The following is a 57,671-nucleotide window of genomic DNA, read 5'->3' as shown; positions in this document are numbered from 1 at the left end:
ACGGTCTCGGCCACCATGGACAGGAAGGCGATGACGTCGTGCTGGACCTCCGCCTCGATCCGGTTCATGCGTGCCTGGTCGAGCCTCGCCTTCGCGCGCACGCGCGACGCCACGCCGGCCGGCACCGCGCCGGCGGCTTCGCGAGCCTCGGTCGCGGCCAGCTCGACCCGCAGCCAGAGGTCCAGCCGGTGCGCGTCGCTCCAGACCGCGGCCATCTCGGGCAGCGAATAGCGTTCGATCATCTCAGCGCGGGGCCTCCTCGAGCGGCACGCGCAGGGTCATCGGCCGGCCGTCCCGCTCGATCTCGAGCACCAGGTCGTCGCCCACCCGCGCGCCGTAGATGCTGGCCTGCACGTCGTCCACCGTGTTCGTGATCCGCCCGTTGACGCGCCGGATGCGGTCCCCGGGCCGCACGCCCGTGCGCGCCGCGGGTCCCGCCGGGTCCACGCGCGTCACCACCAGGCCGGCCACGTCGCTCCAGCCGAGCCGGCGGGCGAGCAACTCGGTGACCGGCTGGACCTGCATGCCGGGCCACGCCTGTCGCACGCGCCCGTAGCGGCGAATTTCCGCGAGCAGCGACTTCGCCATGTTGATCGGGATCGCGAACCCGAGTCCGATCGAACCGCCTCCCGAGGTGAAGATGAAGGTGTTGATGCCGATCACCTCGCCGTCGCCGTTGACCAGCGCACCGCCGCTGTTGCCGGGATTGATGGCGGCGTCGGTCTGGATCATGTTCTTGTAGATGCCGGTCCCGCCCCCGCTCGCGTCGGTCGCCTCGCTCTTGATGTCGCGACGGGTGGCGCTGATGACGCCGGCGGTGACCGTCGGTTGCGTGTCTTCGAGCAGCATCCCGAACGGGTTCCCGATGGCGATCGCCCACTCGCCCACCACCAGCGAGTCGCTGTTCCCGAGCACCGCGCTCGGCAACTTCGTCCCGTCGATCTTGAGCACGGCGAGGTCGTAGACGGGCGAATCGCCGAGCACCTTCGCGCCGAAGCTCCGGCCGTCGGGCAGGGTGACCTTGATCTCGTCGGCCTGGCGGATGACGTGCGAGTTCGTCAGCACGATCCCCGACGGATCCACGATCACGCCCGAGCCCATGCTCGGCACCTTCTGGCGGTATTCGCTGCGCGGGAAGAAGCGGTCGAAGAACTCGTCGTGCATCATGCCGCCGAACGGATCGGTGCGCACCACGCGCGTCTGCACGACGCCGACCGTGACCACCGCCGGGCTGACGCGCTGCGCGGCGACGACGATCGCCGAGCGGCGCGAATCCCCGGGATCGCCCGGCTTCGCCCCCGCGAGCGCCGCGGCGAACAGGATCGCGGCCGCGATCGGCAGCGCCGCGAGCCGGCCCGGAACGCGCGGAGTGCGCGGCGGCGGGGTCATGCCGCGAGCCCTCCCTCGTTCCCGTACTCCACCTCCTCGAGGCACAGGCCGCGCGCGGGCGCGGTGCCCGCGCCGCGCGCACGGTCGTGCGAGGCGAGCACCTCGGCCATGTGCGCGGCCGGGTCCGCGAGCGAGGCGGCGCGCAGCGCGGTCGCCACGACGTTGCGGACCATGTGGTACAGGAAGTGGTCGGCCTTCACCTCGAAACGCCAGCCGCCCTCGCAACGCTCCCAGCGCGCGAGCCGGACGTCGCACTCCGGGCGGACCGGGGAACTTCCGGCCGCCTCGAAGGCCCGGCAGTCGTGCCGACCGATCAGCGGCGCGACCGCGCGGTTCAGCGCCTCGCCGTCGAGCGGCTTCATCGGCCACCAGGCGAAGCGCCCGAGCAGCAGGTCGTCGGACTCCAGCAGGCGGTACGCGTAGCGGCGCGCTCGCGCGGAGTGGCGGGCATGAAAGGTCTCGTCCGCCTCGCGCGCCTCGACGAGTCGCACGTCGCCGGGCAGCTCGCGGCCCGCGAGCGCCGCCACCGCCCGCGCCGGGAGGTTCGTCCCGGCGCGGAACGAGGCCACCTGCCCGCGCGCGTGCACGCCCGCATCGGTGCGGCCCGCGCCGTTCACGGTCACCGGTTCGCCCCCGAGAACCTTCGTCAGCGCCTGCTCGAGTTCGCCCTGGACGGTGCGCAATCCGACCTGGCGCTGCCAGCCGTGGAAATCCGTTCCGTCGTACGCCACCGTCATGCGGAACGTCCGCGTCCCGATCACCGCGCGACCGCCGAAAGGCCCAGCCAGCGCTCGGCGATCTGCACCGCGTTGAGCGCCGCTCCCTTGCGCAGGTTGTCCGAGACGACGAAGAAGGCGAGCGTGTTCGGCTCCGCGAGATCGGTGCGCGCGCGCCCCACCACCACCGGGTCGCGTCCCGCAACGTCGATCGGCATCGGGTAGCGCGCGGCGGCCGGATCGTCGGCGACCTCGATTCCGGGAAAGGCCTTCCACGCCGCGCGCGCCGCGACCGGATCCACCGGCCGGTCGAACGTCGCGTGCACCGCCGCGCTGTGCCCGATCCGCACCGGCACGCGCACCGCCGTGACGCTGACCGGCAGGTCGCGATGCGCGAGAATCTTGCGCGTCTCCCAGACGACTTTCATCTCCTCGCGCGTGTAGCCGTTGTCCTCGAACGCATCGATGTGCGGAACACAGTTGAGCGCGAAGGGCGGACGCCCGTCGGCAAGGCGCGGCGGCGCGCCTCCGCCCGCGGCCGCGCGCATGCCCGCCTCGAGATCCTCGAGCGCGGCGCTGCCGGCCCCGGACACCGACTGGTAGGTCGCGACCACCAGCCGGCGCAGTTCCCCGAGCGCTTCGAGCGGCTTGAGGGCGACGACGATCGGCGCCGCCGAACAGTTCGGGTTCGCGACCAGCGTCGGCCGCGAATCGAGCAGCGAGCCGTTCACCTCGGGCACGACCAGCGGGACCGCGTCGTCGTAACGGTACGCGCTGCTGTTGTCGATGACGCACGCTCCCGCGGCGCGCGCGATCGGCGCCCACTGCCGGGCGATCGCGTTCTTGACCGCGAACAGCGCGATCTCGACGCGAACGAACGCCGACTCGGACACGGGTTCGACGGGCACGGGCCGGCCGCGGAATTCCACCGTGCGTCCGGCGTGGCGGGGGCTCGCGAGCAATCGCACGCGCTCGAGCGGAAAGTTCCGCTCCTCGAGGACGGCGAGCATGGTCCGGCCGACGAGGCCGGAGGCGCCGAGAATGGCGACGGTGCGACTCAAGCGTTCCTCCGGGTGCTCCGCGTCTCTGCGCGGACGGGTCCAGGAGCCTTCACGGAACCTGCGGCGGGACCGGACCGGTTCGCGTCAGGCCCCGGCGGGTGAAAGTCGATGGCGGCAATCTAGAGGCCGCCTTTCGGGGTGTCAACGCCCGGCGCCGGCGCCGGCCGCGCGCCGGCGGCGAACGAACACGAGCAGCAGCGTCGCGAGCAGCGCGAGCGCTCCCGGCCAGTCCCCGAAGCGCGTCCACGGCGTCCGGCCGGCCCGCGCCCCGGGAACGGAGGCGCGCAGCACGCCCGGCTCGAACACCGGCAGTCGCGCGCGCACGCGACCGTCGGGACCGATCACCTCGGTGAGTCCGGTGTTCGCGCAGCGCAGCAGCGGCACGCCGTTCTCGACCGCGCGGAACGGCGCCATCGCCGCATGCTGGTAGAGCGCGGCGCTGTTGCCGAACCATTCGTCGTTGGTGATGTTGACGAGCATGCGCGAGCCGGCACGGACGTCCTCGCGCGCGAGGTCCGGAAAGATGGACTCGAAGCAGATCAGGCACGAGAACTTCCCGCCCGGACCCTCGAACAGCACCGTGCCGCGCCCGGGCTCCCATTCGGCCTGCCCGAGGTCGAGCTTTCCGAGCGCGGGCACCAGCCACTGGAAGGGCATGCGTTCGCCGAACGGCACGAGGTGCCGTTTCGCGTAGCGCGCCGAGAGCGAGCCGTCGGGCCGCCACAGGCCCGCGGCGTTCCACGCCAGCGTCCGCCCGTCCGGACCGCGGCTCGCGTCCGCGAAACCCGTGAACACCGGCACCCCGCGGCTCGACGCCCAGTCCGCCACCTCGAGGGATTGGTCCACCTGCAGCCGCAGGTAACTGCCGGTCGCCGTCTCCGGCCAGACGACGAGCTGCGGAGCTTCGCTGCCTGGAGGCGCGAACGCCGAATCGGACAGCGCCAGGAAGGTTCTCAGGATCTGCTCCTGGTGGGTGCCCGCCCACTTGATCGCCCCCGGGATGTTTCCCTGCACGAGCGCGACCCTCGGCGAGCCCGGGCCCGTGCGGGGCGACGCTCCCTGCAGCGCGCCTCCGGCGAGCAGCCCGCCCGCGAGCAGCGCCACGAACGCCAGCAGAGCCCGCCGGCTCCGGCGCGCCCGGGCTTCGGCGGCGACGGCGTTGAGCGCCAGAACCCAGAGCGTGACGAGCGTCACGCTCCCCGCCGCGGCGAGCCCCAGCGACGGCAGCGCGTGCTGCGTGTAGCCGGGCTGGAACCAGGGAAAGCCGAGTTCGCCCGAGCCGCGAAGTTCCTCGACGAGCAGCATCACCGGCACGAACGTCCAGCGCGCCGCGACACCGGAGCGCCGCGCGAGCACGCCCGCCAGCAGGATCGCCAGCGCCCAGAAGTTCGCGAGGTAGGCGCCGGCCAGCAGCCAGCCGAGGTACTTGAGCCACGGCACCGTCAGCGCGACGTCGGCGAGCAGCGCGATCCAGTGCGTTCCGGTCAGGAAGAAGGCGAACCCGCCGAGCCAGCCGAGCGCGTAGAGCGAGCGCGGCGAGGCGCCCGCGGCGACGCGCCTCTCGAGGGCCGCGATCAGCGGCACGAACGCCACCCAGGCCAGTCCGCCGAGCGGCAGGGGCAGGAACGCCGCGCCGAGCACGAGGCCCGACGCGGCGGCGAGCGCGAGGTCGGTGCGCGCCGGGGTCACCCGCCGCCGACCTTCACTTCCCTGCCGAGCTCGGCGCTGCGATAGACCGCGTCCATCAGCTCCATCACGGTGAGGATCTCTTCCGCCCCACCCATCACCCGGCTCGAGCCGCGCAGCGCTTCGGCGAAGTGCGCGACCTGCGCCTCCATGGACTGCCGATACTGGTTCCTCGAGGTCTCGAGCTCCGGCGTGACGTTGACGAGCGAGCCGTGCATGCCCTTGTGCACGCGGAACGGGTTGAGCAGCGCCGCGCCGCCCGCCCCGAACAGGTTGAGGTAGGCGAAGTCCTTCTCCATGAGCAGGCCCCACGTCAGCTCGAGCGTCAGGGTCGCGCCGTTCGAGAGACGGAAGAACGCGGTCGCGCTGTCCTCGACCTCGTCCTTGCGGCTGCGGTGCACGCTGGCGGTGACCGACTCCACCTCCGGCTGGCCCAGAACCCAGAGCGCGAGATCGAGCATGTGGAAGCCCAGGTCGAGCACCACGCCGCCTCCCGACTCGCGCTTCGTGCTGCGCCACTCGTCCGAGTCCCACTCCGTCTTCTGCCGCAGCCAGCCCGCCTTGGCGAGGAACACCCTGCCGAGATCGCCCTTGTCCACGAACCGGCGCAGCAACTGGGCGTCCGGCCGGAAGCGGTGCTGCACGGCGCACATCAGGAGCCGGTCGGCCTTCTTCGCCGCCTTCACCATGCTCGCGGCTTCGGAGCCGTTGCGAGCCAGCGGTCGCTCGCACAGGACATGCTTTCCCGCCTCGAGCGCGGCGATCGCCATCGGCGCGTGCAGGTAGTTCGGCGTGCAGACGTCCACCGCGTCGAGGTCGTCGCGATCGAGCAGGAGCTCGATGCGGTCGCCGCTCACCGGGATGCCGAACTTCTGCGCGACCCGGTGGGCCTTTTCGGCGTCGCGATCCACGAGCCCGACCAGTTCGAGGCCCCCGACCTTCATGAGGGCCGGGATGTGGTTGACCTGCGCGGTTCCGCCGACGCCCACCAGCCCGATCTTCAGGTTCTTCCTGGCCACGCGACCTCCCGATTCCGTGGGCGAGGGTGCCTGCCGCGGCTCGCGCGGGCCCGCGCAGGACCGGCGCGGAACCTAGTCAGCACCCGTGCCAGCGTCAAGCACCGCGACCGACAGGCCGAAGCGTCGCAGCTTCTTGAGCAGGCCCTGGCGCGAAAGCCCGAGCGCGCGAGCGGCCTGCGTCTTGTTGCCGTGCGTGCGACGGAGCATCTCGCGCAGTCGGCGCTCCTCGAGTGCACGGGTCTCGGCGTGCAGCCCGGCGCCCTCGGCGACGGCGTCGGCGAGCGTCAGCTCGGGCCAGTGCGCGGAGGTCACCATCCCGCGCGCGCCGGCGACACGCACCGCGAACTGGCAGGCGTTGGCCAGCTCGCGCACGTTGCCGGGCCACGCGTAACGCTGCATCCATTCGGCCAGCGCCGGGTCCATGGCCGGGGCCTCGCGCCCCTCGAGCGCGGCCGCGGCGTGCAGGAAATGCCGCGCGAGCAGCAGCACGTCGCGGCCGCGCTCGCGAAGCGGCGGCAGCCGCAGCCGCACGGCGTTGAGGCGAAAGAGCAGGTCGGCCCGGAACGTGCCTGTGCGCACGCAGGTCTCCAGCGAGCGGTGCGTCGCCGAGACCACGCGCACGTCCACGCGTCTCAGGCGCGTGTCGCCGACGCGCCGTGCCTCTCCTTCCTGCAGCACCCGCAACAGCTTCGTCTGCAGCAACGGGCTCGCGTCCCCGATCTCGTCGAGAAACAGCGTGCCGCGCTCGGCCGCGTCGAACAGTCCCTCGCGGTCGGCCACCGCGCCGGTGAACGCCCCGCGCGCGTGCCCGAAGAGCTCGCTCTCGATCAGGCTGTCGGGCGTCGCCCCGCAGTTGTGAGCGACGAACCCGTGCCCGGCACGCGGGCTGAACGCGTGCAGCGCGCGCGCGACCAGTTCCTTGCCCGATCCCGTTTCGCCGATCAGCAGCACCGGCAGTCCGCTGCCCGCCACCGCCGGCAGGCGCCCGACCAGCTCGCGCCAGGCCGGCGAATCGCCGATCAGCTCGGGGGCCGCCGCCTCGCGTCCCGACGCCACCCGCTCCCGTCCCCTCTCCATCCGCCACCTCCTCCTCACCACGTCCCGCGGGGGCGATGCGATCGATCAGGGGGCCTGCCACTCCACGCCGCGCGGGCCGGCCTCGATCCGGCCGATCTCCCACGCGGATTCGCCGGCGGCGCCCAGCGCCGCTCCCAGCGCGTCGGCATCGCCCGGCGCCGACACGGCGAGCATGCCGATGCCGAGGTTGAGCGACGCGCGCGCGTCGTCCTCGGGCACGCCGCCGGTGCGCACCAGCCACTCGAACAGCGCCGGCCGCGGCCACGCGCCCGCGCGCACGACCGCACGGCAACCCTCCGGAAGCACGCGGACGAGGTTGCCCGAGATACCGCCGCCGGTCACGTGCGCCAGCGCGCGCACGCGGCTCTCCGCCAGCAACGGCGACAGCGCGCGTCCATACCAGCGATGCGGCGCGAGCAGCGCGTCGCCGACGCTCTCGCCCGCGCCCCCGGGCAGGCGCGAGTCCAGCCCCAGCCCCGAGCCGGCGAGCACCCGGCGGGCGAGCGAATAACCGTTGGTGTGCAGCCCGTTGCCGGCGATGCCGAACAGCCGGTCGCCGGGGCGCACGCGCGAGCCGTCGAGCAGCGCACCCGGCGCGACCGCGCCGATCATGCAGCCGGCGACGTCCACGACGCCCGGCAGGTACGTGTCGGGCATCTCGGCCGTCTCTCCGCCCAGCAGCACCGCGCCGACTTCGCGGCACGCGCGCGCGAGGCCGCGCACCGCCGCCAGGACGACGGCGGGGTCGAGACGCGCCTGCGCGATGTAGTCGAGAAACGCGACCGGCCTCGCGCCGTGCACCAGCAGGTCGTTGGCGCCGTGGAAAACGAGGTCGGCGGCCGCGTCCTCCACGCGCCCGGCCGCGAGCGCGAGGTGCAGCTTGGTGCCGACCCCGTCCATGGTCGCGGCGACCAGCGGCGCTCCGCTCTCCCACGCCATCACGCCGGCGAAGCCGCCGACCAGCGGCGCGACGCCCGGGTGCCAGGTCGAGCGGATCTCGCGGACCACCTCGTCCTTGATCGCGTCCGAGCGCGACAGGTCCACGCCCGCGTCGCGGTAGCGCATCAGCCCCCCGCCCGGGTCCTGAGCCGCAACAGCTGCAGGTCCTCGCTGCTCGGGCTGGGCACGAGCGGGAACTGTCCCGCGCGGTGCAGGCGAAGCAGGCAGCCGACGACCTCGGCGTCGAACTGCGTGCCCGCCCCGCGCTCGAGCTCGCCCAGGGCCGCCTCCAGCGGCAGCGCCCGCCGGTAGGGCCGGTCGGAAGTCATCGCGTCGAACGCGTCGGCCACGTTCAGGATGCGCGCTCCGACGGGCACGTCCTGCGAACGCAGGCCGAACGGATAGCCCTGGCCATCCGGCCGCTCGTGGTGCGAGCGAACGATTTCGGAGGCGCGCTTCAACGCGCGCACCTTGGCGACGATCTCGGCGCCCGCGGCGGGATGCGCGCGCAGCGTGCGCTGTTCCTCGTGCGAGAGCGAGCCCGGCTTCTGCAGGATGTGCTGGTGCTGCGGACCGATCTTGCCCAGGTCGTGAACCAGCGCCGCGTACTCGATCTCGTCCACCTCGCGTTCGGCGCGGCCCAGGCCGCGCGACAGCCTCACCGCGTACTCGGAGACGCGGACGCTGTGATGCCGCGTGTAGGGATCCACCTCCTCGAGCACCTCGGTCAGCGCCCGCACGAAATCCTTGAGGTCGCTGCGCAGCTCGAGGTGCGCCTGGAACGAATAGCGCGCGACCAGGAACGGCAGGGCGAAGAGGACGATTCCCCATGGGCCCGCGGTCTTCCAGGCCACCAGCACGAGCGCGCCCAGGGCGAGGAACGACAGATGGTGGAGCAGTCCCTGCTGGAAGTTCCGCTGCCAGATGCGCCACGGGCTCGGCCCGGTGGTCAGCCCCAGCACGAGCGAGACGCAGCCCGAGTTGACCAGGAAGTAGACGCTCCCGGCGGCGAGCAGCGCGAGGCCGTCTCCGGGGATTCGCAACTCGCCCAGCCGCCCGCCGAGCGAGATGAAGGTCCAGGCGGTCGCCCAGTAGCCGAGCGTGAAGATCGCGATGTTGTGCGCGATCCGCACCGGCGACTTCCGGTGCACGATCCCGTGCGAGACCACGGTGGCCGCCGCGTCCAGCAGCGACGTCCAGAACGGGCCCGCGATCAGCAGCAGCGGCAGGCTGAAGACGGTGCTGGCGGTGACGTAGCCGCCTCCCGGCATCGGCACCGGCGCCAGTTCGCTCAGGAGCAGGAGCGCGAAACCGCCGGCCAGGAGGTAGGGCGAGGGCGCCAGCGCGCCGCGCGGCGCGAATGTGAACAGCGCCACCGCGCCCGCGAGGACGGCTGCGTAGTAGAAGCGGAAGAGAACCGGATGCCGGTGGATCGGCGTTTCGCTCACTTTGGAATCAATCGCCGGAGGCTCCGGGGACGCCTGCTCGCAAGGTGGAAGAGACCGACACTCGTCACGAAGGGAGACTTCCGGTGTTCACGTCAGGCGTTTACCAGCCCGCCTTTCCGAACAGCTCGACGATCTCGATGAGCAGATCCATTCAGACCCACCTCCTCTTCAGGGGATTCCGTGAGGGTGATGCGCACGGATCGGGTCCGCTTCGCTCGGATGCTGCTCCGCTTCGCTGGGTCCTCCGCTGGGACTGCCGGTCTCCGCCGAATCGCCGCCGGGGCGGCGCCCCGGCGTTCACGTCTGCTCCCGTCCTGCCCGGCCGGGCCGTCAGCCCGTCGTCGGCCGCAGAACGTACTCGGTTGGCTCCTTCACCCGCAGTCCGCCGACGATGCGGTTGAGCGCATCGAGCGCCGCGAGCGCGACAGCCTGCGGCGTATCCTGCTCTATCCGGCAGCTGCCCGTCAGCAACTTTCCCTGCCGGTGGGCCACCAGCGAGAGCGCGACCACCACCACCCGATGGCGGCCAAACGCCTCGAACTCCACGCCTTGCACGTCGAGCGCGATCGGCTCGGCGAGGAACTCCTGGACCGCCGCCGCGGTCGCCCGGGCGACCAGGTGATGGGCCTCGTCGCGCGCGCTCCAGCCGGCGGCGCTGCCGATGCGCGGCAGGCCCCGCCAGCGAAGTTCCACCTGCGCCTGCGTGCGCGGACCGGAGACGAACAGGTTGACGCCCTCGAAGCGGATGCGCTCGTCGGTGCGCGGCAGCTCCGGTTCCGGCTCGCCCTCCAGTCGCGCCTCGGCGGGCGCGACCGCGCTTTCGGTCGGCCGCGCGTCCGCCGGCTGCGTGTGCGCGATGGAAACGACGCGGTGGTCAATGCGGACGTCGAGCCGCGTGCGCAGCACCGTCTGCACATCCCGCACGATCTGCTTCAGGGGCCGTTGAGTGCCCGTCAGGACATGGATCTCGAGGATGTCCTCGCCCTCGGCGCGGACGCTCACGCCTTCGATGTCGCGTAGCTCGCGGATCGCGGCCTCGGCGCGGGCGGCGAGCGTGCGGTTGGAGCCTGTCATAAGGCGACTCCGGTCCCCCGGGTGGATCTGCATGCGGAGGACATTAGCATGCGCGGACGAACCGCGGGCAAGCAAGATCGAAGGATGTGATTTCGGCGGCGGTCAGCGCAGCGGGAACAGGTCGTAATGGACCATGTCGTGCAGCGCGCGCACCCGCGACTCGATCTCGTCCAGGTCGGTCTCGATCAGCCGCGAGGGACTGAACGATTCGATCGCCAGCGAGGCCATGGCCGTGCCGCAGGCCATGGCCTGGCGCAGCGCCTCGCCGTCCAGCCGGCCGCAGCGCGCCAGCATGCCCAGGAACCCGCCCGCGAACGAATCGCCGGCGCCGGTCGGATCGGTCAGGGCCAGCACGGGAAACGCCGGGGTGATGAAGCGCTCCTCGCGCGAGTGGTAGAGGGCCCCGTGCTCGCCCTTCTTGATGATCACCGCGTTCGCACCCTGCTCGAGCAGCCGGTCGGCCGCCTTCGCGAGGTGGGTCTCACCGGCGAGCGCACGGGCCTCCTCCTCGTTCAGCAGCGCGACGTCCACGCGGCGCAGCACCTCGAAGACGCGGTCGGGCTTGCGGGCGATCCAGTAGTTCATCGTGTCGGACAGGGTCAGCAGCGGGCGCTTCACCTGCGAGAGCACCTCGAGCTGGAGCTCGGGGTCGATGTTCGCGAGGAACACGTACGGCGCGCGACGCTGTGCCTCGTCGAGCTTCGGGTGGAAGTCGGCGAAGACGTTGAGCTGGGTCTCGAGCGTGTGCGCGTGACCCAGTTCCGCCATGTACTCGCCGCGCCAGCGGAAGGTGCGGCCCGCGGCCGTTTGCAGGCCCGTCAGGTCCACTCCGCGCCGCTCGAGTTCCGTCCGGTGCGGCGCGGGGAAGTCCTCGCCGACGACGGCGCACACGGCGACCGGCGCGAAATGGCTCGCCGAGAAGGAGAAGTACGACGCCGAGCCGCCGAGCGCCTCGACCGCTTCGCCATAGGGCGTGCGGATGCTGTCGAGCGCCACCGAGCCGACGACCAGGATGCGGTTGGCCGCGGTCACGACGCGGCCCCGGCCGCGTGCTCCAGCCGCTCGGGCGCGGAAACGCCCATCAGCGCCAGGCCGTTGCGCAGCACCTGCCGGGCCGCGGCGCAGACGCGCAGCCGATGGCGCGCGAGGGCCGCGTCCTCGCCGACCACCCGGCAGGCGTGATAGTAGCGATGGAACTCGGCCGCGGTTTCGACCAGGAAGGTCGGGATCCGGTGCGGCTCGAGCGCCACGGCGGCGCCGCGCACGATCTCGGGAAACGTCGCGAGCTTGCGCACCAGCGCCACCTCCTCGGGAGCCGTGAGCGGCGTCGCCGGCCCCTCGGACGGCGCGAGCCCGCGCTCGGCCGCGACCCGCAGCACCGAAGCGATGCGCGCGTGCGCGTACTGCACGTAGAACGCCGGGTTCTCGTCGTTGCGCTTCGCCGCGAGGTCGAGGTCGAAATCGAGGTGGGCGCTCGTCGAACGCATGAGGAAGAAGAAGCGCGCGCAATCCGCTCCGACCTCGTCCATCAGGTCCCGCAGCGTCACGAACTCGCCACGGCGCTTGCTCATCTTCACTTCCTGTCCGTCGCGCAGCAGGTTCACCTGCTGGACGATCAACACGCGCAGGAAATCGTCCTCGAGCCCGGCCGCCTTGAGCGCCGCCGAGAGCGTGGCGACGTACGCGTGGTGGTCGGGGCCCCACAGGTTGATCGCGCGGCGGAAGCCGCGCGCGCGCTTGTCGAGGTGATAGGCGATGTCCGGCAGCAGGTAGGTCGGCCGGCCGTCCGCGCGCACCACCACCCGGTCCATGTCGTCGCCGTGCGGGTGCGTGCGCAGCCAGGTCGCCTCCGCCGCGCCGGCGGACGCGCCGGCCTCGCCCTCCACCCGCGCGCGCGCCGCCTCGCTGACGCCCTCGGGCTTGACGGCGCGATAGGTCACGCCGCGCGCCGTCAGCTTCCGCAGCGCGCCCTCCACCTCGCCCGAGTCGTGCAGCTCGCTCTCGCGAAACCAGCGGTCGAACGTCACGCCGTAGTCGGCGAGGTCGCGCTGCTGCCAGGCGAGCATGCGCGCGAGCGCCTGATCGCGAAACCAGCGCGCGCCCCCCGGCGCCGCGAGCTGCGCGCGCGCCTCCGACTCGGGCAGCGTTGCCGCCAGGTCGCGAAGGTAGGAACCCTGGTAACCCTCGGCGGGCAGCTCGCGGCTCACTCCGATCCGCTCGGCGAACCGGGCCGCGACCGACTCGCCGAGCAGGTCCACCTGGTTGCCCGCGTCGTTGACGTAGAACTCGCCGGCCGGGTCCCAGCCGGCGGCGCGCAGCAACTCGACCAGCGTCGCTCCGACCGCGGCGGCGCGGGCGCTCACGACGTTCATCGGTCCGGTCGGATTGGCGCTCACGTATTCGACCAGCACGCGCTCGCCCGCTCCGGCGGCCGAGCGGCCGAAGCTCCCGCCTTCTCCGAGAATGCGTGCGGGCAGCGAGGCGAGAAACGAGTCGGAGTAGCGAAAGTTGAGAAAGCCCGGACCGGCGACCTCGGCGGCGGCGAACATCCCGTCGCCGTGCTGCATGTGCGCGACGAGAGTCTCGGCCAGCGCGCGCGGAGGCCGCCCGGCCTCCTTCGCGATCAGCAGGCAGAGATTGGTCGTCCAATCTCCGTGCGCCGGATCGCGCGGAACCGCCAGCTCGATCCGCGCGATGCGTTCCGGCGTCGCGAGGCCGGCGGACGCGAGGGCACGGGCCAGCGCTTCCTTCAGTTCAGTCCACACCAAGGTCCACGCTCCGGGCGTCGCCCCACAATCGCTCCAGAAGGTAGTACTCGCGCGTGCGCTCGTGGAAGACGTGCACCACGAGATCCACGTAGTCGAGCAGCACCCAGCGCCGGCCCTCCCGGCCCTCGACGTGCCACGGCCGCGCGCCGATCGCCCGCAGGCGCTCCTCGACCGCCTCGGCGACCGCCCGGACCTGCGGCTCGCTCGCGGCCGAGCAGATCAGGAAGTAGTCCGCGACGCCGTCCAGCCCCGAGAGGTCGAGCCCGACCAGGTCGCTGGCCTTCTTGGAGACGGCCGCTCCGGCGGCCGCGCGCAGCAGCTGCACGCCGGAAACCGAATGCGAGGTTTGTGGACGCGGGGTCATGGGCGGGGATCCGTTCTCCGAGCTCGCGGCGGCGCTCAGTGGACGCGCTTCACGGCGTAGTCGATCGCGACGTCGAGCGCGCGACTCGCCGCCGAACGAGGTTCCGGCGCGAGCAGCCCGCGCGCCTCGTTCGCCAGCGCCGCCGCGCGGGCACGCGAGTAGGCGAATCCGCCGGCGCGTTCGATGAGCGCGCAAAGCTCGGCCCATTGTCCCGGCGTCCAGCGCTTGCGCGCCGCCAGCGTCCGCAGCTTGCGCCGGTCCGCCGGCGTGGCCTGCCGCAGCGCGGCGATGAGCGGCAGGGTGACCTTGCCCTCGGCGAGGTCGTAGCCGACCGGCTTGCCGGTGACCTCGGAATCGCTCAGGTAGTCGAAGAGGTCGTCCACGATCTGGAAGGCCACACCGACCGCCTCGCCGAAGCGCTTCAGCCGCCCGCGGCGCTTCGCGTTCCGGCTGCCGCCGTTCAGCGCCGCGCCCAGCTCGGTGGCCGCGCCGATGAGCGAACCGGTCTTGGCGCGGATCAGCTCCTCGTAGTCCGCCTCGGAAACGTCGAGATCGAAGGCGTGCTGGAACTCGAGCGCCTCGCCGCAGGACATCTCGGTGACCACGCCCGCGAGAACGCCCATCGCGTCGTTCAGCCGGTGTTCGACCAGCAACGACATGGACTGGGCGTACAGGTAGTCCCCCATGATGATCGCCATCTCATCGGTCCAAAGCCCGTTGACCGTCGGCATGCCGCGCCGAAGGTGGCTGCGGTCCACCGAGTCGTCGTGGATCAGCGCCGCGGCGTGCACCAGCTCGACCACGGTCGCGCAGACGATCGCGTCGGGCCCCAGCGGACCGCGCAGGCGCGCCGTCAGGAGCAGCAGCGTCGGCCGGAACTTCTTGCCGCGCGTCGCCAGAACGTGGCCCCCGACCTCGTTGAGGATCGGAATCGGCGTGCGAAAAAGCCCCCGGAGGCGCCGTTGGACGGCCTCCAGCTGGCGCCGGACGGGCCGCTGCACCTCGAGAATCTGGGCGTCTACGGTCATGGGAGAGCGCGGGCCTGAAGGGTGTGGGGTAGGGAAAAAAATGCGCCGCAGGATAGGGGCCGCTTCGAACGAGTGTCAAGCACTCGGGGCTTCGCGCGGCGCGCTCGCGCGACGTTGCGCGAGGCGTGCGAGCAGGCGTTCCCGCGTGTTGCCCGCCGCGTCGTCGGTCACTTCCTCGAGCAGCGCCGCGAGCGTCCTTCCGACCTCCGGTCCCGGGCCGATTCCCAGCGCGCGCATGACGTCGTCTCCATCCACCGTCAGGTCGGCCACGGTGAGCGCAGCGCCCGCGGCGAGCAGCCGGTCCACGCGCGCGGACATCTCCGGCAGGTACGCCGGGTTCCCCGACTTGAGTCCGTTGCCGAGGTGATCCGCGATCCGCAGGTCGAACAGCTCGGCGACGAACTCCGGCCCGACGCGCCGCAGCCAGCGCCGCAGCGCCGCATCGCTCCAGTCGCTGCGATAGTCGAACATGTGCTCACGCACCAGGTGCACGACACGCCCGGTGAACCGCGTCGAAAAGCGAAGCCGCTCGAGCAGGGTGCGCGCCAATTCGGCACCGACCGCCTCGTGGTGGTAGAAAGTGCCCTCCCCGCGGCGTTCGACGCGCGTCGCGGGCTTGCCGATGTCGTGCAGCAGCGCCGCCCAGCGAACGACCGGGCGCACCACCGGCGCCGCGTCGCAGGAGTAGATCGAGTGAAAGTAGACGTCGTAGGCGTGGAAGCGGTTCTGCGGCACGCCGCGGCACGCCTGCAACTCGGGCAGCCAGAGCGAGAGCAGGTCCGCTTCGCGGAGGATCTCGAGCCCCACGGACGGCTTCGGCGCCAGCACCAGCTTCTCGAGTTCGGCGCGCACGCGTTCCGCCGCCAGCGTGCCGGCGCGCTCGCGCACGGCGCCCAGCGCGGCGCGCGTCCGCGCTTCGATCTCCATGCCGAGCACCGCCGCGAGCCGGGCGACGCGCAGCGGGCGCAGCGCGTCCTCGCGGAAGCGCGTGAGCGGATCGCCGACGGCGCGCAGGATCCTCCGCTCGAGATCGCGGGCGCCGTCGTGCGGATCGAGCAGCCGGCCCTCGAGCGGATCGAACGCGAGGGCGTTCACCGTCAGGTCACGACGATCGAGGTCCTCGAGCGGGTCGCGCGTGAACCAGACCTGGTCCGGGTGCCGGGCGTCCGCGTACTCGCCTTCGCGCCGCAGCGTCGTGCACTCGATGCGCGCCCCTTCGTGCAGGATCAGGACCGTGCCGTGGCGCTCGCCGATCGGTTCGGTGCGCGGAAACAGCGCCCGCACCCGCTCGGGGAGCAGGTCGGTCGCGAGATCGGTCTCGCCGCCCCCGGTTCGCCCGAGCAGGACGTCGCGAACGCTTCCGCCGACCAGCCAGGCGCGGCCGCCGGCCTCGCGAAATCGCGCGAGCGCCGAGGCGACCGCGGGCGGCCACGCCTGCGCGCGAAGCACGGCCTCGGCGCGCAGGCGCGCCTTTTCGGCGGGGCTGTCGTGCCACGCGTTCACCGCGGCGCGCTCCTCTCGTTCACGTTCTCGCTCGTCGCTTCGCTCGGGCTGCCCGCCGTCGCGCATGCGGACCCGGCCGCCGGCGATTCACTCGCCGCCTACCCTCCGCCGCGCGTGCGTGCGTGGCAAGTCGGGCTGGTCCGACCCGATCGCCTGCAGCACGCCTCGCTCTCGTTCGTGCTCGCGGCCGGCGCCACCCTCGCGACCCGGCGCCCGGCCGCGTCGTTCGCCGGCGTGCTCGCGCTCGGGCTCGCGAAGGAGGCCTGGGATTCCCGCGCGGAGGGATTCGACGCCGTCGACCTCGCCGCCGACGCCGCGGGAGCGACGCTGGGCGTCGTGGCCGCGCGGGACCGCTAGGGCGCGCGGGCGGCGCACGGGCCCGGCGGACACCCGCGGGCGGCGCGGCATCCGGCTTTCAGTCGGGACAGCGAGGGCAGCCGCCGGAGCCGGACGAGCCGCCGTTGCTCGCGGCCTTCGCGAGGCCGACCGCGAGAACGCCCGCGAGCACGCCCCCGCCGACGAGGCCGGTGCGGTACCAGTCCACGCGGCGCGTGCGCATGCGGGTCACGTCGTCGAGCGCGATCCGCACGACCGCGAGCTCGTCCACCGGACCTTCGAGTTCCGATCGCAGCCGGTAGCCCGTCAGCGAATCGGCGTCGTAGGTCGCGCGATCGAACTCGTAGACGAGTCCGTCGCGCGTCTCGATCCGCACGCCCTTGCGTTCGGGGCTCGCTCCGTAATCGGCGCGCGGCAGCTCGCGAAGGGTCGTGCACCCGGCGGACAGGGTCCAGAAGGTGAGCACGGCGGCGCGAATCCACCTCGAGGTCGTCATTCCGGCTCTCCGAACGAAGGCGGCCCCGATCCGAACACGGCGGCGCGCGTCGCGATCACGCTAGCACGCGAACTCCCGCGCGGGCGAGGCGTCAGCTCCAGTAGAGCAGCCGGCCGCAGTTCTCGCACAGGTGCAGGTGGCCTTCTCCCGGTGGCGGCGCCGCCGACGTCGGCAGCGTCACGAAGCAGCCCTGGCAGACGCGCTCGCGCACCAGCGTCAGTCCGCGGCCGTAGCGGCCGAGCGAACGCTCGTACCACCCCAGCCAGCGGCGATCGATGCCGGCGGCGAGCTGCTCGCGTTCGCCCGCGAGCGTGCCGACGCCGGCCGTGGAGTAGCCGATTCGGCGCAGGGCCCCGGCGCTGCCGTCGGCGCCGACCAGCAGCAGCAGCTGGTCGAGGTCGTTCAGCTCCAGCATCGCCCGCACGTCGTTCATGACACCGGGCCCGCCTGCAGCAGCGTGAGCGCGCCATCGGCATCGGCCGTCGCCAGCCGGACCCGCGTGCGCTGCTGCCGCAACGACTGCGCGGCGGCGACGAGCCGGGCCAGGTGCGCGGTCGCGCTCTGCTCCAGACCCTCGAGCCGGAGCACGACGAGTTTCACGGCCTCGCCATCGGCGGCGCCCCAGTCCACACCCCGGGGCGCGCGACCGACGATCCACAGCGACCGGCTGACGAGAATGGAGCGCGCGTGCGTGAGCGCGACTCCCTTCCCGAGTGCGGTCGTCCCCAGCCGCTCGCGGCGGGCGAGCAGCGCGGCAAGCGCTTCGACGTCCCGAATGACGCCGTGCCGGTGCGCTGCGAAGGCGAGTTGTGTGAGCACGGAATCGCGGCGGCGGTGCCGCAGTTCGAGCAGGTCGAGCGGGTTGCCGGAGACCAGGGGCATTTCTGCGATCGCCAAGGGTTCCTCCCGCGACGGAAGTCAGGCTAGCACCGTTCGCGGCCGCCCGGCGCAGGAAACTCCCCTGAGCGGCGGGCCGGAGCAGAAATTGATGACTCCTGAAAACCCCGGCGGCAGGTTGATGCGGTCCCTTTGCCCTCGACCTCAAAGCTATGCGGTTTCGGCCGTTCGCGGACGGCCCGTGCTCCCGCGTTGCCACAAGGCGAGGACCAGCATCGCGAGCCCGACACCCAGCGCTGCCCCGACCGCGACGTCGCTCAGCCAGTGACGGTTGAGGTATAGACGGGACCAGCCGACCAGCGAGGCCAGCGCGAACGCGGGCAGAGTCGCCCGCTTCCAGCGACGAGCCAGCACGGTCGCCACCGCGAACGCGTTCGCCGCGTGACTCGAGGGAAAGGCGGCGTTGCTGCGCCGGTGCTCGCCGTCCGGCCGGGCCCTGAACGTGGCCCGCTTGAGCCCTTCGACCGCGAGATTGACCGGCAGGAGCACGACGAGCCCTTCGACCGTCGCCACCCGTGCCGCTCCGCCGACCAGCAGACCCGTGACCGCGGCGAGCGCGAGAGCAGGACGGCTGCGATCGGAGATCGCCCTCGCGACCGGCTCGAGGGCGGGCGCGCGCGAGCCTTGCACCGTCCGCGCGACCGCGTCGTCGAGCGACTGCAGCGGCCAGGTCACGAGCAGCAACGCCGCCAGCAGCCGAGCGATCACGGCGCGCTTCCCCAGACCGCGTGGATCGCGCCGGCCGGGAGGGTGCCCTCGACGCCGCGACCGGCGCGCACACGCACGTTCGTTCCCTCCCGCCGCACGATCCGCACGACCTGGCCGGGATCGAGATCCATGCCGGCGCCGGACAGCGGCGTTTGCGACTCGACCACCGCCAGCGGAGTCCGCCGAAGCGCGGCCGACTGAAGCACCGGGGCGAAGGCGGCGGCCAGCGCGAGCGCCAGCAGGGCCGCGGCGGACCAGCGACGCGGCCAGAGCAGCGTGGCGGCGAGCGCCAGCGCCAGGGCGAGGGCGCCCCACTCGAGCGGGCGAACCGGCCACGACCCCGCGTCGGCGCCCACCAGACCGCCCGCTTCCCGGACACGCTCGGTCGCCCATGCGAGAGCGCCGCTGCGCGCCCCGGCGGCGCGTCCCCGCAGCACCCAGGCGGCCGCCTCGCCGGTGCTCTGCCGCGACAGGGCCGCCCAGGCGAGACGTGCGGCCAGCGGCGCGCTCGGGCCGCCCTCCTCCCACAGCCTGCGCCACTCCGCCGCCGCGGTGCCGAGCTGGTGCTCGCGCGCCTGCGCGTCGGCGACTCGCGCGCGGGCGGCGAGCGGACCCGAACCCGGGCGCGGCGCGCCGTAGCCGGCGAGCGCCAGCGCGACGGTCGCCAGCGACAGAGCCAGCAGGACGCGCGGCGTGCGCTGGGGCTCGGGCGGAACGCAGACCGAGACCCGCTCGACCAGCCGCCGGCGCACGTCATCCTCGCCGGCGCCGGTGCCGCCGTAGCGGGCGACGGAAATGTCGTGGCGCAGCACGGCGACGCGCTCCCCCCGCGACTCGGCCCACGCGGCGGCCTCGTCCGCGGCTCGCCAGAAATCCGGTCCGTGCGCGAGCCCCACCGCGCGCAGGAACTCGCGCTGTCGCGCGCGCTCACCGGAAAGCCGGTCGGCGCCGCCCGCCGCGCGCGCGAACCCGATCGCGACGCCGAGCAGCGCCCCGGCGAGCGCGAACGCCCACGGCAGCGCGGCGCGAGAGCCGGGCGAGGCGGGCTCGCGCGCGAACTCGCGCGGGAAGTCGTCGTCCGCCGACGTGGCAGCGCCGGGAGCGGCCGAGAGCACCTCGAGCAGGATCGGCCGCAGGCTCGCCTGGCGGTACGTGGCCGGACCGGGGTCGAACCACGCGAAGGCGGGAGGCTCGAGTTCGAGCGTGCCGCTTCGCCGGGGCAGCAGCGTCCACTGGAAGCGCCGCCGCCCGGGCTCGATCTCGCCCGAAGGCGCGAAGCTGTCGTCCACGGTGCTCGCGAACACCTCGAAGTCCGGCAGCGAGAGCTCCGGCGTGTGGAGCAGCGGCAGGTTGCCGGTGCCGCGCACGTCGAGCCGAAGCGTCACCGCCTGATCCTGGGCCGTGTGTCCGCGGTCGAGGCCCCAGCTCACCTCGAAATCGCCGACGGCGTTCTCGAAGCCGGCCGGGGATCCCGCCGGCAACGGCCGCACCGCCACGCGCAGCGACTCGCTGCGAATTTCGACCGGACGGCCCACCGGCACGGTGCCGCCGAAGATCGGATCCACGGCCACCGAGGAGGCGACGACGATCAGCGCCGCCGGGCCGATGGTGGCGGTTCCGGGCGCAAGCGGGTAGAGCCTCGCACGGCGCTCGGTGACCTCGGCCGCCCGCCCGCCCGCACGTGCGCTGTAGTCCGTGGGATCGCCCCAGCTCTCGGACCAGAAACCGGGCGTTGCGGGCGGGCTGAACCCGCGGCTGTCCGCGATTCCGCTCACCTGCACGAGCTTCATGGACAGCTGCACGAGTTGTCCCACGTAGGGGCGCTGCGGCCGGACGTCCACCACCAGCCAGGCCGGGGCGCCGCCGCCGCCCGAGGAGCCGGAGGGCGACGGCGACGGCGCGGAGGTGACGCGCAGGGGCAGCGACGCGCTCAGGAAATCGGTGCTCCCGACGCGGACGCGGATCGGGCCGATGTGATAGGCGCCGGGCGTGTCGGCGCCGAGCTGGTAGCGGAACGTCACGACCGTCGTCGAGCGGCCGTTGACCCACGAAAAGCTCTGCGAACGGTCGCTCCCGAGTAGCGAGACGCCGGGGGGCAGATTGAAGGAGGGATCGCCGGTGCCGCCGCTCGGGTTCGTCACCGTGACGATCAACCCGACCGCGGAGCCGGCGGGGATCGAGGCCGCCTCGAGCCGGGCCTCGACCTGCGCCGCCGCGTGCGCGGTGCGGGCAGGCGCGCCCGTGACGAACGCCAGCGCGGCGAACCCGGCGAGCGCGAGACCGCGGCCGCTCACCAGTCCCTGCCCTTCTTCTCGCGCGTCGCGCGCACGCGCTGCGCACGCTGGCGCTCGAGCCGCTCGAGCTCCTGGAGCGACCCGAGCAGTTGCTCCGCCTGCTGCTTCGTCATCCCGGGCGCGCCGCCGCCCGGCGCCGGAGGCGGTGGCGCCCCCTGCGCCTGCGGCGGGGCGTTCGGGCTGGGCCGGGCCCCCTGCTGCTCGGGGTTCGGCCCGCCGGGATTGGGCTTCCCCTTCTGGTCCGGCGTGGGCGGCGCGTCCGGTTGCCGGGGTGACGAGGGCTCGCGCGCCGCGTCCCGTTCCCGTCGCAGCAGCTCGTAGTTCCAGCGCGCGTCGGCGTCGCCGGGATCGCGCTCGAGCGCGCGGCGCAGCTCGCCGAGCGCGCGGTCGTAGTCCTTCTGCTCTCCGTACAGGGTGCCGAGGTTGTAGCCGGCCACCTGTCCGGCCCGCCCTCGTTCGGCGGTCAGGCGGTCCAGCGCCTTCTCGGCCGCCTCGCGCTTGCCGTTCAACGCCCGCGCCGTCGCCAGGTTCACCTGCAGGCGCGCCGGCGCGGAACGCAGCGCGCGCTTCGCGTACAGCGACTCGGCCTTCGCCCACAGGCCGCGCTGGAAGGCCCGGTCGCCCCTCGCCCACGGGCTCTGGGCGTGCGCGGGCGACGCCATCGCGCCCGCGACCAGCAGCAGCGCCGCGGCGCGTGCCAGCGCCTGGTTGCGCGGCCGCGCCTCCCGGCGGCGCGGCCGCGCGAGTTCCCAGGCGAGCGCGGCGACGGCGAGCAGCGCCAGCAGCGGAAAGCGCGCCACCGGACGCTCGACCAGCCGCGCACCATGGCTGGAACGCGCGAGCGAGCCCATGGACGCGGCGAGGCGCGAAAGTTCCCCGCCGGAGCGCGAGGCCGCGAAGTAGCCCCCGCGGGTCGAGCGCCCGAGATCGCGCAGCAGGCGTTCGTCGAGCCGGCTGCGCACGACCTGGCCGTTCTCGTCCCGCTTTACGTCCACCGCCTGATCCGAGCCGTCGAAGACGGGAACGACGTCGCCCGCCGGGGTGCCGACGCCGACCGCGAAGACGCGCACGCCCGCGCGCCGGACGTCCTCGATCGCCTCCCTCGCGCCGCCTTCCAGGTCCTCGCCGTCGGTCCACACGACCGCCGCCTGCTCCTCGCGCCGGCCCTGCGGCAGCAGCTTGAGCATCGCCTTGAGCGCGCGGCCGAGATCCGTGCCCGGAGTGCTCACCGAGGAGCTGGAGAGCGACGCGAGCACCAGGCGCACCGCCGCATGGTCGAGCGTCAGCGGGCACAGGCGAACCGCGTCGCCGGCGAACGCCACGACGCCGACGCGACTGCCCGGCACCCGTTCGAGCAGCCCGAGCGCCTCGCGCCGCGCCTCGTCGAGCCGTGACGGCGCGACATCCCTCGCGTCCATGCTCGCCGACACGTCCAGCACGAACACCAGGTCGGATCCCTGCGACTGCCGGCGCACGGTCTCGCGGCCCCACTGCGGGCCGGCCGCGCCGGCGACGAGCATCGCCAGCGCCGCGAGCCGCAGCGCCAGACCCGCGATCCGCACGCCGGGCAGCGACTGCGCGAGCAGCGCGTGGTCGGGCCGCGACCCGACGAGCGAGCGCGCCGCGCGCCGCGCGCGTTCGAGCGCGCGCCACTCGAGCAGCGCGAGCAGCGGCAGGGCGGCGAGGCCCCACAGCCAGGCCGGATGTTCGAAGCTCATGCCCGCTTCCTCACGGCGCCCGGAACGCCCAGGTGGACAGCGAGAGCGACCAGGCCGCGAGCAGCAGCGCCGCGACGCCCAGGACCTGCGGGCCGAGGTCGCGGTACTCGCGATAGACGAGCGCGCGGATCGGGGCCCGCTCGAGCCGGTCGATTTCGGAATAGACGACGGCCAGCGTGCTCGCATCGCCGGCACGGAAGAAGCGCCCTCCGGTCCGGCGGGCGATCTCGACGAGCGGCCGCTCGTCCACACCGACGTTCATCAGTTGCTGCACGCGGCCCAGCACCGGGTCGTCCACGGTCACCGGCTCGACGCTCGGCCGTCCGACGAGAATGGCGTAGACCTTGATCCCGAGCGCCTTCGCGAGGTCGGCGGCGGTGAGCGGATCGATGGCGCCGCGGTTGTTTTCGCCGTCGGTGAGCAGCACGACGACCTTGCTCGGCGTCCGGCTCTCGCGCAGCCGCTGCACCGCGGTCGCCAAGCCCATGCCGATCGCCGTGCCGTCCTCGGCGAGCCCGAAGTTGAGGCCGTCGATGAGGGAGATCAGCGTCTCGTGGTCGAGCGTCAGCGGGCAGAGCGTGAACGCCGTGCCGGCGAATCCCACGACCCCGATGCGGTCGTGCGAGCGGCCGCGCGCGAAGTCGCGCGCCGTCGCGCGCGCCACGTCGAGTCTCTTGCCGCCGCCCATGTCCGAGGCGTTCATGCTTCGCGAGATGTCGATGGCGAGCACGATGTCCACCCCGCGGGTGTCCACCTCGCTCTGCTGGACGCCGGCCTGCGGGCGGGCCGCCGCGACGATTCCGAGCGACAGCACCAGCCACGGCAGCACCCGGGCGAACTGCAGCAGCCACGCGCCGGCGCCGCCGCGCGGCAGGCCGCCCACCGTGCCCCACAACACCGCCGCCGGGCGTGTGTCGGGGCGTCGCGAGCGCCACAGCAGGAGCGCCGGCACGAGCAGCAGCAGCAGGAGCAGCCACGGATACTCGAAGCGGATCATGCCGCGCCCCGCTGTTCCCGGCGCACGAGCGACTCGACGGCAGACTCGCAGCGGACGGCTTCGTCCACGCCCAGTGGCGCGCGCGCGAACTTGACCCGGTCCCAGAGTCCGAGCAGTCCCTCGAGCCGGTTCACGTCCTCGCCGGGCAGTCGCGACTGGCGAAGCCTCTCGACCAGCTCGCCGCTGGTGTCGCCCGGCCTCGGGGTTCCCACGACCGCCTCGAGATAGCGGTGCAGGATGCGGCTCAACTCGAACGCATGATCGGCGAAGCGTCCCGCCTCGGGCAGGCGCAGCGCCCGCAGCCTCGCCAGCTCGGCGAGAGCCTCGGTGCCGGGGTCGCGCACCGGCGGCGGGCGCACCGCCACCGGTGGCGGCGCCACGATCCGCTTCGGACGCAGCAGCCGGACGAGGACGATCACGGCCACGATCACCAGCAGCGCGACCGCCGCCACCCATCGCCAGGGCACCCGCTCCCACCAGGGCGCGCGCAGCGGCCCGTGCAGCGACCGCAGGCGGGCGTTGGAATCCGCCGCCGTGAGCGTCGGCAGCACGACCAGGTGCGCGGTCGGCATGCGGGTCACGGCCGGCCGCTCTCGGCCGTCCCAGCGGACTTCGACCGCGAGCCCCGGCACGGCGACCGTGCCGGTGGCGAACACCTGCAGCGGCGCTTCCAGCCACACGCTGTCCCCCGCCACGAGATACTGGCCCTGTCCGAGACGGGCCGAAGTGACCCTCGTCCGTCCGGTCCGCGGCGCGCCCCACGACAGGTCGCCGCCCTGCTGCGGCCGATCCATGCGCACGCGCGTGCCCGGCTCGACGAGGATGCTGGCCCGGTAGAAGAGCCGTTGCCCGAGCCGGGCCGGCGAGGGAGAAACGCTCACGCGCATCGGATACGGCGGGCGCGCCCGGCCCCCGACGCGGTCGAGTCCCGCGAGTCCCTTCGCCACCGGCTGCACGCGGTCGTTCGCGCGCCGGGCCGCGCCGCCGGGCGGAATCAGGCTCGCCTCCGCCGGCCGGGCGGCGAGCAGCGCGCCGGTTGCGAGCGCGACGGCCACGAACGCTCGGGCGATTCTCATGCGACCCCCCGCCGGCCGCGGCGCGCGAAGTAACGCATCAGCACCGGCAGATACGGGCGGTCGGTCCGCAGCTCCACCAGCGGGCAACGGGCACGCGCGAGCGTCTGGTCCGTGTGACGGCGGCGGTCACGCGCCTGCGAGGCGTAGCGGCGCTGGACCTCCTTCGATCGCGTGTTCACCAGCCGCCGCTCGCCGGACTCCAGATCCTCGAACAGCGTCCAGCCGACGCCCGGGAGCTGCTCGTCGCGCGGGTCGCGCAGCGCGAACGCCGTCACCTCGTGCCGGGAGGCGAGCACGCGCCAGTCGCGCACTTCGAGCCGGTCCTCGAAGTCCGAGATCCAGAACACCAGGCCGCGATGGCGGATCGTCCGGCTCACGAACCGGGCCGCGTCGCCGAGGCGCGTGCCCTCGCTCTCCGACTCGTGGTCGAGCACGTCGCGGAGCAGCCGCAGCAGGTGCGTCCGCCCGCGCGAGGGCCGCACGAAGTGCTCCACCTTTCCCGCCGCGAGCAGCAGGCCGACCCGGTCGTTGTTGCGCATCGCCGCGAAACCCAGCACGGCCACCAGCTCGGCGGCCAGCTCGCGCTTCTCCTGCGCGGCGGTGCCGAAGCGCATCGAGCGCGAGACGTCCACGACCAGCAGCACGGTCAGCTCGCGTTCCTCGACGAAGCGCTTCACGTACGGATGACCGGCGCGCGCGGTGACGTTCCAGTCGATGTCGCGGACCTCGTCGCCGGGCACGTACGGCCGCACTTCCTCGAACTCGACGCCGCGTCCCTTGAACACGCTCTCGCGCCCGCCGGAGAAAAGGTCCTCGACGAGCCTGCGGCTGCGGATCTCGAGGCGGCGAACCTTGCGCAGGAGTTCCGCGGTGTCCATCAGGGCACGCGCACCTGCTCCAGGATCCGCCGCGCGACCTCTTCGCCGTCCACGCCCTCGGCCTCGGCCTCGTAGGAGACCATGATCCGGTGGCGCAGCACGTCGAGGCCGATCGCCTTGATGTCCTCGGGCAGCACGTAGGGCCGGCCGCGGACGAGGGCGTGCGCCTGCCCGCCGCGCACCAGGAAAAGCGTGGCTCGCGGCGAGGCGCCGACGGAAACGAGCGCTTCGAGGGACAGGCCGAAGTCGCGGGGCCGGCGGGTGGCGCCCACCAGATCGAGCACGTACTCCTGGATCTTGTCGTCCACGTAGACGCTGGCGAGCGCCTCGCGGGCCTCGAGCAGCTGCTCGCGGGTCGCCTTCGGTTCCAGCGTCGGCATCGCGGCGAGCCCCGCGCGTCGCAGGATCTCCTTCTCCTCGGCGCGCTCGGGGTAACCCACCTTGACCTTGAGCATGAAGCGGTCGCTCTGCGCCTCGGGCAGAGGGTAGGTGCCCTCCTGCTCGATCGGATTCTGGGTCGCGAGCACCAGGAACGGCTCGTCGAGAGGCACGGATTCGTCGCCGAGGGTGACCTGCTTCTCCTGCATCGCCTCGAGCAGCGCGGACTGCACCTTGGCGGGCGCGCGATTGATCTCGTCGGCCAGCACCAGGTTCGCGAACACGGGCCCCCGCTTGGCCGTGAAGGATCCGTCGCGCGGGTTGTAGACGAGCGTCCCCGTCAGGTCGGCGGGCAGCAGGTCGGGTGTGAACTGGATGCGGCGGAACTTGAGCGACAGCGCCTGCGCGAGGCTGTTCGCGGCCAGCGTCTTGGCGAGTCCCGGGACGCCTTCGAGAAGCACGTGTCCGCCGGTCAGCAGCCCGATGAGCAGCCGGTCCACCATCGCGTGCTGACCCACGACGGCGCGTCCCACTTCCTCGCGCACACGGCCGAGAACTTCACCGGCGCGTTCGATGCGCCGGGCGGTTTGCATGTCGACGGTCATGCGTTCCTTCCTGGAAGCAATGCCGCGGGCCGCCGGCAGCGGCGGTCGCGGGCGACCTTTCGCGATCCCGTCCCTCGGGGGGTGTGAAGGCGCGCAGTATAGCGAAGCGACCGGCGCGGTCCAGCGCCGCGCCCGGCTCAGGCGCTCCGGCGGGCTTCCTGCTCCTCGGCGTCGAACGCCGTGCCCGCCTCACCCAGCCACTCGGACAACATCGCGCGCGCGTTCAGCAGCGGATGCGGCGCGTGGAACGACTCGAGCCGCTCCAGGCGGTTCACGCCGCGCACGATGTCGAGCATCATCTCCGCCTCGCGCACCGGATCGCCGCACGCCCGGGCGCACGCCATGCGCTGGTGCACGCGCAGCCGTGCGAGTCCCTCGACATCCAGTGAGGCGCGATACGCGGAGGCCGCGGACTCGAACACTCGTTCCGCCTCGGCGAACCGGCCGGCGGCGGCGGCGCCGAGCGCCGCGTGGTGCAGCGTCCGGCCCGGAACCAGCACCGGCGCGGCGAGCGCGGCCACGCGGATCATCAGGGTGTCGAGCACGAGGCGATTTCCGGGTGACGGGCGATGCGGACGGGTCCGCGGACGGAGCGGAGAGCAGCAGAAACGGTGCCAGTTCCCGGCCCCTCGCAGGTGCCGATTCGGGCGCCGGCCCGCGGCCCGCGGCCGGCCCCGGCATTGCAAATCGGCGTCCGTCCGCGCTCAGCCTGCACGGCCCGCCGCCGCGCCGGAGCGCGGGACCGGCTGCCAGCTGAACAGCGGGTAGCCCGCCGTCAGCTCGAGAACCTGGCGCTCGACCTCGCGCGCCAGCGCCTCGTCGTCCGGTTTCTTGAGCACCCGCGCCATCCAGCCACCGATCGCGCGCATCTCGTCGGGACCCATGCCACGCGTGGTCAGGGCGGGCGTCCCGACCCGGATGCCGCTCGTCACCCACGGCTTGTGCGGGTCGTTCGGCACGGCGTTCTTGTTCACGGTCATCCGCGCGCGGTGGAGGGCTTCCTCGGCGGTCTTGCCGGTCAGGTCGCGACGGCGCAGGTCCACGAGGAGCAGGTGGTTGTCGGTGCCTCCCGAGACCAGGTCGAAGCCGGCGTCCCGCAGCGTTTCTCCCAGCACCCGGGCGTTTTCCACGATGCGGCGCTGGTAGTCGCGGAATCCTTCGCTCTGCGCTTCGCCGAAGCACACCGCCTTGGCGGCGATGACGTGCATGAGCGGACCACCCTGCAGCCCCGGGAAGACGGCCTTGTCCAGTTTCGCCGCGAAGGCCTGCTTCGCGAGCACGATCCCGCCGCGCGGGCCGCGCAGGGTCTTGTGCGTCGTGCTCGTCACCAGCCCCGCGTGCGGCACGGGGCTCGGGTGAAGTCCGGCCGCCACCAGCCCCGCGATGTGCGCCATGTCCACGACCAGCGTCGCCCCGACCTCGTCGGCGATGGCGCCGAAGCGCGCGAAGTCCAGCTGCCGCGGGTAGGCGCTGGCCCCGGCGACGAGGATCGCCGGCCGGTGCTCGCGCGCGAGGCGCGCGACCTCGTCGTAGTCAATGCGCCCGTCCTCCGGCCTCACCCCGTACTGCACGGGCTTCCACAACTGGCCGGAGACCGACACGGGATGCCCGTGCGTGAGGTGGCCGCCGTGCGCCAGGCTCATGCCGAGCAGCGTCCCTCCCGGCTCGGCCACCGCCAGGTAGGCGGCGAGGTTCGCCGAAGCGCCCGAGTGGGGCTGGACGTTCGCGTGGTCGGCGCCGAACAGCTGGCGGACCCGGTCGCGGGCGAGGTTCTCGGCCACGTCCACCCACTCGCAACCTCCGTAGTAGCGCTTGCCCGGAAGGCCCTCGGCGTACTTGTTGGTCAGCACCGACCCGGTCGCCTCGAGCACCGCGTCGCTGACGAAGTTCTCGGAGGCGATCAGCTCGAGGTACTGCGACTGGCGCTGGCGCTCGCGCGCGATGGCGTCGAACAGTTGAGGGTCCTGCGCTCTCGGGTCGGACACGGGCGGGTCTCCGTCAGGTTCGGGGATGCTGGCGTTCGTAGTCCCGGATCTTGTCCACGCGCCGCTGGTGGCGGCCGCCCGCGAACGGAGTGTCGAGCCAGGTGCGCAGCCATTCGAGCGCCGCGGCGGTATCCGGGGCCGTCCGCCCACCCAGCGCGAGGACGTTCGAGTCGTTGTCCTGGCGGGTGAGCCGGGCCGTCTCGTCGCTGGTCACGACCGAGGCCCGGACACCCTCCACCTTGTTCGCCGCGATGCTCGCGCCGATGCCCGTGGCGCACACCACCACGCCCCGCTCGGCTTCGCCGGCGGCCACCTTCTCGGCGACCGGGATGGTGTAATCCGGGTAGTCCACCGACTCCGAGCCCGAGTTCGTGCCGACGTCCACGACCTCGTGGCCGAGGCGGCGCAGTTCCGCGCCCACGGCCTGCTTGAGTGCATAGCCCGCGTGATCGCTGCCGATCGCGACCTTCACCGCCGACGCTCCGCGCCGCTCACGCGCGTTTCGCGGACGCCTGTGGCACCGGCGAGAGCCAGCCGTAGCGGTCCGGCAGCTCGCCCTTGACGATGCCGAAGAACGCGTCCTGCAGCGCCTTCGTCACCGGCCCGCGTTCTCCGGTTCCCACCGGGATGCGATCCACCGATCCGATCGGGGTGATCTCGACCGCGGTCCCGGTGAAGAACAGCTCGTCCACGATGTACAGCAGCTCGCGCGGCAGCACCGCCTCGCGAACCGTGTAGCCCATGTCCTGCGCCAGGCGCATGACGCTGTCGCGCGTGATGCCCGAAAGGATGCTGGAGCTGACCGGCGGCGTCAGGATCTCCCTGCGGTGGACGGCGAACAGGTTCTCGCCCGAGCCCTCGCTCACGAACCCCTGAACGTCCAGCGCGATCGCCTCGTCGTAGCCGTCCTCGACGGCCTCCAGCTTGAGCAACTGCGAGTTCATGTAGTTGCCGCCGGCCTTCGCCAGCGCCGGAAGCGTGTTCGGCGCCATGCGCGCCCAGGTGCCGATCTTGACCGCCGCGCCCTTGGTGAGCGCGTCCTCGCCCAGGTACTTGCCCCACGGGAAGACCGCGATCATGAGGTCGATCGGCGTGCCCCTCGGGTCCACGCCGACGTGCGAGTAGCCGCGATAGACGAGCGGCCGGATGTAGCAGTCGCGCAGGCCGTTCACCGCCACCGCCTCCAGGCAGGCGCGTTCGATCTGTTCGGCCGAGAAGGGCACCTGCATGCGGTAGATCTTGCTGGACGCCATGAGCCGCTCGATGTGCTCGCCGAGCCGGAAAATGGCCGGACCGCTCTTCGAGTCGTAGGCGCGGATACCCTCGAAGACGCTCGATCCGTAGTGCATCACGTGGGACATCACGTGCACCTTCGCGTCGTCCCACGCGACGAACTGACCGTTCATCCAGATCTTCTCGCTCTTCTTCATCGCCATGGTTCGCACCTCGCTAGGGCCCGCGGGCCCGACTCAGGAAGGGTTGCGCGCGTCGAGGGCTTCCCTGACCACCGGCGCCAGGCGCCGGACGTGCAGGCGGATCCTTCGCCAGCACTCCTCGTAAGCTTCCTTCGATGCCCCGTAGGGGTCCGACACCGGCAGTCCGGGCTCTCCCGGAGCCGGGAACTCGCTGAGGATCTGCACCCGCTCCCGCGGCACGCCCTGCGCTTCCAGCGCCTGGCGATGCAGCGGGTCCATCACGATGACGAAGTCCGCGTCCCGCAGCAGGCTCGCGTTCACGCGCCGCGCCCGGTGCGCGGAGACGTCGAGGCCCTGCGCATGCAGCAGTTCGCGCGTGTCGGTGCTCGCGGGCTGCCCGTCCTGGGCCGAGATCCCCGCCGACTCGACCACGACCCGAGCGGCGTCGGAGCCGAGTTCGTCCGTCAGCGCCGCCGCGGCCATCGGGCTGCGGCACGTGTTTCCCGTGCAGATGAACAGCACACGCAACTGCGGTTCGCCGGACATTCGAGGCCAGCATAGGCGCGCGATTTCGAGGCCGTCAACCGTCGCCCGGCGGGGACGAAAGATCTTCGAAATCCGTCAACACGGAGGAAATGTCCACGGCTCCGCGGCGAAGAAGCTTCGGTCGCGCGCCGCTGCAGTCCACGAGCGTCGAGGGCAGGCCTCCGAGGCGCGGCCCGCCGTCGAGCACGAGGTCGAGCTGGTTCCCGAAGTAGCTCACGACCTCCTCCGCCGTCGTCGCCGGCGGACGGCCGGAGAGGTTCGCGCTGCTCGAGACGATCGGCCCTCCGATCCGCGCGAGCAGCGCCAGCGAGAGTCGGTCGTTCGGACAGCGGAGCGCGACGGTCGCGCCGCTTCCGCGCACGCGTTCCGGCACGAACCCGGAAGCGGGCAGGATGATGGACAGCGGTCCGGGCCAGAACGCGCGGATCAGGCGCTCCGCCGCGGGCGGAACCTCGTAGGCGAGCGCCCACGCCATGTCCGGCGAGGGAATCAGCGAGATCACCGCGTGCGACGGATCCCGGCGCTTGAGCCGGGCGAGCATCTCGACCGCGGACGCGTCGAGCAGCGAGCACGACAGGCCGTACAGCGTGTCCGTCGGAAAAGCGATGACCCCGCCGCGCAGCACGGCCTCGGCCGCGGCTTCGAGCGCCTCGGGCTGCGGTGCAGCGGCGTCGATCTTCAGGATCTCCATGCGTCTCCCCGTCCGCGCGGTCAGCGCCGCCGTCCGCCGGCCATGGCCGCCGCGACGTCCTCGAGCCGACGCGCCAGGGCGGCGTCGCCGAGCGCCAGGATTCGCAGCGCCAGGTGCGCGGCGTTGCGCGCGCCCCACGATCCGACCCCGAGGGTGCCGACCGGCACGCCCGGCGGCATCTGCACGGTCGAGAGCAGCGCGTCGAAGCCGCCGAGAGGCGAGCTGGCGAGCGGAACCCCGAGGACGGGCAGGCGGCTGTGCGCCGCCATCGCCCCCGCCAGATGAGCGGCGCCGCCGGCTCCGGCGATGATCACCTCGAGACCCCGCCCTTTCGCGGTGCGCGCCCACTTCGCCGCCGCCTCCGGCGTGCGGTGCGCGGAGCGGACCACGACCTCGCAGTGGACGCCGAAGTCCGCGCACACCCTGGCCGCCTCCTCCATCACGGGCCGGTCCGATTCGCTGCCCATGACGATCCCGACCCGCGCCTTCGTCCGTTTCATGCTGTCCTTCCCTCCGCGGGGCTCACCGGCTCCGCGATCGTTGCGGCGATGTCGGAGCGACAGCGCCAGCCCGAACCTGTCAGCGTCGCACATGCCGCGTAGACCGCGGCCCGCGCCTCCGCGATCGTCCCCCGCGCCGCGGTCAGGTAGGCGGCGCGACCGCCGCGCACGACCCAGCCGCCATCCTCCCACCTCGTGCCCGCGTGGAACACCGTCACTTCCCGGTCCGCGAGCGCATCGAGACCGCCGATCCTGCCTCCTCCGCGAGCCGCTTCCGGGTAGCCTTCGTCCACGAGCGCGAGGGTCACCGCGCCACCACCCGCCCGTGAGATCGCGCCCGGATCGAGCGTTCCGCGCGCCGCGCCGGCGAGCAGCCCCGTGAACGAGCCGGCGAGGAGCGGCACGACCGCCTGCGTCTCGGGGTCGCCGAAGCGGGCGTTGAACTCGATCACCTTCGGTCCCCCGGGAGTCAGCATCAATCCACAGTAGAGGGCGCCGCGATACGGCGTGCCGCGTGCCGCCATGGCGCGCAGCACCGGCGCGACAATGCGCTCGCCGATCGCGGATTCGAGCGCCGCGGTGACCGCGGGCATGGGTGCGTAGGCGCCCATGCCGCCCGTGTTCGGGCCCCGGTCGCCGTCGTGCGCGCGTTTGTGGTCGCGCGCCGCCGGCAGGAGCACGAAGCGCCGGCCGTCACAGACGGCGATGACCGAGGCTTCCTCGCCCGCGAGATACTCTTCGATCACGACGCTGCTGCCGCTCGCACCGAACGCGCCGCCCTCGAGGCACTCGCGCGCGAAACGCTCGGCGGCCGCAGGGTCGGGCGTCACGAGCACCCCTTTGCCGGCCGCCAGGCCGTCGGCCTTGACCACGTGCGGGCCGCCGAAGCGGTGCAGCGCCGCACGCGCCGCCGCGAGGTCGCCGCAGCATTCGGCGCCGGCGGTGGGCACTCCCGCCTCCCGCAGCACCTCCTTCGCGAACCACTTGCTGGACTCCAGCCGGGCGGCCGCGCGCGAGGCTCCGAAGACCGGCACACCGGCCTCCTCGAGCGCATCGCCGACCCCGGATGCGAGCGCCGACTCCGGTCCCACGACGACGAGTCCGATCGCGCGCTCGCGACAGGCCGCGACGATCCCGGCGGCGTCGGTCTCGCGCACCTCGAGCCGCTCGAAGGCGCGGCCCGCGCCGTCGTTGCCCGGCGCGATCAGGACTTCGGGGCGGTGAGCGTCCTGCGCCAGTCGCCAGGCGAGCGCGTGCTCGCGGCCACCGGAGCCGACGACGAGGATGCGCGAAGGTTCCACGCGCCGACTCTACGAAGCCGCGCGAGCGCAGTTCAAGCGCCGCCCGCCCCGCGAGCCCGCGGCCGGCCAGGCGACGGCAGGTGCCAGGACCGGTCCGCGCAGGCGGCGAACACCGCCGGGCCCTCGCCCGCCAGGACTTCCGGCGGGTCGGCGTCGTTCCACAGGAGCGCGAAGTCCACCGGTGCGAGGCTCGCCGCATCCAGCGCTTCACGCCACGCCGCGCTCGCGCGCGAGGCCGCGTCCGCCCGGGCCGCGAGCCGCACGGCCTGCGCCTCGCGCGTCGCGCGCGATGCGACCCCCGGAAGCAGCGCGGCGGGACCGCCGCGCAGCCGGCCCGCGGAATCGGCGCCGATGCGCCCGACCACCACGATCGCCTCCGCTTCACGAAGCTCGTCGTCGAGCTCCAGCGGAGAGCCGTCCGCGAGGCTGCCGGGCACGAACGCGGCGTGCGAAGGATCCTGGGCCATCACCGGCAACCCGAGCTCCGCCCGCAGCGCGCGCGCACGTTCGCGCGCGTCCGCGGACGGTTCACCGGACAGGAGCACGAACGTTCGGCCCGGCGGAACTCCCACGCCCGCCATCGCGGCCGACAGTTCGGACAGCGCCACCCGGTCGAGTCCGGAGCCCTGCGCGTCGGCGACGATCGCGGTCACGGCGGGAATGGCGAAGAGCCGCGCCAGCGGTCCCCCGAGCGGCGAAGCGAGGGCCTTTCGCACGCGCTCGCGAAACGACATCTCACGGCTTCCCGGTGCGGGCGGCGAGTTCCTCGCGCAGCAGCGCCTGGACGGTCTGCGGCACCGCCTGCCCGCCGCTGCGCTTCATCACCTGCCCGACCAGGAAGCCGAAGGCCGCCGCCTTGCCGCCGTGCAGCTGCGCGATGGCTTCCGGGTGCGCGTCGAGCACCTCGCGCACCAGCGGCCGGAGATCGTCGGCGGAAGCCCGCACCTGCACGCCGTGGCGGGCGAGCAGCGCGTCCACCGTGCCGTCCTCGTCCGCCATCCAGGCGAACACCTGCTTGGCGACCGGGCCGGGAAGATCCTTCGCTCCGACTCTCGCCAGCAGGTCGCGCAGCCGCCCGGGCGGCACCCGATCGGCCCAGCGCGACACGGACCAGCCGCGGTCCTTCAGAACGCGCAGCACCTCGACCATGATCCAGTTGCTCGCGAGCTTGGCATCCGCGCCGCGTGCGCAGGCCTCGAAGTACTCCGAGAGTTCGCGCGAGTCGGTGAGCACGCCGGCGTCGTAGGCCGGCAACGCGTACTGCCCGGCGAAGCGCGCCTCGCGTGCCCACGGCAGTTCGGGAAGCGCCGCCTTCGCGACCGCCAGGCGCTGCTCGTCCACGCGCAGCACCGGCAGGTCGGGCTCGGGGAAGTACCGGTAGTCGTGCGCGTCCTCCTTCGTGCGCATGACCGCCAGGCGATCGTGGTCGGCGTCGTAGAGCAGCGTGGACTGGACCACCGGCTCGCCGCGATCGAGCAGCGCCGACTGGCGGGCGATCTCCGCGGCGACGCCGCGTTCGACGGCCTTGATGCTGTTGAGGTTCTTGATCTCGGTCTTGACGCCCAGCCCGGCGGTCCCCGTCCTGCGCAGCGAGACGTTGGCGTCGCAGCGGAGCTGCGCCTTCTCCATGTCGCCGCCCGACACGCCGAGCCAGCGCACCAGCCGGCGCAGGGCGAGCAGGAACGCCGCGCATTCCCCGGCGCTCGCCAGCTCCGGCTCGGTCACCAGCTCGAGCAGGGGCGTCCCGGCCCGGTTGAACTCCACCTTCGAGAGGCGCAGGTCCCCGTGGCGTTCGGGATGGAACGACTTGCCGGCGTCCTCCTCGCAGTGGATGCGGGTGAGCGCGATCGCGCGCGCTCCGTCGCCCCCCGCCACCGTCAGCGCGCCGCCTTCGCACAGCGGCCGGTCGTACTGCGTGATCTGGTAGTTCTTCGGCATGTCGGGATAGAAGTAGTTCTTGCGCGCGAACACGCTCTCGGGCCGGATGCGGCAGCCGAGCGCGAGCCCGAGCGCGAGCGCGTCGTCCACCGCGGCCGCGTTCAGCCGCGGCAGCGCTCCGGGCAGGCCGAGGCACACCGGGCAGACGTTCGTGTTCGGCTCCTCCCCGAAAGCGACCGGGCAGCCGCAGAACATCTTCGTGCGCGTGGCGAGCTGGATGTGGCACTCGAGCCCGATCACCGGCTCCCAGGCCATACCACCTCCGGTTCGAAGCCGCGCGGAATCCGCGCCTCGACTCCCTCCGACTCGATCGCCCGCGCGGCGCGCAGCAGCAGCGGCTCGCCGTCGGCGGGCGCCAGCAGCTGGACCGCGACCGGCAGCCGCTCCGGCGACCGGCCCGCCGGCACCGCCAGCGCGGGCAGGCCGGCGAGATTGGCGCCGATCGTGAACACGTCGCTCAGGTACATGGCCAGCGGGTCGTCGGTCTTCTCGCCGAGCCGGAAGGCCGGGGTGGGCGCGACCGGCATCAGCATCACGTCGCAGCGCGCGAACGCGGCCGCGTACTCGCGGACGATGCGCGTGCGCGCGCGCTGCGCCTTCGCGTAATACTCGTCGTAGTAGCCGGACGAGAGCGCGTACGTCCCGAGCAGGATGCGCCGCTGGACCTCGGGCCCGAAGCCTTCGCCCCGGGAGCGCGCGTACAGCGCGTTCACGTCCTCCACGCCCGCGGCCCTGCGGCCGTAGCGCACGCCGTCGAAGCGGGCGAGGTTGCTGCTCGCCTCGGCGGTGGCGATCAGGTAGTAGGCGGCGACCCCGAACTCTCCCGGCAGGAACTCGATCGGGACGCGCATCGCGCCCGAACGCTCGAGCGCGCCGGCGGAGCGCTCCAGCGCGCCGACCACGGCCGCGTCCACGCCGTGCGCCCACAGGTTGGCGGGCCATCCGAAGCGCAGTCCGCGCACGCCACCGTCCCATCCCGACACGTCGGGAGGCGCGCCCTCGCGCAGCGTCGCGTCGAAGGGATCGTCGCCCGCGAGCGCAGCGTAGGCGAGCGCGACGTCGCCGGCGTGGCGCGCGAAGATTCCCACCTGGTCGAGCGAGGAGCCGAAGGCGACGAGCCCGTAGCGCGACAACCGTCCGTAGGTGGGCTTGAGGCCGTAGACGCCGCAGAACGCGGCCGGCTGGCGCACCGACCCGCCGGTGTCCGAGCCCAGGGCCAGCGGCACGAGCCCGTAGGCGACCGCCGCCGCCGAGCCGCCGCTCGATCCGCCGGGCACGCGCTCGAGGTCGTGCGGGTTGCGCGTCGGTCCGTAGCAGCTGAACTCGGTCGAGGAGCCCATCGCGAACTCGTCCATGTTGCTTTTGCCGACCACCACCGCTCCGGCTTCGCGCAGGCGCCGCACCACGGTCGCGTCGTAGGGCGAGTGCCAGCCGGCGAGGATGCGCGACGCGCAGGTGGTCGGATAGTCGGTGGTGCACAGATTGTCCTTGAGCAGCACCGGAACGCCGGCGAGCGGACCCTCGCGCGAAGCCGCGCTCGCCGCCGCGTGGCGCGCCTCGGGATCCGAGTGGACGACCGCGTGAACGTCGCGCTCCCAGCGCTTCGCGGGGCCGTCCCAGCCGCTCTCCGCCGCCGCCACGGGCTCAAGCACGCCGGCGCGCACCTGCGCGGCGATCCGTGCGGCCGAGTCGCGCCAGGCGAGGCCAGGGTCCGTCACGGGTTCAGGTTCTCCACGATCGGCGGCACGACGAAACAGCCGTCGCGGGTCTCGGGCGCGCCGGCCAGCACGTCCTCGGCGCCGAGCGTCCGGCCGTCGGGCGCGTCGGCGCGAAGCGGCGCGTCCGCGGGCGCGAACGCCGCCGGTTCGCAGTCCGCGAGGTCGAGCGCGTTCAGCGTCGCGGCGAACTCGAGCACGCTCGAGAGTTCTCCGGCGACGCGCTCGAGGGATCCTTCGGCGAGTTCGAGCTTCGCGAGCGCGGCGACGCGCCGGACCTCGGAGGCGTCAATCGTCATCGCCCACCCCGCTCACGAAGCGCGCCAGGACCTTCTTGATCGAGCCGGTGAATCGCACCGTGAGCTTCATGTCGGGGCCTTCGCCCTCGGCCTCCAGCACGGTCCCCGCGCCGAACCGCTCGTGCATCACCCTCCGGCCGACCGCCCGCCGCGCCGCGGCGCCCCGCACCGGCGCCGCCGTGACTCCGTACGAAGGTCCGCCGGCGCCGTCGTCGAAGTCGAACGAAGCGTCCGCCGCCTCCTCGCGCGGGTCGTACCGCCCGCCCTCCCGGCGCGAGGCCGCGCCGCCCCGGGCTTCGCCGCGTCGCAGGCCGGCGCGCGCCCGGTGCGCCGTGCGCGCCTCGCGATCCCCGCCTCCCCAGGAACCCTGGCCGTCGGCCTCGCGCTCCAGCAGTTCCGCCGGGATTTCGTCCACGAAACGCGACACCTGCGCGCCCCACGCCGGAACCCCGCTCTCGGCGGACACGAACCGGCGCCGGAACGAGGCGGCCGTCAGCAGCACCTGGTCGCGGGCGCGCGTCAGCGCCACGTAGAACAGCCGCCGCTCCTCCTCGAGTTCGCCGTCGTCGTCCAGGGCCGAGGCGTGCGGCAGCAGGCCCTCCTCCAGGCCCGCGACGACGACGCTCGCGAACTCGAGCCCCTTGGCGTTGTGCGCCGTCAGCAACAGCACGCGGTCGGCGGCCTCGTCCAGACGGTCGGCGTCCGTCAGCAGCGAGCACTCCGAGAGATATTCGAGCAATCCGCCGCGGCCCTCCTCCGAGAACTGCGCTCCGGCCGCGGCCAGCTCCTGCACGTTCGCGAGGCGGTCGCGCAGGTCCTCCTCGCCGTCGCTCGCGGCCTCGAGGTGGCCGAGGTAGCCGCTGCGCTCCAGCAGCCGCGAGAAGAGCACGCCGAGCGGCTCCTCGCGGAGCGCGCCCAACTCGTCGAGCAGATCCACGAGCTGCGTCGCCCCCGCGCGGGCGGCGCCGCGCAACGCGCCCTCGTCGCGCAGCGCGCGCAGCGCGGCGGCCGGCGTCGCCCCGAGCGCGAGCCGGGACTCGATCAGCCCCTGGACGGCGGGGCCGAGGCCGCGGCGCGGCGTGTTCCAGACGCGGAAGAAGGACGCCGTGTCGGCCGGGTTCACGACCAGCCGGAGCCAGGCCAGCACGTCCTTGACCTCCCGCCGCTGGTAGAACGAAACGCCGCCGACGATCTCGTAGGCGAGTCCGGCGTGCCGCAGTTCGGTTTCGAGCGCCCGCGACTGCGCGTTCGTGCGGTACAGCACCGCGCAGTCGGCCAGCCGGCCGCCCGCTCTCCGGCGATCCTCGAGGTGCCTGCGGACGCGCCGCGCCTCGGCGGCCTCGTCCGCGCACAGCACGAAACGCAGTCGCGCGCCCGCTTCCCGGTCGCACCACAGGGTCTTGCCCTTGCGCGCCCGGTTGTGGGCGATGACCGCGTTGGCGGCCGCCAGGATGTTGCCGGTCGAGCGGTAGTTCTGCTCCAGCCGCAGGGTCACCGCGCCGGGGAAGGCCCGTTCGAACTCGAGGACGTTGCTGAGATCCGCGCCGCGCCAGCCATAGATGGACTGGTCGTCGTCCCCGACCACGAACAGGTTCCCGTGCGCGGACGCGATCGCCTGCACCAGCCGGAACTGCGCGTGGTTCGTGTCCTGGTACTCGTCCACCAGCACGTGTTCGAAGCGGCGGCTCCAGCGCGCGCCGGCCTCCGGGTGCTCGAGAAACAGCCGGGCGGCCTCGGCGATCAGGTCGTCGAAGTCCAGCGCCCCGGCGCGACGCAGCGCGGCCTGGTAACGCGCGAAGATCGCGGCGACGTTGCGATCGAACGGCGTCATCGCCGCGCGCTCGGCGTGCTCGGGCCCGACCAGCGCGTTCTTGCAGTCCGAGATGCGGGCCAGCACGACGCCCGCCCGGTAGGCGCTGTCGTCGAGGCCGAGATCGCGCCGCGCCTCGCGCAGCAGGCCTTCCTGGTCCTCGCGGTCGTAGATCGAGAAGGCGGCGGGAAGTCCGAGGGTCGCGGCCTCGCGGCGCAGCAGCCGCACCGCGGTGGCGTGGAACGTTCCGATCCACAGGCGTCCGGCCAGCGCGCCGACGGCGCGCTCGATGCGCTCGCGCATCTCGCGCGCCGCACGGTTGGTGAACGTGAACGCGAGCACCGCCTCCGGCCGCACGCCGCGCGCCAGCAGCCGCGCGATGCGCGCGGTCAGCACCCGTGTCTTGCCGGAACCCGCTCCGGCGATGACCAGCGCCGGGCCGGAGTCGTGTTCCACCGCCGCGCGCTGGGCGGGATTGAGCCCTTCGGGATTCGGGAGCGGCACGGACACGCGGGCGCCTCTTAAGGTGTCGGGGAGGTCGGACGGAGCACGCAATTTACCCGAACGCGCGCGGCGCCTCCACCGCGCGCCGACGCGAAGGGCCGCCGGTCCCGCGACCGGCGGCCCCGAATCCGCTTCGCGCGGGCGCTACTTGACGAACAGCATCTCGCGATACTTCGGCATCGGCCACAGATCGTCGTCCACCAGCGCCTCGAGCCGGTCGGCGGCCGCCCGCAGTTCCTGCATGAGCGGACGCACCTCGGCGCCGAGCCTCTGGCAGGCCTTCATCTCGTCGTGCGACGCGTGGATGTCGGAGAGCCTGCGCTGCAGCGACTCCACCCCGGCCAGCGCCGCTTCGAGCGTCTCGCCGAGCGCGGCGACCCGCCGCGCGTGCGCCGATTCCTTCCGCGCCCCCGCGGACGAGACGGCGTTCCACGCCGCGAGCGTCACGGCCAGCTGCCGTTCGGCCGCCGGCACGACCAGGGTCGTCACCATCTCCGCCAGCGTCTCGGCCTCGAGCGTCACCTGCTTCAGGTAGCGTTCCATCGCGACGTTGAAGCGCGACTCGACCTCGGCTTCCGAAAACACGCCCATCTCGATCAGGAACCGGTGCGCCTTCGGCTCGCGAACGGCCGCCAGCGCCGCGGGCGTGTCGGCGAGGTCCGGCAGTCCGCGCCGCGCGGCCTCGGCCTTCCACTCCGGACTGTAGCCGTTGCCCTCGAAACGCACGCTGGCGGTTTCGGCGAACACTTCGCGCAGCAGCTCGGCGACCGCCTGGTCGCGGCTCGTGCCCTTGACGTCGAGCTTCCGCTTGAGGCGCTCTCCCATCTCGGCCAGCGCCGCGGCGACCGCCGCGTTCAGGGTCGCCATGGGCACGGCGCAGTTCGCCGAGGAGCCCACCGCGCGGAACTCGAACTTGTTTCCCGTGAAGGCGAACGGCGAGGTCCGGTTGCGGTCGGTGTTGTCGCGGGCGAGCGCCGGCAGCTTGGCGACGCCCATCTCGAGCACGAAGTGCTCGGGATCCTTCGCCGCCTCGCCGGCGATCGTCCGCTCGAGGATGCTCGTCAACTGTTCGCCCACGAACACCGACAGGATCGCCGGCGGCGCTTCGTTGGCTCCGAGGCGCAGGTCGTTGTTCGCCCCGGAGACCGAGAAGCGCAGGGCGACCGAGCGGTCGTGCACCGCCTTGAGGCAGACGGCCACGAACGCGAGGAAGCGGAGGTTCTGGTGCGGGGTCTTGCCCGGGTCGAGCAGGTTCTCGCCGCGGTCGGTGGACATGCTCCAGTTGCAGTGCTTGCCGCTGCCGTTGATGCCGGCGTAGGGCTTCTCGTGGAACAGGCAGACGAAGTCGTGCCGAAGCGCGACCTTGCGCGCCACGTCCATCGCCAGCACGTTGTGGTCGTTGCCGATGTTCGCGTCCTCGAAGATCGGCGCCATCTCGAACTGCATCGGCGCGACCTCGTTGTGGCGGGTCTTGATGGGGATGCCGAGCCGGTAGAGCTCGAACTCCAGCTCCTCCATGAACGCCAGGACCCGGGCCGGGATCGAGCCGAAATAGTGATCCTCGAACTGCTGATGCCGCGGCGAGCCGGCCCCGAGCAGCGTCTTCTCGGTCTGGGTCAGGTCGGGACGCAGCGCGTAGTGCGCGCGATCCACGAGGAAGTATTCCTGCTCGACGCCGAGCGTCGCCGAGACCTGCTTGACGTCCACGTCTCCGAGCAGCTTGAGGAAGGCGACCGCGTGCCGGCTCATCGCCTCGTTGGAGCGCAGCAGCGGCGTCTTCTGGTCGAGCGAGTCGCCGTGGTAGCTGATGTAGGCGGAAGGAATGCACAGGGTGCGGCCGTTCGCGCTCTCGACGAGGAACATCGGAACGCTCGGGTCCCAGGCGGTGTAGCCGCGCGCCTCGAAGGTCGAACGCATGCCGCCCGAGGGGAACGAACTCGCGTCCGGTTCGCTTTGCCAGAGCTGCGAGCCGGACAGCTTTTCGAGCACGCGGGTCTCGCCGGACATCTGCACGTTCAGATCGATGAACGCGTCGTGCTTCTCGGCCGTCAGGCCGGTCATCGGCTGGAACCAGTGCGTGAAGTGCGTCGCGCCGTGGGAGACGGCCCATTCGCGGGCCGCGGAGGCGACCGTCTCGGCCACTTCGCGCGTCAGCGGCGTGCCGTTACGAAGCGTGGAGACGAGCGACTGGAAGACTTCGCGGGGCAGCTTCTCGCGCAGCTTGATGAGGTCGAGGACGTGCCGCCCGAAGTAGGTGCTGACCGGCGAGCGGTGTCCGTCCGGCAGGCGGGGAGCCTCGAACGTGCGCGGGTGGCGGCCCAGGATCGCGAAGCGGGCCGAAGTGCGTGAGGCGGTCACGGGATTCCTCCAGTTCCGACCGGCACGAACCGAACCGCTCCGTGCAGATCCGTTGGAAAATGGGATCCGTCACGAGCGAACCCGTGACGAACCCGGTGAACCAGCGTCGCAGGACACTAGCGCAGTCCGTCGCACGCCCGCCACTGGCATTTTGCAACGCCGGTGGCCGGCGCGAGCGCCGCCCCTCTCCCGGTCTCAGAACTCGGGGCCGAGGCTCAGGTGCCAGCGGGGCCTGGCGACGTCGTGCAGGTCCGTCCGCCAGCCCACGTCCAGCTTGACGAGCGCGAACCACACGAAGCTGCGGATGCCGACGCCGAACGAAAGCAGCGGGCTCGCGAGGTGCCGGCCACGCTCGTCCACGACCGTGAAGCGCAGCGGGTCGCCTTCGTTCCAGACCATGCCCGCGTCGGTGAACAGCGCGCCCTTGAGGTTGAAGCTGCCGAGCGGCACCGGTCCGACCACGCCGAGCTGCTGGATGAACGGGAATCGCAGCTCCTGCGAGACCATCAGCGCCCGCGAGCCGACGATGTCGAAGTCGCGAAAGCCCCGCAGCGTCGAGAATCCGCCGAGGCGAAACGCCTGGGGGTCGCGACCCCAGCTGCCCGCCGCCAGGCCGCGCACGGCCCAGGTGTAGCCCGCGGTCAGGTCCCAGTAGCGCCGGTAGTCCGCGGTCAGCGTGCGGTATTCCAGGCTGTTGCTCGTGATCCGGAAGGCCGGCGAGAAGGTGACGTTGTAGCGCGAACCGTTGACCGGACCGTAGTAGCTCGACAGCGAGTTGTCGCCGACCAGCGAGAACGACGGGCTCGTCACGCTGCGGAACTCGCGCGGGCCGCGCTCGAAGTAGCCGGGAACGACCTCGTTGAAGAAGGTGCGCTCGACCCAGAACTGGGTCAGCTGCGTGTCGAGCCGGCGGAAGCGGTCGAAGGGGTACGACAGCTGGAAGAGCGCGCCGAAGTTCCGCTCGCTGAAGAGCTGCGCGCTGGTCAGCTGCTCGCCGAGCGTCGTGACGCGCGATTCGTAGTAGTTCTTGAAATGGAAGGCGCCCGCGCCCCAGTCCCAGCGTCGTGGCAGGTAGCTGTAGATGGCGAGCGCGTTGGTCTCCTCGATGGAGCCGGGAAACAGGTCGGTCGCCACGTACAGGTTGCGATCCCCGAGGAAGTCGCTGAACAGGATGGAGGTCGTGCCGGCGAAGCCGTAGCCGGTCGCCGCCACCACCTGGCCGTTCGCGGCTTCCGGCGCGAGCTTCCAGCGGTAGCCGCGCGGCCGCTGGCCGAGAACGCTGTCGGAGAGCGCGAACGCGCCGCCGCTTTCGAGCAGCGGAGTGCGCTCGGGCGCCGCCGCCGTGGTGTCGGGCGGAACCATGTCGCGGGGCGGCGGCACGAGTTCGCCGAGGGCGGGAGCGTAGCCCACCTGCGGCGCCGCCCCGGGCGGCTCGCCGGCGACGCTCGGCAGCGGCGTCCGCCGGCCGAGTCGGGGCGGCGCGGCGGAGGTGTCGGGAACGGTCACGCTGTCCGGCCAGGAGACGGCCAGGGCGCCGAGTGCCGGCGCGGTCGAGGTGTCGCGCGCGGCCGGCCGCGAGACCGCCTCGGCGCTCAGCACCGCGGCGCCCGCGTCCCGCTGCAGCCGGCGCAGCACCGCCTCCGAGCCGACCGGCTCCTGGACGGCGAAGATGTCCCAGCCGCCGCGGTCGAACGCCGAGAACACCAGCCGGTCGTTCAGCCTCGACCAGGAGATGCTCTGGAGGCCGCCGAGGACGTCGGTCAACTGGGTCACGTCGTGCGTCGTGGTGTCGAGCAGGTAAAGGTTCATCGCCCCGCCGCGGTCCGACAGGAACGCGAGCTTGCGCCCGTCCGGCGACCAGACCGGATTGTGGTCGTCGCCCGCGGTGTCGAGGAGGGAGTCCACCGCTCCCCCGTCCAGGTTGAGCTCGAACAGGCCATAGCGGCCGTAGCCGCCGGTGACCGGGTCCGGGCGCAGCACCACGGGCGCGAGCCGGTCGCTCGAGAACACGATCCTCCGGCCGTCCGGCGACCAGGAGGGTTCGCGCTCGTCCCAGGTGTCATCGGTGAGACGCTGGATCGCTCCCGTCCCGACGTCCACCAGCCACAGGTCCGAGCGGCCATGCAGGACGCCGGTCACGACCAGCGAATCCGAGACCGGGGACCAGGCGGGGTACGACAGCGCGTCGCACGGCAGCGAGAAGCTCTTCGTCACCGCGCCGCTCCCGGCGTCCACGACGTACAGGTGGTCGTGCCCGGCGCTCTTGGCGGTGGTCGCGAGCTTCGTGCCGTCGGGCGACCAGGCGATCGAGCCGCGGAACAGCGGCCAGGCCTCGAACTGGACGTTGCGCTCGCCGCGCAGCACGCGGCGCAGGACCTTCCCGTCGAACGCCGACATCAGGTAGAGGTCCGTGTACTGCCGGCGGTCGCTGAAGTAGGCGATGCGGTCGCCCTGCGGCGAAACCGCCGGCATCAGGTTCAGGTTGCTCTGGTCGCGCCGGTGGTCGGTGAGCCGCTTGCCGAAGTCGTCCGGATCGTCGCGCCTGGCGACCTCGGGCCAGTAGGTGCGGCGCAGCCACTGCCGCCACTGCTGGTCGAAGCGCGACGTCGGCATGCCGTAGGTGCGCTCGAACGCGCGGTCGAAATTGCGCATCTGCCGCGCCCGCTTGAGCAGGTCCCGGAACCGCTCGGGGCCGAAGCGCACGTGCAGGTACTGAATCGCCGACTGGCCGAACTTGTAGACCGGATATCCGCCCATGTAGTCGAGCGGCGGAATGTAGCCGGCGATCGTGCCGTCACGGCACCACATCTCGGCGTTCGGCTCCATGCCGAGCGAGAAGTACTCGGCCATGCCCTCGGCGAACCACAGCGGCATCTGGAAGAAGCCCTGCCCCGAGAGCAGCGACATGCCGGTGTTGTTGTAGAGGATGTCGAACTGGAACGCGTGCACCAGCTCGTGCACCAGGACGTGGCGGAAGTCCTCGTAGGACCCGGTGAAGGGAACGACGACGCGGTCGCGCAGCAGTTCGGTGAACCCGCCCGTCCCGCCATCGATCAGTTCCGGCGTGACGTTGGTCTGCGCGAAATCGTTGTGCGATCCGTAGAGGATGATGGGGATGCGCTTGCTCAGCCGGTGACCGAGTCGCTTCGAGAATTCGGCGTTGGTCTTCTCGGCGAGGTCGAGCGTGCGCATCGCCAGGCTGTCGGAGCCCGGGTAGAAGTACACCTCGAAGTGGTCCGAGGTGATCGAGCGCCAGTCGTAGAGCTCGTACTGGACCTTGTTCTGTCCGAAATACTGGGCCTCCGCCCGGCACGCCGCCAGCAGGATCCCGGCCGCGGCCAGTGTCGCGACCGCCCAACCCCGAACTCGCATCCGCCTTCCTTTCCGACCCGGCCGTCGCGACGCCCTCGCGGCGTCCTGCGGCACTCTACACCGAAAGCGGCGTCCCGTTCCCGGCCCCCGCGTTCCGCGGCCCGTCAGTACTCCCAGCGCGCCTTGAGGCTGACGTTGAAGTCCGCCGGCCCGCCCGCCGTGCCGGGGGTCTGCGTGAGGGTCGTGCGCCGCTGGGTCAGCTCCGTGGTCACGTAGATGAAGCGGTTGACGCGGTACTCGACCTCGACGTCGCGCTCGAACTGGTTGGCGATCTCGACCGGGATCGTCCCGCGATCGAGCCCCGGCACGCGCTGCCGGTACGTCCACGACGTCCGGGCATTGACGTCGCCCGAGACGCCCACGTAGACGTCCCCGACGCCGCTCGATCCGAACAGGGCTCCCTGCTCGCGCTCCACCGTCCACTGCGTGATCGCGTTGTTCAGGTACTTCGAAAGGTCCTGCGAGAGCTGGTTCGTGAGCTGCCGGGTCACGTAGTTCTCGAGCGGGTCGGCGACCTGATTGATGATGCCGCCCTCGTCGCTGGTGAACCGGCCGTAGGTCAGTTCGGCGTAGATCTCCCGCTGGTCCCAGCCCTCCGGTCCGCTGGGCGTGATCACCGGCTGGCTCGAACGGCCGGAGATTTCCATGGTGATGGTCACGGGCTGCCGCTTGTCCCACTGCCCGCTGTAGAGGTCGCGGCGGCTCGGAAGCAGTCGCGTGTACGCGGAAATGGTCATGTCCGGATCCACGCCCTGCTGGTTGTCGAACGTGATGTCGGCCTGCGTCAGCGTGAATCGGTTGCTCAGGAAGTAGTAGGTGCCGCGAATGAGGTGCATCTCGCCGTAAATGAGCAGCGAGTCCGGCGTCTGCTCGAGATCGAGGTCGGCGTCGAACTCGATGTCGCCGTCCGGGGGGCGCCAGCGCAGGTTGCGCGGTGCCTCGAGGTGGACGCGATAGGTCCAGTAGAGCGGCTCGGTCGTGGCCATGCGCGCCTGCACCTCGCTCTGGTTCGCGAAGTCGAATTCGACCACGCCGCGCTTGAGCTGCACGTCGCCGACCACCTGCGGAAGCCGCACGCCCTTCACGCGCGGACCGTCCGTGACCTTGAAGTCTCCGTCGAACAGCGCCGCGTAGAGCCCTTCCTGCTGGGAGGCGAAGTCGCGCAGCGTCAGTTCGAACAGGTAGCGCTGCATCTCGAATCCGTCCATCTCGACCGTGCCTCGCGCCCACACCCGCCCCGCGCGGCCCTGGCGGGCCGAGAGCGAGTCGAGCGTCACGCGCGATTCGTCGAAATGCAGGTCGGCGTAGACGGACTCGAGGATCTCCTCCCGGCCCGCCGGGCGGACGATGCCGTCGCGCACGTGTCCCACGCCGGTGACCTTCGGCACACGCGGCGTGCCGGCGATGGTCGCGTCGAGATCGAAGCGGCCGTTCGCCGTCTGGACGAGCGGCACGAGCACCGGCAGCAGCTCGAGATCGCCGCGCGGCACCTCGACCTTCCAGGACATCGGCTCGTCCGGAAGGCTCACCTCGCGTCCGAGGGCCAGGCGCAGCGGCATCCGGCCCCGCACCGTCGAGACCACGTCGAGCATCGTCACGCGCGTGTCCGGCACGGTCAGCACGCCGTCCGCGTAGTGCGCGTCGAGCTCGATCTTCTGCGCCCGGTAGTCGCGCCAGCCGAACGACGCCGCGCTCGCCCGCAGGTCCAGCCGCGGCTCGGGCGCGCTGCCCCCGATCGTCAGCGTCGCGTCCACGCGGCCCGTCCAGCCGGCGGCCTCCGGGGCGATGGCCGAGAACCGGTCCACCGGAAAGCGCGTGGCGCGCACCACCCCCTGCCAGGCGCCCGCGCCCGACAGCCAGCGCGTCACGGCGGTCGCGGTCAGCGAGTCCGGCCACGGATGCGCGACGCGCTCGAAGTCCGACTGGGCGCGCAGCAGGCCGTCGTCCAGCGAGAACATCAGGTCCTTCACGCGCAGCGTCCCGGATTCGCCCTCGAGCGTGACGGCCAGCGAATCCCCGCGGTGGTCGCCGAACTCCGGATCCGAGGCCCGCCCGGTGAACGACCAGCGCGGCTCGTCCGCCGGGCCGTCCACCTCCAGGCGCACGTCGGCGTGGCCGCCCATTCCCCACTCCGGGGGAAGGCCGAGCCGGCCGAGGTCGAGGTTCCGGGCGTCGAGCGCGAAATCGTAACGGCCGCCGGCGCTCGCCCAGCGCCCGCGCGACTCGAGGCGCGCGTCGCCGTCCCGGGCGACGACGTTCTCCGAGATCGTGCCGTCGCGGTCGCCGGAGAGCACCAGCGGCGGCTCGGCCGTCCAGTCGAACTGGGCGCTGCTCGCGCGGGCACGCGCCGCGGTCAGCCGCCAGCGGTCGGCGTTCCACGCCGCCTCGCCGCCGAGCACCACCAGCGTGTCGCCGGCGCGCGCCCGCAACTCGCCGAAGTCCACCCGCTGGTCACCCAGGCGCAGCGGGGCGGCGGCGCTGTCGAGGTGAATGCCGACGAAGAAGCCGTCGCGGGCGAACGCGTCCGCCGTCAGGTCCGGCGTCGGCAGCAGCCGGCCGTTCACGCCGCGCAGCTCCCATGAGGCGAATCGCGCCGCGCTCCATTCGGTCGCTCCGCCGGAGAGATCGCCCGTCACCCACAGCTTGCCGGCACGGTTGATCGCCCGACCCTGCGCGCGCGCGAGCACTCCCCGCAGTCCGGTCGCACGGCCGTCCGGCCACTCCTCGAGCGGCAGGTTCACGACCGAGTACGGCCCCTGCCAGCCGCCCGAGTCGATCACCGCCCTCAGGTCGAACGCGCCGCTCCGCCGCCAGCCGGTGACCGAGAACGAATCGTGCGCGACCGCCGGGAAGTCCACGCGCACCCGGGCGCTGTCCACGCGCCAGCCGGCCCATTCCGAGGCGATCAGTTCCGCCGTCAGCCGGGACTCGGTCGTCGCCTTCGTTTCGGTCCGCACGCGGTAGAGGAACCGGCCATTGAGCCTTCCTTCCGGCCAGCCCGAGAGCCGCAGCGCCTGCCAGTACGCCGGGTCCGCGGCGCGCGCCTCGCCGCCGACCTCCCAGCCCCGTTTCGACCAGCGCACGTGGCCGACGAGGTTTCCGGCGAGCGAACGGCCGGAGAGGGAATCGATCGTCAGCTGGCCGTCGTTCCATGCGAACCGACCGGTGCCGTCCACGGCCAGGCTGTCCCAGGTCACGCTCGAGCGGAACGTGCCGTCCCAGCGCCTGCCGCCGGTCGCTTCCACCGAGGCCGCGCCCTCGCCGGGCACGTCGAAGGTGGAGTTGTCGAAGACTTTCGCGAGCCAGCTCCAGCGCACGCGCGCCACCTCGGCGTGCACGCGCGGCGCGGGCGCGTCGTTGCCCCAGGCGCCGTCCAGGCTCAACGACAGGTCGGGCGTGCGCAGCCGGCTGAGCGTGAACCGCGTGCTGTCGGCGTCCCGCACGAAGCCGGCGCGCAGTTCCTCGAGTCGGCTGTCCCACGGTCCCTCCCGCCAGCGAAGGCTCGCGATGTCGGCGCGCGTCACCGGTCCGGTCGAGCCGGTGAGCTTCAGGTCCACGCCGGCGAAGCGCCGCATCGGACGCGGTACCAGGACGGTGGCGTCGTCGAGCTCGAGCGAGAAGTCGAATTCCCGCGCCGGCCGGGACGCACGCGGCGCGCGCCGGGCGAATCGCGGGAAGCGCCAGTCGCCGCCCCGGCCGAGGTCGAGGTGCACGACGGGCTGCTCGACCACCACCCGCACCGGCCCGCGTCCGCCGCGCAGCAGGCTGAACGCCCCGTAGCCGAAGCGCATTTCCCGCGCTTCGAGCAGCGTCCCGCCGCCGCCCCGGAAGCGGACCCGCGGGTCCAGCACGCGAAACCCCGTCAGCGGGTTGCCCTTCACGTCGCGCATCTCCAGCTCGAGGTCGCTGTTCTGCGCCAGCGCGTGGTTCAGCACCAGCGTCAGCTCCTTCGCGACCAGCTCGGTGCGGTTCGCGAGGTACGCGAGGGCGCTCACGACCAGCAGCACCACGAGCCCCGCCAGCGCGAGCAGCGAGATCCGCACGAGCTTGCCCACCGTCCAACGCACCGGCTTCGGGACGTGCTCGGCGACCTCGTGGAGTTCCTCGCGGATCGTCTCCACGACGCCGTGGGGCGCGCCCTCGGGCGGTGTCTCGGGACGGTGGTCGTGCTCGTCGCTCATGGGTCAGAAAGAAGGTCCGATGGCGAACTGATAGACGAACGGAAGGCCCTTCCAGTTACCCAGCCGGCCCTCCGGAAAATCGGGCCGGTCGCTCCACGCGAGGTCCACGCGCAGCGGCCCGAACGGCAGCAGCAGCCGCGCGCCGATGCCGTAGGTCCAGCGCAGGTCGTCGGCCCGGCTCCGGGTCGCCTGCCAGGGGAGCACGAGGTCGCGCGCGAGAATGTACTCCGGGCGCGCCCAGACATTCCCCGCGTCCACGAACGCCTCGACGCCCAGCGGCCCGACCAGCGGAACGCGCAGCTCCAGGTTCGCGAGCGCCATGGCCATGCCTCCCGAGGGCGGCACCGAGTTCTCGCCGTAGCCGCGCAGGGAATTGACGCCGCCGATGAAGAACCTCGACTCGAACGGCACGCGCGCGACCTCGCCATCGAGTCCTTCGGTCGGCGAGAAGTTGTCGGGCGGCGTTCCGAAGGGCTCCATGACGCCCCCCGAGGCGCGTGCCGCCAGCCCCCAGCCGTTGGCGAGCTGGGAATACCACGTCGAGGTCACGAGCACCTTGCGGTAGCTGCTCGTGCCGCGCAGCGGGCCGCCGGCGAGTTCGCCGCTCACGATCTGGTAGGAGCCACGCTGCGGCGCGACGCGGTTGTCGCGCAGGTCGCGCTCGACCGTCAGGCGGAGCGAGTTCGTGCGGTAGCGCGCCCGCAGCGTGTCCGGCCGGGCGACCACGCCGCCGGGCAGCGTGTCGTAGTCCTGGCGCACGAAGCGGTTCGACTGCGCGAGCGTCACCCGCGACAGGCGGCTCAGTTCGCGGAACAGCGTGAAGGTGAAGCCCTGCTCGTCCCGCCGCCGGATGAAGTTCGAGTTCGAGCGGTCGTCCTCGCGCAGCGTGTAGACCCCCGCCTGCCCCAGCAGTCGGACGCCCAGGAGCCACGGTTCGGTCAACGTCGCGCTCGCGCCCGCCTTGCGGAAATGGCCCGTGCCGTCGAGCGAGTACTCCCCGTCCACGGCGCCGCCGAGCGCACGCGTGTCGAGATTGCGATGTCCCCATTCGCCCGAGACGCGGAACCGGTCGGTCGTTCCGCTGCCGACGCCGCCGTCGATCCAGCGGCTCTTGCGCGCGGACAACCGGATGTCGAGGTTGACCTCGCCGTCCGCCGTGTCCAGCACGGACGACACCTGCACCTGCCGGTAGAGCCCGGTGCCGTAAAGCCGTTCGATCGAATGCTGGAGATTGGTCTGGCGGTACACGTCGCCCGGGCGCAGCAGCATCTCGCGACGTGCGAGCGACTCGCGCACCTTGCCGTTCGTCTCGAACTCGAGTTTGCCGATGCGGAACAGCGGGCCTTCGCGCACGGAAAAGGCCACGATCGCCTTCGCCGAATCCGAGCCCGGCAGGGCTTCGCCGTCGGCGCCGACGAAGTGGCCGCGTTCCCGGTAGAGCGCCTTGATCCGCAGCGTGTCGAGTTGCACGAGCGCCGGATCGAACGGCTCGCGCGGCCGCGACAGCAGGGAGCGGCGAAGTTCCTTCTCCGGGTACGAGACGACGCCGGCCAGGTCCACGCGCTCGATGCGCGTGCGCGGGCCTTCGGTGATTTCGAACACGACCCGGGTGGATCGGACGTCCCTCGCCGGCAGCAGCCGGACGCGCACGCGCGCGTCGAGAAAGCCGTAGTGCCGGTACAGGCCGACGATGGAGGACGAGTCGGCGCGCAGGTAGTCGCGCCGCAAAGCCGGCTTCTCGCGCCAGGGAAAGACCGACGGCCGCCGGGTGCGCATCGAGGCGCCCTTGAGCAGCTGCCGTTTCGAGATCGCGTGCAGGCCCGTGTAGCGGACGCTTTCGATGGTGCGCAGCTCCTCGGGAAACTCGGAGCGCTGCGCCGACGAGGGCGGCGCGACGGCCGCGAGCGCCAGTCCGACCAGGAGCGCGACCGCCCCGCTAGCGTGGCGCGGGCGCAACCGTCGTCGTCTCCCGGGGAGCCTTCCCCAGCGCCTGCATGCGCCGGAGCGGCCGCATGACGTCCTGCGCGATGATGAAGACGAACAGCAGCCCGACGAACACCAGCCCGACCCGCATGAAGCGAAGGTAGCCGCGGGCCGACAGGGCCCGCCGGCGCACCGCTTCGAGCAGCGCGAGGAAGACGTGTCCGCCGTCGAGCAGCGGAATCGGCAGCAGGTTGAACGCCATGACGGCGAGGCTGATCATCGCCATCAGGTTGAGCCAGTACTCGAACCCGCGCCGCGCCGCGTCGCTCGCCATCTGGGCGATGAAGATCGGGCCGCCCATCTGCTCGCGCACCTGCCAGAAGCGCGTGAGCGTGGTCCACAGCCCGTCGTAGACCAGCACCGTGCCGGCCAGCGTCTGCTGGAAGGCCAGCGGCACCGACTCGCGGAGCGCGTAGCGGACCCGTTCGCCCTGCGGCCCCGTGGGTCCGACCTCCTCGATGCCGATGAAGCCCTGGCCCGGCGTGTCCCCCGGCATCTGCGCGGGACGCAGCTTGAGATCGAAGTCGGTCCCGTCGCGACGCACCCGCACGACCACGTCCTGCTCCGCGCGACCCTTCAGCAGTCGCCGGATGTCGCCGAACTGGCCGATCGCCTTGCCGTCCAGGGCGAGGATGCGGTCGCCTTCCTTCATGCCGGCGAGGTACGCGGGCTGCCCGGTGCTCAGCCCGCCGACGACCGGCGGGTGCGGACGGTCGAGGCTGGCGAGGAAGGCGCGTCGCGCCTGCGGAGCCGTCGTGACGGTGAACGTCGAGTCGCCGCGGCGAACCCGCATCTCGAGCGCCTTCGTCGAGTCCGACTTCGCGGCGCGCCGCTCGACGTCCGTCCAGGTGGCCACGGCCCCGCCGGCCACGGTCTGCACGACGTCGCCCTCGCGCAGCCCCGCCAGCGCGGCCGGCGAGCCCGCCTCGGGAGGCCCCAGCACGCTCGGCCACTCCCGCTGGGCCACGCCCACCGCGGCGTAGAGGACGAGGTAAATGACGAACGCCAGCACCAGGTTCGCGGCCGGGCCGGCGAGCGCCACGAGCATGCGCCCGAACCAGTGGTGCGTCAGGAACTGCTCGGGCCCGCCGGCGGGAATGCTGCCGTCCTCGTTCGGCTGGTCGCCCGCCATCTGCACGAAGCCGCCGAGCGGGATCCACGACAGGCAGTAGCGCGTTCCACCCGCGGTGAATCCGACCATTTCCGGTCCCATGCCCATCGAGAACTTCGTGACCGTGATGCCCCGCCATTTCGCGATCAGGAAATGGCCCAGTTCATGGAAGAAGATCACGATGCCGAGCAGCACGGCGCCCGGCAGGATGGCGTTCACGAGCACGCGGTTTCCTCGGGGATGGAAGGGTCGGGAAGCGGCGCGAAGCTACCCGCCGCCGTTCGCGACGGTCAAGCGATCGCGGCCTACGAGGCGCCCCGGCCGCCGGCGACGCTCCCGCTTCATCGGCCTCCGGCGCACGCGATCTGAGCCGTCCCGCGCGCCGGTGGCGGAAGCGCGACGGGTTTCACCGGGCCGTGACCGTCCTTGCCCCCGGAAGGCGCGCGTACTCCTCGAGCGTGCGCTCCGCCGTGCGCGCGATGCCGAACGCACGCACCGCCCCCCTGCCCGCCTCCGCCCATGCGGAGCGGGCGGCCGGGTCGGCCAGCGCCGAGAGCAGCGCGCCGGAGAGCGCCGCCGGTTCGAGCTTCCCGACGAGCCGCCCCGTGACGCCGTCGCGGACCACCTCCGGTACCCCTCCCACGGCGGTCGCGACGATCGGCACGCCGAGCGCCTGGGCGTCGAGCAGCGACGTGCACAGCCCCTCGAGGTAGCTCGGCAGGACGAACAGGTCGAACTGCTTCATGAGCGAGCGCGCGTCGGGCCGAAAGCCCGGCAGGTGGACGCGCGCTTCGAGCCCCAACGCGGCCCTGCGCCGTTCGAGCGGTCCGCGGCACTCGCCTTCCCCGAGCCACACGAAGTGGGCGCGTGGCCGCGCCGCGAGCACGGCCGGGGCGGCCTCCAGCAGCAGGATGTGGTTCTTGTGCGGCGCCAGCGAAGCGACCGTGCCGAGGATTTCCGCGTCGGAGGGCAGGCGGAGCAGCGCCCGCAGGTCCGGCGCGGGCGCCCGCCCCTCGGCTTCGACCGCGGCGAGGTCCACGCCGCTCGGAACGAGTGCAAGCTTCTCCGCCGCGACCCCGGACGCGAGCATCGCCTGCCGCACGCCCTCGCTGATGCAGAAATAGCGGTCCACCGGCAGGCGGTACTTGAGCCGGCTGAGCGGGCTGCCGCCGACCCGGAAATCCACCCGACGCGCGACCACGACCCCCGGCACGCCGGCCCAGCGCGCCGCGGGCACGCCCAGCGCGTGGGCGTGCGCGCTGTGCAGGTGCGCGACCTCGGGGCCGAAGCGGGCGAGTGCGCCCCGGGCCGCGAGCATGGCCGGCAGATCCATCTCGCCGCGCGAGCGCCAGCGCTGAGCTGCGAAACCCTCCGCCCGCGCCTTCTCGAGCAGCGGGGCACGGGGCGCGAGCAGCAGCTGTTCGACCCCGCGACGGCGCAGCTCGCGCATGAGCAGCAGCACCTGCCCCTGTCCGCCCCGCCAGGTGCGGCCCGTGTCGAGGTGGGCGACCTTCACGCCGCCACCTCGGCGATCGCCCCGGCCAGCGTGCGGCCCACCGCCTCCGGGGTGCCGATCTCGACCGCGCGCGCGTGACCGGCGGCGGCGAGCGACGCGCGCAGCGGCGCGGCGACGAGCAGCGAAGCCAGCGCGTCCGCGAGCGCGCCGGCCTCGCCGCGCGGCGCGAGCGACAGGTGCACGCCGTCCGTGAACACCTCGCGAACGCCGGGCCCGTCCCCCGTCACCACCGCGCGCCCGGCCGCAAGGCCCTGCCAGAGCTTGTGCGGTATCACGCGCGCCGTCTTGTCGCCGGCGCCGAACGCACCGAGCACGAGGTGCGCGGCGGCGATTTCGCGCGGCGCCTCGTCGTAGGGGCGACGGCCCGCGAACTCGATCCGCGTGAGCCGCCGTTGGGCCGCGAGCGCCCTGCAGCTCTCGTACTCGATGCCGGTCCCCACCATCCGCAGCGTCCAGGGCGGGAGCGCGGCGCCGCGCGCCTCGAGCGCGGCCGCGGCCTCGATGATGGTGGGCGTGCCGTGCAGCGGCAGGAACCCGCCGACATAAAGGATCCGCAGCGGCTCAGGGGCCGGCGGCGGGCCGATCGAGAAGAACACGTCCTCGGCGCCGACCAGCACGCGGCGCAGGCGCGCGCGCCGCGCCCCCAGCGACTCGAACAGTTCGCCGTGCGCCCAGGTGTCGCACAGCACCAGGTCGGCGCAGCCCAGGCTCCAGCGGTCGAGCGCGCGGTTCCAGCGCGCCTGGGCCGACGACGCTCCGTGCAGCCGCCAGTCGCCGACCAGCGTGTCCCAGCGCGAAACCAGCGGGTCGAAGACCAGCGGCCGGCGGCCGCGCAGCAGACGAGCGAGCGGCACGTCCTTGTGGCGAAACTCGGGCACGAACATCACGTCGGTTTCGCGGGCCACCCGCCGCCAGGATGAGACGAGCGCCGGCCAGCGGCGGAACGCGCGCGTCTCCCGCGCCCTCGCCTCGAGCACGCCGCAGCCGGCGCGCCGCAGGCCCTCGCGCAGGATGCGGTTGCGCGGATAGTCCGGGTCCCAGGCGCCGAAGAAGCAGATCCGGCGCATCGTCAGCGCCTTCCCTCGCGCCGGCCCCGGTCCCAGAGCGCGGCGTACTTGAGGAACACCTGCGCGGCGGCGAATCCGCACAGCACGAGGCCGTGGACGCCGTCGAGGAACCCGAGCTGCGCGACGTACTGGCGCGCGAAGCGCAGCGGCGGCCGCAGCAGGAGGTCGAGGGCCCCCGCGCGGCGCCCCCGCGCCCAGTCCTGTTCGGCGCCGGCGGACGCGTAGCGCCGCATCTTGAGGAAGCAGTCCTCCAGCGTGCGGTAGCTGTGGTGCTCGATCTCGAACGGCCCGGGCGCGCGCAGCACGCGCGCGTTCCCGATCCGAACCTGCTCGTGCACCGTCGCGTCGTCGAAGCTCGCGGCCCGCCGGCCGAACAGCCGCGGCAACCACTCGTCCCCCCAGCCGCACCAGCGGATCCGGCGCCCGAGGAACCACGTCCGCCGGCGCGCCGCCACGAGCGAGCGATCGGCTGGCAGGGCCGTGAGCCGCCGCAGCGTGGGCAGCGATTCGCCCGTCAGGCGTTCGTCGGCGTCCAGCCACAGCACCCAGTCCTGCGTGCACTGCTCGAGCGCATGCCGGCGCTGCGGGCCGAAACCCTCGAAGCGTCGCTCGTGCACGCGGGCGCCGAGCCGTTCGGCGGCGTCACGCGTCGCCCGCTCACCCCGCGGATCCCACACCACCACCACTTCGCGCGCGAACGCCAGCGTCGGCAGCAGCTCCTCGAGGTCGCGGGTCTCGTCGCGCGCGAGCAGCAGCACCGAGATCGGCAGTTCACCGGCCATCGCGCGCGTGCCTTTCGAGGTGGGCCAGAACCAGCGCGCTGCCGTCGCCGGGGGACAGCGAGGGCAGGCAGTTCCAGTGCGGGCAGGCGGTGAGGTCACAGGCCCGGCAGGGCAGGTCCGTCGCCCAGAAGCCGTGCGCGTCGCCGGGCGGATTCCACGTGTCCGGATGGGTCGGCCCGAACCACGAGAACGTCGGCACGCCGAGCGCGGCCGCGACGTGCCGCGGCCCGCTGTCGGTGCCGACCACCGCGCGCAGCCGGGCGATCACCGCGACGAGCGGACCGACGCCGCACGGCGGAAGCGCGCGCACCTCCGGAGCGAGGCCGGCGAGCCGCCGGGTGACGCCGGCCTCGCCCGGCCCCGCGAGCAGCAGCACCTCGTAACCGGCCGCGGACAGTTCGCGCGCGAGCACGGCGCTGTGCGAGACCGGCCACGCCTTGGTGGGCCAGGACCCGGCCGCGAGGAGTCCGACCGTCCGGCCCGGCTCGCGCACGCCGGCCTCGGCCAGCAGCCGCTCCGCCAGCGAGCGGGCCGCCGGCGGCGCGGCGATCTCGGTTCGCGTGTCGCCGGCCGCTCCCCCGGCCGCCCGGGCGAGCCGCAGGTGCGTCTCGACCGCGGGTTCGCGCCGGCCGCCCGCAAGGCGCTTCTCGCGCGGCACCGTGCCGGTGTAGAAGTGCCGCCTGCCGCGCAGGTCGTAGCCCCACACGGCGGCCGCGCCGCTGGCTCGCGCGAGCAGCGCCGAGCGCGGGTTGCCGAAGAAGTCCACCGCCCGGCGCGGGCGCAGCCGGCGCAGCGCGGCGGCCGTCCCGCGCGTCGAAGCGCCGCTGCGCTCGACGCCCCACACGCGGGCGATCCACGGCAGGCCCTCGAGCAGCGGCGCGAAGCGCGGCTCGGTGACGACGTGCAGTTCCCGGCAACCGCCGGCGAGCGAGCGCAGCGCCGGGGTCACCAGCACGACGTCCCCCAGGGCGCGCAGGCGGATCGCGAGCGTCACGTCGCTCATGCCGGCCCCGGCGGCGCGACGGTCCGTTTCGCCGCGCCCGCGGCGCGGACTCCCGCCGGCTCAGGCACGCGACACCGCCGCGCGCGCGTCCGCGCGCGCGCGTGCGTCCACCGCGCGCAGTTGCGCGAGCGACTCGACCGGCTCCACCGCGTGGGCGTCGAGAACGCTCTCGAGGATCCGCGGCAGGCGCCCCAGCGGGATCGCGCCGTCGAGAAACGCCTGGACCGCGATCTCGTCGGCGGCGTTCAGCGCGCACGGCGCGGTGCCCCCCAGCCGGCCGGCGGCCAGCGCGCACGCGTAGGCGGGGAAGCGCGACGGCTCCACCGGCTCGAAGTCGAGGCGCGCGAGCTCGAGCGGCGAGGCGGCGGGCACGGCGGGCGACCAGCGCTCCGGCCACGACAGCGCGAGCTGGATCGGCAGCTTCATGTCGGCGCGTGCGACCTGCGCGATCAGCGAGCCGTCGGTGAAGGTGGCGATGGCGTGCACCAGCGCCTGCGGATGAATGACCGCGCCCAGCCGTTCCCACGGCAGGTCGAAGAGCCAGTGCGCTTCGAGGATCTCGAGACCCTTGTTGAACAGCGTGGCCGAATCGCAGGTGATGCGCGCGCCCATCGCCCAGACGGGATGGGCCAGCACTTCGGCGCGGCTCGCGCGCCGCCAGTCGGGGTGCGTCCGCAGCGGACCGCCCGAGGCCGTGAGCGTGAGCAGGGCCACCTCGGCGGGCGGGCGGCCGAGCAGGCACTGCATCGCCGCGCTGTGCTCGCTGTCCACCGGCAGCAGCCGCCCCCCTCCGCGCTCGAGCGCCCGCCGGACGAGCGGGCCGCCCACCACCAGCGTTTCCTTGTTCGCGAGGGCGAGCCGGGCGCCGCGCTCGAGCGCGGCGAGCGACGCCGCGAGTCCCGCCGCGCCGACGATGCCGTTGACCACGTCGCCGGCGCCGCACTCGCGCGCCAGCTTCTCCGCCGCGCCCTCGCCGATCTCGACCCGCGCACCGGGGCAGGCCGCCCGCAGCGCCGCGCGCGCCGCCGCTTCGTCGCCGGCGCGTTCGAGGGCGAGAAACGTCGGCTGCCAGCGGCGCGCCTGCGCGCACAGCCGCTCGAGGTTCGATCCGGCCGCAAGGGCCGTGACCCGCAGGCGGT

General features: G+C 72.8%; 49 protein-coding genes (2 of these 49 running past the window's edge). 1 reads left to right on the top strand and 48 read right to left on the bottom strand.

The annotated features are described in order from the left end of the window. From IT347_00565 to IT347_00495, 15 genes are all read right to left on the bottom strand, one after another. Positions 1-242, bottom strand: partial view of an adenylosuccinate lyase gene (locus tag IT347_00565; protein ID MCC6348070.1) — the 5' end (the start) only. The gene continues 1,060 nt to the left of window position 1, outside the view; the window shows 242 of its 1,302 coding nt (coding positions 1-242); its start codon is at positions 240-242; the stop codon falls past the left edge of the window. A gap of 1 nt (position 243) precedes the next feature. Beyond that, complete coding sequence (locus IT347_00560) at positions 244-1,389, bottom strand: trypsin-like peptidase domain-containing protein (protein ID MCC6348069.1); 1,146 nt, start codon at positions 1,387-1,389, stop codon at positions 244-246. Next, positions 1,386-2,126, bottom strand: a complete 741-nt coding sequence (truA, locus tag IT347_00555) for a tRNA pseudouridine(38-40) synthase TruA (GenBank protein ID MCC6348068.1) — start codon at positions 2,124-2,126, stop codon at positions 1,386-1,388. The genes IT347_00560 and truA overlap by 4 nt, the downstream gene beginning before the upstream one ends. A gap of 20 nt (positions 2,127-2,146) precedes the next feature. Continuing rightward, a complete protein-coding gene (locus IT347_00550) occupies positions 2,147-3,115 on the bottom strand; it encodes an aspartate-semialdehyde dehydrogenase (protein MCC6348067.1) in 969 nt (322 codons plus the stop codon). Between the two features lie 192 nt (positions 3,116-3,307). Continuing rightward, a complete protein-coding gene (gene lnt / locus IT347_00545) occupies positions 3,308-4,855 on the bottom strand; it encodes an apolipoprotein N-acyltransferase (GenBank protein MCC6348066.1) in 1,548 nt (515 codons plus the stop codon). Then, complete coding sequence (locus IT347_00540; protein ID MCC6348065.1) at positions 4,852-5,871, bottom strand: Gfo/Idh/MocA family oxidoreductase; 1,020 nt, start codon at positions 5,869-5,871, stop codon at positions 4,852-4,854. The genes lnt and IT347_00540 overlap by 4 nt, the downstream gene beginning before the upstream one ends. 72 nt (positions 5,872-5,943) lie before the next feature. Continuing rightward, on the bottom strand, positions 5,944-6,948 hold the full coding sequence (locus tag IT347_00535) for a sigma-54-dependent Fis family transcriptional regulator (GenBank protein ID MCC6348064.1): 1,005 nt from the start codon (positions 6,946-6,948) through the stop codon (positions 5,944-5,946). A 45-nt stretch (positions 6,949-6,993) separates the two neighbouring features. Beyond that, on the bottom strand, positions 6,994-8,013 hold the full coding sequence (locus IT347_00530) for a phosphoribosylformylglycinamidine cyclo-ligase (GenBank protein ID MCC6348063.1): 1,020 nt from the start codon (positions 8,011-8,013) through the stop codon (positions 6,994-6,996). Continuing rightward, complete coding sequence (locus tag IT347_00525) at positions 8,013-9,335, bottom strand: HD-GYP domain-containing protein (protein ID MCC6348062.1); 1,323 nt, start codon at positions 9,333-9,335, stop codon at positions 8,013-8,015. The genes IT347_00530 and IT347_00525 overlap by 1 nt, the downstream gene beginning before the upstream one ends. A 330-nt stretch (positions 9,336-9,665) precedes the next feature. Continuing rightward, positions 9,666-10,442, bottom strand: coding sequence for a hypothetical protein (locus tag IT347_00520; GenBank protein ID MCC6348061.1), 777 nt, complete (start codon positions 10,440-10,442; stop codon positions 9,666-9,668). 69 nt (positions 10,443-10,511) lie between these two features. After that, positions 10,512-11,441 (bottom strand): sugar kinase, encoded by a 930-nt coding sequence (locus IT347_00515; GenBank protein ID MCC6348060.1) that lies wholly within the window; start codon positions 11,439-11,441, stop codon positions 10,512-10,514. Further along, complete coding sequence (locus tag IT347_00510; GenBank protein ID MCC6348059.1) at positions 11,438-13,174, bottom strand: arginine--tRNA ligase; 1,737 nt, start codon at positions 13,172-13,174, stop codon at positions 11,438-11,440. Before IT347_00510 ends, IT347_00515 begins: the two co-directional genes overlap by 4 nt. Further along, positions 13,164-13,541: a ribosome silencing factor gene (gene rsfS / locus IT347_00505; GenBank protein MCC6348058.1), complete on the bottom strand. Its 378-nt coding sequence runs from the start codon at positions 13,539-13,541 to the stop codon at positions 13,164-13,166. Before rsfS ends, IT347_00510 begins: the two co-directional genes overlap by 11 nt. Before the next feature lie 35 nt (positions 13,542-13,576). Further along, complete coding sequence (locus tag IT347_00500; protein MCC6348057.1) at positions 13,577-14,569, bottom strand: polyprenyl synthetase family protein; 993 nt, start codon at positions 14,567-14,569, stop codon at positions 13,577-13,579. A gap of 75 nt (positions 14,570-14,644) precedes the next feature. After that, positions 14,645-16,072 (bottom strand): HD domain-containing protein, encoded by a 1,428-nt coding sequence (locus IT347_00495; GenBank protein MCC6348056.1) that lies wholly within the window; start codon positions 16,070-16,072, stop codon positions 14,645-14,647. On the opposite strand from IT347_00495, the gene IT347_00490 reads away from it, so the two are divergent. Next, positions 16,058-16,429, top strand: coding sequence for a hypothetical protein (locus IT347_00490; protein MCC6348055.1), 372 nt, complete (start codon positions 16,058-16,060; stop codon positions 16,427-16,429). The two genes, IT347_00495 and IT347_00490, sit on opposite strands and share 15 nt — an antisense overlap. 58 nt (positions 16,430-16,487) lie before the next feature. Here IT347_00490 and IT347_00485 read toward each other — a convergent pair whose 3' ends face one another. From IT347_00485 to IT347_00325, 33 genes are all read right to left on the bottom strand, one after another. After that, positions 16,488-16,904, bottom strand: a complete 417-nt coding sequence (locus IT347_00485) for a hypothetical protein (GenBank protein ID MCC6348054.1) — start codon at positions 16,902-16,904, stop codon at positions 16,488-16,490. Positions 16,905-16,995: 91 nt separating this feature from the next. Then, the gene (locus IT347_00480) at positions 16,996-17,337 is read right to left on the bottom strand and encodes a hypothetical protein (protein MCC6348053.1); all 342 of its coding nucleotides are present in this window, start codon (positions 17,335-17,337) and stop codon (positions 16,996-16,998) included. After that, on the bottom strand, positions 17,334-17,801 hold the full coding sequence (locus tag IT347_00475; protein MCC6348052.1) for a PTS sugar transporter subunit IIA: 468 nt from the start codon (positions 17,799-17,801) through the stop codon (positions 17,334-17,336). The genes IT347_00480 and IT347_00475 overlap by 4 nt, the downstream gene beginning before the upstream one ends. A 150-nt stretch (positions 17,802-17,951) precedes the next feature. Then, complete coding sequence (locus tag IT347_00470) at positions 17,952-18,509, bottom strand: phosphatase PAP2 family protein (GenBank protein MCC6348051.1); 558 nt, start codon at positions 18,507-18,509, stop codon at positions 17,952-17,954. Beyond that, positions 18,506-20,803 carry a BatD family protein gene (locus tag IT347_00465; GenBank protein MCC6348050.1) on the bottom strand — a complete coding sequence of 766 codons (2,298 nt, stop codon included), beginning with the start codon at positions 20,801-20,803 and terminating at the stop codon, positions 18,506-18,508. The genes IT347_00470 and IT347_00465 overlap by 4 nt, the downstream gene beginning before the upstream one ends. Then, positions 20,800-22,521 carry a VWA domain-containing protein gene (locus IT347_00460; protein ID MCC6348049.1) on the bottom strand — a complete coding sequence of 574 codons (1,722 nt, stop codon included), beginning with the start codon at positions 22,519-22,521 and terminating at the stop codon, positions 20,800-20,802. The genes IT347_00465 and IT347_00460 overlap by 4 nt, the downstream gene beginning before the upstream one ends. 10 nt (positions 22,522-22,531) lie before the next feature. Next, a complete protein-coding gene (locus IT347_00455; GenBank protein MCC6348048.1) occupies positions 22,532-23,518 on the bottom strand; it encodes a VWA domain-containing protein in 987 nt (328 codons plus the stop codon). After that, positions 23,515-24,594: a DUF4129 domain-containing protein gene (locus IT347_00450; protein ID MCC6348047.1), complete on the bottom strand. Its 1,080-nt coding sequence runs from the start codon at positions 24,592-24,594 to the stop codon at positions 23,515-23,517. The genes IT347_00455 and IT347_00450 overlap by 4 nt, the downstream gene beginning before the upstream one ends. After that, a complete protein-coding gene (locus tag IT347_00445; protein MCC6348046.1) occupies positions 24,591-25,472 on the bottom strand; it encodes a DUF58 domain-containing protein in 882 nt (293 codons plus the stop codon). Before IT347_00445 ends, IT347_00450 begins: the two co-directional genes overlap by 4 nt. After that, positions 25,472-26,455: a MoxR family ATPase gene (locus tag IT347_00440; GenBank protein MCC6348045.1), complete on the bottom strand. Its 984-nt coding sequence runs from the start codon at positions 26,453-26,455 to the stop codon at positions 25,472-25,474. The genes IT347_00445 and IT347_00440 overlap by 1 nt, the downstream gene beginning before the upstream one ends. Before the next feature lie 137 nt (positions 26,456-26,592). Then, complete coding sequence (locus tag IT347_00435; GenBank protein ID MCC6348044.1) at positions 26,593-27,000, bottom strand: hypothetical protein; 408 nt, start codon at positions 26,998-27,000, stop codon at positions 26,593-26,595. A gap of 159 nt (positions 27,001-27,159) precedes the next feature. Continuing rightward, a complete protein-coding gene (locus tag IT347_00430) occupies positions 27,160-28,440 on the bottom strand; it encodes a serine hydroxymethyltransferase (GenBank protein ID MCC6348043.1) in 1,281 nt (426 codons plus the stop codon). A 13-nt stretch (positions 28,441-28,453) separates the two neighbouring features. Beyond that, positions 28,454-28,912 carry a ribose 5-phosphate isomerase B gene (gene rpiB, locus IT347_00425; protein ID MCC6348042.1) on the bottom strand — a complete coding sequence of 153 codons (459 nt, stop codon included), beginning with the start codon at positions 28,910-28,912 and terminating at the stop codon, positions 28,454-28,456. Positions 28,913-28,931: 19 nt separating this feature from the next. Beyond that, a complete protein-coding gene (locus IT347_00420) occupies positions 28,932-29,876 on the bottom strand; it encodes a branched-chain amino acid transaminase (protein ID MCC6348041.1) in 945 nt (314 codons plus the stop codon). Between the two features lie 33 nt (positions 29,877-29,909). Further along, the gene (locus tag IT347_00415) at positions 29,910-30,401 is read right to left on the bottom strand and encodes a low molecular weight phosphotyrosine protein phosphatase (GenBank protein MCC6348040.1); all 492 of its coding nucleotides are present in this window, start codon (positions 30,399-30,401) and stop codon (positions 29,910-29,912) included. Between the two features lie 34 nt (positions 30,402-30,435). Beyond that, complete coding sequence (locus tag IT347_00410) at positions 30,436-31,092, bottom strand: threonylcarbamoyl-AMP synthase (GenBank protein ID MCC6348039.1); 657 nt, start codon at positions 31,090-31,092, stop codon at positions 30,436-30,438. Between the two features lie 20 nt (positions 31,093-31,112). Then, positions 31,113-31,592 (bottom strand): 5-(carboxyamino)imidazole ribonucleotide mutase, encoded by a 480-nt coding sequence (purE, locus tag IT347_00405; protein MCC6348038.1) that lies wholly within the window; start codon positions 31,590-31,592, stop codon positions 31,113-31,115. After that, complete coding sequence (gene purD, locus IT347_00400) at positions 31,589-32,893, bottom strand: phosphoribosylamine--glycine ligase (GenBank protein MCC6348037.1); 1,305 nt, start codon at positions 32,891-32,893, stop codon at positions 31,589-31,591. The genes purE and purD overlap by 4 nt, the downstream gene beginning before the upstream one ends. Before the next feature lie 32 nt (positions 32,894-32,925). After that, positions 32,926-33,627, bottom strand: a complete 702-nt coding sequence (locus IT347_00395) for a hypothetical protein (GenBank protein MCC6348036.1) — start codon at positions 33,625-33,627, stop codon at positions 32,926-32,928. Position 33,628: 1 nt separating this feature from the next. Continuing rightward, entirely contained in the window at positions 33,629-35,086 is a 1,458-nt protein-coding gene (gatB, locus tag IT347_00390; GenBank protein MCC6348035.1) for an Asp-tRNA(Asn)/Glu-tRNA(Gln) amidotransferase subunit GatB, read from the bottom strand. After that, on the bottom strand, positions 35,068-36,549 hold the full coding sequence (gene gatA, locus IT347_00385; protein ID MCC6348034.1) for an Asp-tRNA(Asn)/Glu-tRNA(Gln) amidotransferase subunit GatA: 1,482 nt from the start codon (positions 36,547-36,549) through the stop codon (positions 35,068-35,070). Before gatA ends, gatB begins: the two co-directional genes overlap by 19 nt. After that, on the bottom strand, positions 36,546-36,845 hold the full coding sequence (gene gatC, locus IT347_00380; GenBank protein MCC6348033.1) for an Asp-tRNA(Asn)/Glu-tRNA(Gln) amidotransferase subunit GatC: 300 nt from the start codon (positions 36,843-36,845) through the stop codon (positions 36,546-36,548). The genes gatA and gatC overlap by 4 nt, the downstream gene beginning before the upstream one ends. Further along, a complete protein-coding gene (locus IT347_00375; protein ID MCC6348032.1) occupies positions 36,835-39,165 on the bottom strand; it encodes a UvrD-helicase domain-containing protein in 2,331 nt (776 codons plus the stop codon). The genes gatC and IT347_00375 overlap by 11 nt, the downstream gene beginning before the upstream one ends. A 138-nt stretch (positions 39,166-39,303) precedes the next feature. Next, entirely contained in the window at positions 39,304-41,445 is a 2,142-nt protein-coding gene (locus IT347_00370) for a glutamine synthetase III (GenBank protein MCC6348031.1), read from the bottom strand. A 267-nt stretch (positions 41,446-41,712) separates the two neighbouring features. Next, a complete protein-coding gene (locus tag IT347_00365; GenBank protein ID MCC6348030.1) occupies positions 41,713-44,889 on the bottom strand; it encodes a PD40 domain-containing protein in 3,177 nt (1,058 codons plus the stop codon). Between the two features lie 104 nt (positions 44,890-44,993). Next, a complete protein-coding gene (locus tag IT347_00360) occupies positions 44,994-49,070 on the bottom strand; it encodes a translocation/assembly module TamB domain-containing protein (protein MCC6348029.1) in 4,077 nt (1,358 codons plus the stop codon). Positions 49,071-49,073: 3 nt separating this feature from the next. Then, entirely contained in the window at positions 49,074-51,026 is a 1,953-nt protein-coding gene (locus IT347_00355) for a BamA/TamA family outer membrane protein (protein MCC6348028.1), read from the bottom strand. Further along, complete coding sequence (gene rseP, locus IT347_00350) at positions 51,007-52,389, bottom strand: RIP metalloprotease RseP (GenBank protein ID MCC6348027.1); 1,383 nt, start codon at positions 52,387-52,389, stop codon at positions 51,007-51,009. The genes IT347_00355 and rseP overlap by 20 nt, the downstream gene beginning before the upstream one ends. Positions 52,390-52,570: 181 nt before the next feature. Next, complete coding sequence (locus IT347_00345) at positions 52,571-53,680, bottom strand: glycosyltransferase (protein ID MCC6348026.1); 1,110 nt, start codon at positions 53,678-53,680, stop codon at positions 52,571-52,573. Then, entirely contained in the window at positions 53,677-54,747 is a 1,071-nt protein-coding gene (locus IT347_00340; protein MCC6348025.1) for a glycosyltransferase, read from the bottom strand. Before IT347_00340 ends, IT347_00345 begins: the two co-directional genes overlap by 4 nt. A gap of 2 nt (positions 54,748-54,749) precedes the next feature. Next, a complete protein-coding gene (locus tag IT347_00335; GenBank protein MCC6348024.1) occupies positions 54,750-55,529 on the bottom strand; it encodes a glycosyltransferase family 2 protein in 780 nt (259 codons plus the stop codon). Next, the gene (locus IT347_00330; protein ID MCC6348023.1) at positions 55,519-56,532 is read right to left on the bottom strand and encodes a glycosyltransferase family 9 protein; all 1,014 of its coding nucleotides are present in this window, start codon (positions 56,530-56,532) and stop codon (positions 55,519-55,521) included. Before IT347_00330 ends, IT347_00335 begins: the two co-directional genes overlap by 11 nt. A 60-nt stretch (positions 56,533-56,592) precedes the next feature. Continuing rightward, positions 56,593-57,671: the 3' portion of a 1-deoxy-D-xylulose-5-phosphate reductoisomerase gene (locus IT347_00325; GenBank protein ID MCC6348022.1), read on the bottom strand. 100 nt of this gene lie beyond the right edge of the window; only the last 1,079 of its 1,179 coding nucleotides appear in the window; the start codon falls outside the window, past its right edge; the stop codon is at positions 56,593-56,595.

This window comes from Candidatus Eisenbacteria bacterium (genome assembly GCA_020847735.1).
Lineage (GTDB): Bacteria > Eisenbacteria > RBG-16-71-46 > RBG-16-71-46 > RBG-16-71-46 > CAIXRL01.
Note: the sequence above shows the minus strand (reverse complement) of the source record. Positions and strands in the feature narration are given on the sequence as shown.

Coding starts and splice junctions, on each gene's coding strand:
- IT347_00560 (MCC6348069.1), bottom strand. CDS start 1,389: ATGACCCCGCCGCCGCGCACTCCGCGCGTTCCGGGCCGGCTCGCGGCG.
- truA (MCC6348068.1), bottom strand. CDS start 2,126: ATGACGGTGGCGTACGACGGAACGGATTTCCACGGCTGGCAGCGCCAG.
- IT347_00550 (MCC6348067.1), bottom strand. CDS start 3,115: ATGCTCGCCGTCCTCGAGGAGCGGAACTTTCCGCTCGAGCGCGTGCGA.
- IT347_00535 (MCC6348064.1), bottom strand. CDS start 6,948: ATGGAGAGGGGACGGGAGCGGGTGGCGTCGGGACGCGAGGCGGCGGCC.
- IT347_00530 (MCC6348063.1), bottom strand. CDS start 8,013: ATGCGCTACCGCGACGCGGGCGTGGACCTGTCGCGCTCGGACGCGATC.
- IT347_00520 (MCC6348061.1), bottom strand. CDS start 10,442: ATGCAGATCCACCCGGGGGACCGGAGTCGCCTTATGACAGGCTCCAAC.
- rsfS (MCC6348058.1), bottom strand. CDS start 13,541: ATGACCCCGCGTCCACAAACCTCGCATTCGGTTTCCGGCGTGCAGCTG.
- IT347_00500 (MCC6348057.1), bottom strand. CDS start 14,569: ATGACCGTAGACGCCCAGATTCTCGAGGTGCAGCGGCCCGTCCGGCGC.
- IT347_00485 (MCC6348054.1), bottom strand. CDS start 16,904: ATGACGACCTCGAGGTGGATTCGCGCCGCCGTGCTCACCTTCTGGACC.
- IT347_00480 (MCC6348053.1), bottom strand. CDS start 17,337: ATGAACGACGTGCGGGCGATGCTGGAGCTGAACGACCTCGACCAGCTG.
- IT347_00460 (MCC6348049.1), bottom strand. CDS start 22,521: ATGAGCTTCGAACATCCGGCCTGGCTGTGGGGCCTCGCCGCCCTGCCG.
- IT347_00455 (MCC6348048.1), bottom strand. CDS start 23,518: ATGATCCGCTTCGAGTATCCGTGGCTGCTCCTGCTGCTGCTGCTCGTG.
- IT347_00450 (MCC6348047.1), bottom strand. CDS start 24,594: ATGAGAATCGCCCGAGCGTTCGTGGCCGTCGCGCTCGCAACCGGCGCG.
- IT347_00445 (MCC6348046.1), bottom strand. CDS start 25,472: ATGGACACCGCGGAACTCCTGCGCAAGGTTCGCCGCCTCGAGATCCGC.
- IT347_00440 (MCC6348045.1), bottom strand. CDS start 26,455: ATGACCGTCGACATGCAAACCGCCCGGCGCATCGAACGCGCCGGTGAA.
- IT347_00420 (MCC6348041.1), bottom strand. CDS start 29,876: ATGGCGATGAAGAAGAGCGAGAAGATCTGGATGAACGGTCAGTTCGTC.
- IT347_00415 (MCC6348040.1), bottom strand. CDS start 30,401: ATGTCCGGCGAACCGCAGTTGCGTGTGCTGTTCATCTGCACGGGAAAC.
- IT347_00410 (MCC6348039.1), bottom strand. CDS start 31,092: ATGGAGATCCTGAAGATCGACGCCGCTGCACCGCAGCCCGAGGCGCTC.
- purE (MCC6348038.1), bottom strand. CDS start 31,592: ATGAAACGGACGAAGGCGCGGGTCGGGATCGTCATGGGCAGCGAATCG.
- IT347_00395 (MCC6348036.1), bottom strand. CDS start 33,627: ATGTCGTTTCGCGAGCGCGTGCGAAAGGCCCTCGCTTCGCCGCTCGGG.
- gatB (MCC6348035.1), bottom strand. CDS start 35,086: ATGGCCTGGGAGCCGGTGATCGGGCTCGAGTGCCACATCCAGCTCGCC.
- gatC (MCC6348033.1), bottom strand. CDS start 36,845: ATGACGATTGACGCCTCCGAGGTCCGGCGCGTCGCCGCGCTCGCGAAG.
- IT347_00365 (MCC6348030.1), bottom strand. CDS start 44,889: ATGCGAGTTCGGGGTTGGGCGGTCGCGACACTGGCCGCGGCCGGGATC.
- IT347_00360 (MCC6348029.1), bottom strand. CDS start 49,070: ATGAGCGACGAGCACGACCACCGTCCCGAGACACCGCCCGAGGGCGCG.
- IT347_00340 (MCC6348025.1), bottom strand. CDS start 54,747: ATGCGCCGGATCTGCTTCTTCGGCGCCTGGGACCCGGACTATCCGCGC.
- IT347_00335 (MCC6348024.1), bottom strand. CDS start 55,529: ATGGCCGGTGAACTGCCGATCTCGGTGCTGCTGCTCGCGCGCGACGAG.
- IT347_00330 (MCC6348023.1), bottom strand. CDS start 56,532: ATGAGCGACGTGACGCTCGCGATCCGCCTGCGCGCCCTGGGGGACGTC.